This window comes from Hallella faecis, from assembly GCF_018789675.1.
Classification (GTDB): Bacteria; Bacteroidota; Bacteroidia; order Bacteroidales; family Bacteroidaceae; genus Prevotella; species Prevotella faecis.
The window spans coordinates 1-57,671 of the sequence record NZ_JAHKBE010000005.1 but is presented as its reverse complement, the minus strand read 5'-3'; the positions used below and the strand labels follow the sequence as shown (position 1 = coordinate 57,671).

43 protein-coding genes and 1 pseudogene (1 of these 44 running past the window's edge) are annotated in these 57,671 nt (G+C 55.8%); 24 read left to right on the top strand and 20 right to left on the bottom strand.

The window, feature by feature from the left end:
- The 4 genes and pseudogenes from KM934_RS02375 to KM934_RS02360 all read right to left on the bottom strand — a co-directional run.
- Positions 1 to 660, bottom strand: the 5' portion of a protein-coding gene (locus KM934_RS02375; RefSeq protein ID WP_215759016.1) for a hypothetical protein. Its footprint begins 72 nt before the window's first position; 660 of the gene's 732 nt are visible here — the first part of the coding sequence; it begins with the start codon at positions 658 to 660; the stop codon falls past the left edge of the window.
- On the bottom strand, positions 657 to 1,151 hold the full coding sequence (locus KM934_RS02370) for an RNA polymerase sigma factor (RefSeq protein WP_215759015.1): 495 nt from the start codon (positions 1,149 to 1,151) through the stop codon (positions 657 to 659). The genes KM934_RS02375 and KM934_RS02370 overlap by 4 nt, the downstream gene beginning before the upstream one ends.
- Positions 1,152 to 2,095: 944 nt before the next feature.
- Positions 2,096 to 3,037, bottom strand: coding sequence for a cysteine synthase A (gene cysK, locus KM934_RS02365; protein ID WP_215759014.1), 942 nt, complete (start codon positions 3,035 to 3,037; stop codon positions 2,096 to 2,098).
- 104 nt (positions 3,038 to 3,141) lie between these two features.
- Positions 3,142 to 3,417 (bottom strand): annotated as a pseudogene (locus KM934_RS02360) (PLP-dependent transferase); the annotation flags it as partial.
- Between the two features lie 535 nt (positions 3,418 to 3,952).
- On the opposite strand from KM934_RS02360, the gene KM934_RS02355 reads away from it, so the two are divergent.
- The 11 genes from KM934_RS02355 (at position 3,953) to KM934_RS02305 (ending at position 13,845) form a co-directional block, all read left to right on the top strand.
- The gene (locus KM934_RS02355; protein ID WP_215759013.1) at positions 3,953 to 4,756 is read left to right on the top strand and encodes an N-acetylmuramidase domain-containing protein; all 804 of its coding nucleotides are present in this window, start codon (positions 3,953 to 3,955) and stop codon (positions 4,754 to 4,756) included.
- Positions 4,757 to 4,898: 142 nt separating this feature from the next.
- Complete coding sequence (locus KM934_RS02350; RefSeq protein ID WP_215759012.1) at positions 4,899 to 5,756, top strand: DUF2589 domain-containing protein; 858 nt, start codon at positions 4,899 to 4,901, stop codon at positions 5,754 to 5,756.
- A 50-nt stretch (positions 5,757 to 5,806) separates the two neighbouring features.
- Positions 5,807 to 6,661 (top strand): DUF2589 domain-containing protein, encoded by an 855-nt coding sequence (locus KM934_RS02345; RefSeq protein ID WP_215759011.1) that lies wholly within the window; start codon positions 5,807 to 5,809, stop codon positions 6,659 to 6,661.
- A 9-nt stretch (positions 6,662 to 6,670) separates the two neighbouring features.
- A complete protein-coding gene (locus KM934_RS02340) occupies positions 6,671 to 8,098 on the top strand; it encodes a DUF2589 domain-containing protein (RefSeq protein ID WP_215759010.1) in 1,428 nt (475 codons plus the stop codon).
- Between the two features lie 13 nt (positions 8,099 to 8,111).
- A complete protein-coding gene (locus tag KM934_RS02335; protein ID WP_215759009.1) occupies positions 8,112 to 8,543 on the top strand; it encodes a hypothetical protein in 432 nt (143 codons plus the stop codon).
- Between the two features lie 17 nt (positions 8,544 to 8,560).
- On the top strand, positions 8,561 to 9,217 hold the full coding sequence (locus KM934_RS02330; RefSeq protein WP_215759008.1) for a DUF2589 domain-containing protein: 657 nt from the start codon (positions 8,561 to 8,563) through the stop codon (positions 9,215 to 9,217).
- Positions 9,218 to 9,235: 18 nt separating this feature from the next.
- Positions 9,236 to 9,460 (top strand): hypothetical protein, encoded by a 225-nt coding sequence (locus tag KM934_RS02325; protein WP_215759007.1) that lies wholly within the window; start codon positions 9,236 to 9,238, stop codon positions 9,458 to 9,460.
- 12 nt (positions 9,461 to 9,472) lie between these two features.
- On the top strand, positions 9,473 to 10,921 hold the full coding sequence (locus KM934_RS02320; RefSeq protein WP_215759006.1) for a DUF2589 domain-containing protein: 1,449 nt from the start codon (positions 9,473 to 9,475) through the stop codon (positions 10,919 to 10,921).
- The gene (locus KM934_RS02315) at positions 10,918 to 11,478 is read left to right on the top strand and encodes a DUF2589 domain-containing protein (RefSeq protein WP_215759005.1); all 561 of its coding nucleotides are present in this window, start codon (positions 10,918 to 10,920) and stop codon (positions 11,476 to 11,478) included. Before KM934_RS02320 ends, KM934_RS02315 begins: the two co-directional genes overlap by 4 nt.
- A 49-nt stretch (positions 11,479 to 11,527) precedes the next feature.
- On the top strand, positions 11,528 to 12,403 hold the full coding sequence (locus KM934_RS02310) for a DUF2589 domain-containing protein (protein ID WP_215759004.1): 876 nt from the start codon (positions 11,528 to 11,530) through the stop codon (positions 12,401 to 12,403).
- A 566-nt stretch (positions 12,404 to 12,969) separates the two neighbouring features.
- Positions 12,970 to 13,845, top strand: a complete 876-nt coding sequence (locus KM934_RS02305; protein ID WP_215759003.1) for an AraC family transcriptional regulator — start codon at positions 12,970 to 12,972, stop codon at positions 13,843 to 13,845.
- Positions 13,846 to 13,865: 20 nt separating this feature from the next.
- Here KM934_RS02305 and KM934_RS02300 read toward each other — a convergent pair whose 3' ends face one another.
- Entirely contained in the window at positions 13,866 to 14,516 is a 651-nt protein-coding gene (locus tag KM934_RS02300; RefSeq protein ID WP_215759002.1) for a SprT-like domain-containing protein, read from the bottom strand.
- A 204-nt stretch (positions 14,517 to 14,720) separates the two neighbouring features.
- Between KM934_RS02300 and xpt the strand changes: the two genes are divergently transcribed.
- From xpt to KM934_RS02275, 5 genes are all read left to right on the top strand, one after another.
- Positions 14,721 to 15,293 carry a xanthine phosphoribosyltransferase gene (gene xpt / locus KM934_RS02295; protein ID WP_215759001.1) on the top strand — a complete coding sequence of 191 codons (573 nt, stop codon included), beginning with the start codon at positions 14,721 to 14,723 and terminating at the stop codon, positions 15,291 to 15,293.
- Between the two features lie 68 nt (positions 15,294 to 15,361).
- Positions 15,362 to 16,648 carry an L-cysteine desulfidase family protein gene (locus tag KM934_RS02290; RefSeq protein WP_215759000.1) on the top strand — a complete coding sequence of 429 codons (1,287 nt, stop codon included), beginning with the start codon at positions 15,362 to 15,364 and terminating at the stop codon, positions 16,646 to 16,648.
- A 176-nt stretch (positions 16,649 to 16,824) separates the two neighbouring features.
- Positions 16,825 to 18,030 carry an efflux RND transporter periplasmic adaptor subunit gene (locus KM934_RS02285; protein WP_252344853.1) on the top strand — a complete coding sequence of 402 codons (1,206 nt, stop codon included), beginning with the start codon at positions 16,825 to 16,827 and terminating at the stop codon, positions 18,028 to 18,030.
- Positions 18,031 to 18,042: 12 nt separating this feature from the next.
- Entirely contained in the window at positions 18,043 to 21,129 is a 3,087-nt protein-coding gene (locus KM934_RS02280) for an efflux RND transporter permease subunit (RefSeq protein ID WP_215758999.1), read from the top strand.
- Positions 21,083 to 22,276 carry a TolC family protein gene (locus tag KM934_RS02275; protein WP_215758998.1) on the top strand — a complete coding sequence of 398 codons (1,194 nt, stop codon included), beginning with the start codon at positions 21,083 to 21,085 and terminating at the stop codon, positions 22,274 to 22,276. Before KM934_RS02280 ends, KM934_RS02275 begins: the two co-directional genes overlap by 47 nt.
- A 534-nt stretch (positions 22,277 to 22,810) precedes the next feature.
- Here the strand turns inward: KM934_RS02275 and sov are convergent.
- Positions 22,811 to 30,496, bottom strand: a complete 7,686-nt coding sequence (gene sov, locus KM934_RS02270) for a T9SS outer membrane translocon Sov/SprA (RefSeq protein ID WP_215758997.1) — start codon at positions 30,494 to 30,496, stop codon at positions 22,811 to 22,813.
- A 9-nt stretch (positions 30,497 to 30,505) separates the two neighbouring features.
- Positions 30,506 to 31,126 carry a Holliday junction branch migration protein RuvA gene (gene ruvA / locus KM934_RS02265; RefSeq protein WP_215758996.1) on the bottom strand — a complete coding sequence of 207 codons (621 nt, stop codon included), beginning with the start codon at positions 31,124 to 31,126 and terminating at the stop codon, positions 30,506 to 30,508.
- A gap of 747 nt (positions 31,127 to 31,873) precedes the next feature.
- Between ruvA and KM934_RS02260 the strand changes: the two genes are divergently transcribed.
- Positions 31,874 to 32,773: a diaminopimelate dehydrogenase gene (locus KM934_RS02260; protein WP_215758995.1), complete on the top strand. Its 900-nt coding sequence runs from the start codon at positions 31,874 to 31,876 to the stop codon at positions 32,771 to 32,773.
- A 321-nt stretch (positions 32,774 to 33,094) separates the two neighbouring features.
- Here KM934_RS02260 and KM934_RS02255 read toward each other — a convergent pair whose 3' ends face one another.
- Positions 33,095 to 34,012 (bottom strand): DMT family transporter, encoded by a 918-nt coding sequence (locus tag KM934_RS02255; RefSeq protein WP_215758994.1) that lies wholly within the window; start codon positions 34,010 to 34,012, stop codon positions 33,095 to 33,097.
- Positions 34,013 to 34,283: 271 nt separating this feature from the next.
- On the opposite strand from KM934_RS02255, the gene KM934_RS02250 reads away from it, so the two are divergent.
- The 3 genes from KM934_RS02250 to KM934_RS02240 are packed head-to-tail and all read left to right on the top strand — an operon-like array spanning position 34,284 to position 37,051.
- Positions 34,284 to 35,099 carry an AAA family ATPase gene (locus KM934_RS02250; RefSeq protein WP_215758993.1) on the top strand — a complete coding sequence of 272 codons (816 nt, stop codon included), beginning with the start codon at positions 34,284 to 34,286 and terminating at the stop codon, positions 35,097 to 35,099.
- A gap of 28 nt (positions 35,100 to 35,127) precedes the next feature.
- Entirely contained in the window at positions 35,128 to 36,141 is a 1,014-nt protein-coding gene (locus KM934_RS02245; protein ID WP_215758992.1) for a DUF4435 domain-containing protein, read from the top strand.
- A gap of 46 nt (positions 36,142 to 36,187) precedes the next feature.
- Positions 36,188 to 37,051, top strand: coding sequence for a TraB/GumN family protein (locus tag KM934_RS02240; protein ID WP_215758991.1), 864 nt, complete (start codon positions 36,188 to 36,190; stop codon positions 37,049 to 37,051).
- 84 nt (positions 37,052 to 37,135) lie between these two features.
- Here the strand turns inward: KM934_RS02240 and KM934_RS02235 are convergent, their stop codons facing one another.
- Complete coding sequence (locus KM934_RS02235; protein ID WP_215758990.1) at positions 37,136 to 38,635, bottom strand: ATP-dependent DNA helicase; 1,500 nt, start codon at positions 38,633 to 38,635, stop codon at positions 37,136 to 37,138.
- A 284-nt stretch (positions 38,636 to 38,919) separates the two neighbouring features.
- On the opposite strand from KM934_RS02235, the gene KM934_RS02230 reads away from it, so the two are divergent.
- The 3 genes from KM934_RS02230 to rsmD are packed head-to-tail and all read left to right on the top strand — an operon-like array spanning position 38,920 to position 40,773.
- Complete coding sequence (locus tag KM934_RS02230; RefSeq protein ID WP_215758989.1) at positions 38,920 to 39,402, top strand: hypothetical protein; 483 nt, start codon at positions 38,920 to 38,922, stop codon at positions 39,400 to 39,402.
- Positions 39,403 to 39,429: 27 nt separating this feature from the next.
- Entirely contained in the window at positions 39,430 to 40,218 is a 789-nt protein-coding gene (locus KM934_RS02225; RefSeq protein ID WP_215758988.1) for a DUF3822 family protein, read from the top strand.
- A gap of 21 nt (positions 40,219 to 40,239) precedes the next feature.
- Positions 40,240 to 40,773, top strand: coding sequence for a 16S rRNA (guanine(966)-N(2))-methyltransferase RsmD (rsmD, locus tag KM934_RS02220; protein ID WP_215758987.1), 534 nt, complete (start codon positions 40,240 to 40,242; stop codon positions 40,771 to 40,773).
- 138 nt (positions 40,774 to 40,911) lie between these two features.
- Here rsmD and KM934_RS02215 read toward each other — a convergent pair whose 3' ends face one another.
- The 3 genes from KM934_RS02215 to KM934_RS02205 are packed head-to-tail and all read right to left on the bottom strand — an operon-like array spanning position 40,912 to position 44,722.
- Positions 40,912 to 41,949 (bottom strand): L-rhamnose/proton symporter RhaT, encoded by a 1,038-nt coding sequence (locus KM934_RS02215; protein ID WP_215758986.1) that lies wholly within the window; start codon positions 41,947 to 41,949, stop codon positions 40,912 to 40,914.
- Between the two features lie 5 nt (positions 41,950 to 41,954).
- Entirely contained in the window at positions 41,955 to 43,208 is a 1,254-nt protein-coding gene (locus KM934_RS02210; protein WP_215758985.1) for an L-rhamnose isomerase, read from the bottom strand.
- 23 nt (positions 43,209 to 43,231) lie between these two features.
- Complete coding sequence (locus tag KM934_RS02205) at positions 43,232 to 44,722, bottom strand: rhamnulokinase (RefSeq protein WP_215758984.1); 1,491 nt, start codon at positions 44,720 to 44,722, stop codon at positions 43,232 to 43,234.
- A gap of 172 nt (positions 44,723 to 44,894) precedes the next feature.
- Between KM934_RS02205 and nhaD the strand changes: the two genes are divergently transcribed.
- Positions 44,895 to 46,256, top strand: a complete 1,362-nt coding sequence (gene nhaD, locus KM934_RS02200; RefSeq protein ID WP_215758983.1) for a sodium:proton antiporter NhaD — start codon at positions 44,895 to 44,897, stop codon at positions 46,254 to 46,256.
- A gap of 230 nt (positions 46,257 to 46,486) precedes the next feature.
- Here nhaD and rhaD read toward each other — a convergent pair whose 3' ends face one another.
- The 8 genes from rhaD to KM934_RS02160 form a co-directional block, all read right to left on the bottom strand.
- Entirely contained in the window at positions 46,487 to 47,299 is an 813-nt protein-coding gene (gene rhaD / locus KM934_RS02195) for a rhamnulose-1-phosphate aldolase (RefSeq protein ID WP_215758982.1), read from the bottom strand.
- Positions 47,300 to 47,861: 562 nt separating this feature from the next.
- Positions 47,862 to 49,178: a phosphopyruvate hydratase gene (gene eno / locus KM934_RS02190; RefSeq protein ID WP_215758981.1), complete on the bottom strand. Its 1,317-nt coding sequence runs from the start codon at positions 49,176 to 49,178 to the stop codon at positions 47,862 to 47,864.
- A 372-nt stretch (positions 49,179 to 49,550) separates the two neighbouring features.
- Positions 49,551 to 50,975, bottom strand: a complete 1,425-nt coding sequence (gene cls, locus KM934_RS02185) for a cardiolipin synthase (RefSeq protein WP_309438498.1) — start codon at positions 50,973 to 50,975, stop codon at positions 49,551 to 49,553.
- Between the two features lie 32 nt (positions 50,976 to 51,007).
- The gene (locus KM934_RS02180) at positions 51,008 to 51,574 is read right to left on the bottom strand and encodes a 7-carboxy-7-deazaguanine synthase QueE (protein ID WP_215758979.1); all 567 of its coding nucleotides are present in this window, start codon (positions 51,572 to 51,574) and stop codon (positions 51,008 to 51,010) included.
- 8 nt (positions 51,575 to 51,582) lie between these two features.
- Positions 51,583 to 51,918: a 6-carboxytetrahydropterin synthase gene (locus KM934_RS02175; protein ID WP_215758978.1), complete on the bottom strand. Its 336-nt coding sequence runs from the start codon at positions 51,916 to 51,918 to the stop codon at positions 51,583 to 51,585.
- Between the two features lie 112 nt (positions 51,919 to 52,030).
- Entirely contained in the window at positions 52,031 to 53,725 is a 1,695-nt protein-coding gene (locus tag KM934_RS02170; RefSeq protein WP_252344852.1) for a tetratricopeptide repeat protein, read from the bottom strand.
- Between the two features lie 116 nt (positions 53,726 to 53,841).
- Entirely contained in the window at positions 53,842 to 55,824 is a 1,983-nt protein-coding gene (gene dnaG, locus KM934_RS02165; protein ID WP_215758977.1) for a DNA primase, read from the bottom strand.
- An 11-nt stretch (positions 55,825 to 55,835) separates the two neighbouring features.
- On the bottom strand, positions 55,836 to 57,470 hold the full coding sequence (locus tag KM934_RS02160) for a GDSL-type esterase/lipase family protein (RefSeq protein WP_215758976.1): 1,635 nt from the start codon (positions 57,468 to 57,470) through the stop codon (positions 55,836 to 55,838).
- Positions 57,471 to 57,671 lie beyond the last annotated feature (201 nt).

Here is a 57,671-nt window from a genome sequence, read left to right as displayed (position 1 = left end):
GAGAGCCTCTTCGAAGAGCTCCTCTTGCGAGCGCTTCAACTGTTTCAGCGCTTCTGCCACCAGGTGGTCGTCGATGTCGCTCAGCGACTCAAGGCCGATGTCGACCGTCGTTGGTGTTTCTTTGGCTATGTGCACCTGCGCCGGTTGCACCTTTGGCCAGCTGATGGGCGACGCCAGATCGCTTGGCTTGGCCTCGGCCAGCAGCACCTTGGGGGGTGCGGGCGAGAAGTAATGGCGGTGATAACGCTTCACGTTCTTCTCCGTTTCCTCCTTGATACGCAGCGTGTCGGCCTTCTTGCGCTTGGCCGTGGGCTTTGCCTTGGTGTTGGCGGGCATGGCCAGGGTGTCGACGATGGTGGGTTGCTGGTTGTCGGCCAACCACGGGTTGCCTGGTTCGGCGCTGGGCCACACCATGCCTATGATGAGCGCCAGCGAGGCGGCGGCCGCCAGGGCCACGTACCACTTGGCATGGCGGTTCTTGTTAGCCGTCTTTCGTGGCATGCCCTCGTCGAAATAGGCGAACATCAGACGGTAGTTCTCCAAGTCGGCGTCCACCTGCGGATGGTCGTTAAACCATCTTGCGATGCGCTGTTCCTCCTCAAGCGAGGTCTCGCCCTCCATGAAGCGTTCGAGCAGATTCCTGATATTGTCGTTTGTCATAAGCACTTGCCTTTTTTTATTTGTTCCAACAGTCGTTTTCTTGCCCTTGAGAGTAGCGTTCCCACTGATCGTGGCGAGATGCCCACGATGGCGGCAATCTCTTCGGCGCTAAGTTTCTCCACCTGCCTGAGGTGTAGCACCTGGTATTCGGTGGGCGGCAGTTTTTTGAGAGCCTTGTCGAGCCATTTGCCGTAGCTCTCTTCTTCCATCCGTTCCGAGGCCCGCTCGGTGGCGGCGATGTTTCGCGCCTGTTCGAGCCCTACGGTGTGCTCCTTTCTGAGTCGGTCGATGGTAAGGTGCCGCGCCATGGTGGCCACCAGCCCTAAGGCGTGTTGCCGCGAACTGACGCTTTCCCTGAGGGCCCACATCTTGATGAGCGAGTCTTGCGCCACATCGTCTGCCCAATCGGATGCCGATGGGTAGCTAAGGGCTTTCTGCAAGGCCAGCGCTCTCAGTTGTGGCACTATGTCGACAAACTCTTGTTCAGTCATTGTTTTCTTTGGTTCCTATTCTATAAACGCAAACATGTGGCCTTTATCAACGACGTTAACGTTTTTTAAGTATTAAGCCCAAATCGGTCGTTAGACCGAAATAGGTGAGTTATTATGATTTTATGGCTTCTTTCCAACTCTTGTCAGCGTTTCTTTCGGCATCTTGCTTCCATTCGCGTTTTGCCATAGCCCGCTATGGCTTCAACGAGAATGTCGCAACCTGCTCGAAACAAACACTAACAAGAATTGAAATCTAACGACCAATTTGGGTTAAACGTAGGTATGCCTAAGTTTGTAGGCATAGTAGGGCGAGGGTGAAGTTCTGTTCGATATTTTGGTGTAAAAGTTGTGTAGCGTTTTGGGTTGAACCAGCCAGCGAAATCGTCGTTTTTCCGCGCTCACCGTCCCCATTTTGCGTTGCGCGCCCACCGTTAGGCATCTTTCGTTTTGCGATACCTACCTAACCGCACCTCGAAAGGCCATGTTTCGAGCCACGAAAGGCCATCTATCGTCTCTCGGTTAGGCATGTTTCGCAGCGCAAAATGTTAATTGTGGAAGGTGAAAATCTTTGTTCTTTATATAACGCTTTGGTTATCAGCAGGTTGTGTAATAGTGCTGAGAATCGCGTATTTCAGCCAAATCCTTCCGTCGTCGTTGCCAGCTATGTAGATTTCAGTATAGTTTGTTGCCATAATTCGCATTCCCATTATCAGGCATGGGCGCTGAACGGTCCATCAGCAACGCTCCCTCCCTTACGGAGGAAAGACGCCAAAATAACAATTCGCAAACGCCTTATTTTACACATTTTGGCTCGTCCCAACGCTTATTTTACATGGTTTGCCCCAACAAATAAGCGAGAACTGCCTCATGAAGGCAATCCTCGCTTATCCAAAACAATAGTGATATGGCTATGAAGTTAGCTTGCGATCGTGCGCCCTGCGCCATTATAACGGATACTCGTCGAAGGCGTAGAGCACGGTCGAGAGGTAGCGCTCTCCGGTGTCGGGCAGCAGGGCCACGATGGTCTTGCCCTTGTTTTCGGGGCGCTTGGCCAACTGGGCTGCGGCGAAGGCGGCTGCACCCGATGAGATGCCCACCAACATCCCATCGTTCTGGGCCAACTGGCGACCGGCGCGGATGGCGTCGTCGCCCGCGATGTCGAGCACCTCGTCGACCACGCTGGCGTCGTAGGTCTTGGGCACAAAGCCGGCGCCAATGCCCTGGATCTTATGTGCGCCCGATGGGCCGCCATTGAGCACGGGCGATGAGGCGGGCTCCACGGCCACTACCTTCACGTTGGGGTTTTGCTCCTTCAGGTACTTGCCGATACCCGAGATGGTGCCGCCGGTTCCCACGCCCGCCACGAAGATGTCGATCTTGCCGTCGGTGTCGTTCCATATCTCCACACCCGTGGTCTCGTAATGCTTGCGTGGGTTGGCCGGGTTCTCAAACTGTTCGAGGATCACCGCCCCGGGAATGCTTTGGCGCAACGCCTCGGCGGCCTTGATGGCTCCGGGCATGCCGTCCTTTCCAGGTGTCAGTTTCACATGCGCCCCATAAGCTTTCACAAGGTTGCGACGTTCCACGCTCATCGTCTCGGGCATGGTGAGGATGAGCTTGTAGCCCTTCACGGCGGAGGCCAACGCCAGGCCCACGCCCGTGTTGCCGCTGGTGGGCTCGATGATGGTGGCGCCCGGCTTGAGGGTTCCCTTCCGCTCGGCATCTTCTATCATGGCCAGGCCCACGCGGTCTTTCACGCTGCCGCCAGGGTTAAAAAACTCCACCTTCGCTATGATGGGCGTGTCGAGGCCCTGAAGAGCGGAAAACTTGCTGAGTTCGACCAGTGGCGTGTGGCCAATGAGGTCGGTGATGTTCTTGTGTATCATAATCGTAAACTTGGGGTTGTTCGTTTTGTCTTGGCATGTTGCGCTATGGCTCACGCCCCTGCCAATGGAGGCGCGGTTGGTGGGGTAAGGCCTCGCCGGCGAGGTTACTTCACGGCCTCAAACGCCTGGTCGAGGTCGTCGATGAGGTCTTGGTAATGCTCCGTTCCGATGCTCAGGCGGATGGTTCCGTCGTAGATGCCCTGCTGCGTGGCCTCCTCCTCAGAGAGTTCCGAGTGGGTGGTGCTCTTCGGATGCACCACCAGCGACTTCACATCGGCCACGTTAGCCAGGTTGGAGAAGATTTGCAGGTGGTCGATGAAGTCCCACGCCTTCTGTTGGTCGCCATCGATCTCAAAGGTGAAGATGGATCCGGCGCCGTTTAACCGCCGTGGGCCTTAATGGGAGGTCGGCGGTGGGTTCGACTAATACATTTATTGATATTAACTGTTCACGGTTGCAAAGGTACAACCATCCGCCATTTCCTGAAATAGCTAACATGTGGCATTTGGCATACCACGATTGTGGTATTTGGCACATTTCGGCTCTTCAGGGTGACGCTCCACCTTATTTATATATACAAGTACCAATGTCGGATGCGCGTTTTGAGGATGTTTTTTCTTGTCATGTTGCATCATAATTCGTTACACCATGAAATCCGCTGGAACAAGTAAGGCGGATGCCATTCGTGGTTTCCGTCATTTCCACTTCTCAGCCTCGATAGGTGGACAAGCATACTGTCATTTGTCGAAAAATAAGGAATGAAACTGAAAAATGTAAGAAATTGGCCATTCTTTGTAAGAAATATCCTACTCGGTTGACGATTTTTCCCATTACTTTGCAACCGAGGAGCGACATGCTGCCATCGGTTGTCGAACTCCCTCATACTTCAATCCACCATAAACCAAGTAAACGAACATGAAATTACTGAAACAAGGAATGTGCGGCGAAGATGTAAAATTCTTACAGTCGGAGCTCGCTCGCGTAGGACATAACATCAAGGCCGACGGCGACTTCGGCCCAGGCACGCTCAATGCCGTGAAGGCCTTCCAGAAGAAACACAACCTGGGAGCCGACGGCGTTGTGGGCAACGGCACATGGGAGGTGTTGCTCTTCGACGGGCGGCCCGCCCACGAGCACCTCACCGACGAGGATTTCTGCCTCGCCGCAAAGCTCATCGAGTGTGAGCCGGCTGCGCTCAAGGCGGTGCAGAAAGTGGAGACGGGCGGCCGAGGAGGATTCTTCGCGCCAAGCAAGCCCGCCATCCTCTTCGAGGGCCATGTGTTCTGGAGCCAACTCAAGCAGCGCCGCATCAACCCCGAGAGGTTCGCAGCCGCCAACCCGGGCATACTCTATCCCAGGTGGAGCAAGGCACACTACAAGGGCGGATTGGACGAATATGCGCGCCTGGAGCAAGCCCGCAAGATCAACGTCGACGCCGCCAACGCATCGGCAAGCTGGGGCATGTTCCAAATCATGGGCTTCCACTACGCGCTCTGTGGATACAAGAGCGTGTCGCAGTTTGTGGCGTTCATGAGCCAGAGCGAGCGCAACCAGCTCATCGTGTTCTGCCGCTTCATACGCAAGTCGGCAGGCATGCTTCCCGCATTGCAGGCGAAAAACTGGGCTTCCTTCGCCCGTCTCTACAATGGTAGCGGCTACGCCGAAAACCAGTATGACAAGAAGTTGCTCAACGCCTACCGAACCTTTGCCGCAAAATAAGGCAACTCTCGAACATCCTTCCCGCTCCAACGATCCACATAAGAAACCAGCTTATTCATCCAAAGGACATGGCAAGATTTCAGAAGGTTCTATCTTGTCAAACCGTCCAGGCTAAGAACCTACGCATTAAAAACCTACAATTATGGATTTATCAAAGAAAACCACAAGCACGTTGGAAAGCCTTCCCTTTTACAATCTGATAGGCGGCCCGCTCAACGCCTGCATCAGGGCACAGGCCGAAGCAGCGCAGACCACGGTGAATTTCATCAAGGAAGTGGGTCTGGAGGAGGAGAAGGATGGCGTTACCGAAGCCATCTATGTGCATTTCACCTTTGTGCAGAACGGACGCAAGGTAACCATAAGCGTACCGCTGCTCACCATCGTGCCCATTCCCTACATTGCCATCAACTCCATCGACATCAAGTTCAAGGCTACCGTGAGTGGTGTGGAGACCGACTCGTTCAGTTCTAACTACTCGAGCGAGTACAACGAGAACTACTCGAGAAACTACAAGAGCTGGAACAAGAGAAAGACCACCAGCCTCCAAACGTCCTTCTCGAGCAAGCACGACTCTAAGTGTACGCAAGACTCTTCGTTCAGCGTTGAGTCGACCATCGACGTGGAGGTGCATGCCGGACAAGAGTCGATGCCGGCCGGTATGGCCAAGGTGCTCGAAATGTTGGGAGCCGCCATGGACCTCGTATCGCCCGACGGAGAGCTCTCGGTCAACGACACCACGTTCTATGTGGAGTCGGGCAAGAAGGCAAGAGTCATCGCACAGTACAAGACACCCAAGGGGCTTTACGACTCTCAAGGCATCAAGTGTAAGGGCGCAACAGGCAAGCCTAACGCCATGGACAAGACGATGGAGTTTGAATTGGAGGCAAAAAGCGAGCCCTACGAGATCTCGTGCGGCGACGTGCAGAAGGTGCTGGTGAAGGTTACCGAAGTGGCCGTTCCGACGGCAAAGGCCACATCATCATCCGCAACAACCGCCTAACGCGCCCTCTGGGCCGTATTCCAGTTATTAACTCTTAATCTTACAAGGTTATGGCAACCATTGACACGACTCCTTCCACCATCGCTACCAATGCCTTGCAATCGTTGCCGTTTGGAACACTCATTGGCGGACCGTTGGCGGCCTGTGTCGAAGCGCAGGCCAAGGCGGCAAAAAGCTCATGGGAGTTTATACGCGACGTGGGACTCACCGATAACGGAGACGGCGGGCACAAAGCCGTTTACGTGAACTTTGAGTACCGCAAGGACGGGCGATCGGTGATGCTCAGCCTGCCATTGCTGACCATTGTGCCCATTCCTTATCTGGCCATCCGAGAGATCGAGATCGCCTTCAAGGCGCGTATCTCGGCGGCAGCGTCCACCTCAAAGACCAACCACAAGTCGCTCGCCGTTGAGGCTGGAATGAAATCGAAGGTGGGATTCAATGCGCTTGTGGCCAGCGGCAGCGTGGAAATGAGCACCAGCATATCGAGCAAGAAAGACTCTACCGCCACACGCGACTCCAAGTACAGCGTGGAATACACGATGGACGTGAACGTCAAGGCGGGACAAGACGACATGCCGGCCGGTATGGCCAAGGTGCTGGAAATGCTCAACAGCTCTATCGACTCTATTGACACCAAGGGTGAACTGCACGTCTCCGATCAGGTGGTAAGCTTGGCGGGCGGAGGAAGCACCTACATTTCGTACAAGAACAATGAGGGCTATTATGCGCCCAACGACATCAAACTGTACGAATACAAGGACAATCACGCTGGCACTATCGTCAGTAACGATGACTGCCAGAAGGCCTCCGACGACTCCGGTGTGCTCTGTGTGTTTAAGAAAGAGGGATTCTATTGTGTAAAGGCCGGTGAGAAAATGCTGGTCATCAACGTAACCAAATAGCAACCGACTATGCCAGACGACAAGAACAAAGGCACGGGGACAACTCCTGCCAGCAACACACAGCCCACGGGACAGACGCCCGCAGCGGGTGGTGAAGGTGCCCAAGGCCAGTCTGGAACGGGCGGCGGCAATCTCTTGGGAACCGCCATGGGCGTGCTCAGGGATCTCGTTTCACCAGGCGGCGGAGGCGAGGACGGCAACGCCAGTAGCGTTCAAGGCGACGCCAAGGGTGGCGAAAGCGGTGCAACCGCCAGCCAGGGAACCGCTTCCAACGGTGCAAACCCGAATGGGGGCGACTTGAAACAGCAGCTGGAAAATATGCTCGGCGTAAATCAGGACGGCACCTCCAGCGGCGCCAACGGCTTGCAATCGACCTTGGGAAACAGTGAGGCGAGCCAACCTTCGATGGCTGACCAAATCAAGGAACTCAACGAGGTGCAGGTCGACAAGGCATTTGTCGCCGACTCCTTGAACCTGCTTGGAACGCTGTCGTTCGACAAGATCATTGGCAACCCGTTAAGAGCGGCCATCAAGGCACAGCGCGACCTGGCCAAGGAAACGCTTAGTTACATACGCGAAGAGGGCCTGAATGTGGACGAAAAGGGACAAGGACAAATCGTCTACGTCACCATGAGTTTTCTCCGCGACGGCAAACAGGTGAAGATGCGGGTGCCCCTGCTCACCTTGATGCCCGTGCCCAGGCTCTCCATCACAAACATGACTTATACGTTCAAGGCCAAGGTTGATGCGCTGTCGGCGGTGGTGGCGTCGGTGGGAAGCGGTGGAACGCCCATTCTCAACACGACGTCGGGTGGTGGGAGCAAACCCTCCTCATCACCCCAGACGGCCCCAGCGGGTGGCGCTTCAGCCAAGCCCGCCCCTGGCGCAGAGGGCGGAAAAGCCAAGGGCGGCACGTCGACCCAGGCGGCTGCGGCCAAGTCCGACAACGCCTCAGGGGGGATGACGCCGATCGCGGCCTCAGCCATGCCCATTGCAACGGCCACGAAAGCCTCGGCGGCACCGGCCATAGCGGCCAGCTATTCGTCGAAGAAGGACTCGGGTGCCACCCGCGACTCGCGCTACAGCGTGGAGACAACGATGGACATCACCATCACGGCCAGCGAGGGAGAGATGCCACGTGGCATCGACCGATTGCTGGGAGTGCTCGACGATTCGACCGAGGTCATCGACCCCAACGGCACGTTGCAGGTGTCGGCCGATCAGACATCGTTGGTCAATGGCTATGCCGCCATCTCCGTATCGTACCGCAACGGGCGGGGCGCTTACCAGCCCAAGACCGTGAAATGCATACCACTCAGCGGCAAAAAGGCTCCAAGCCTATTGGAGAATGGCGACGAAATGTTGCTCGTCTTCAATGAGAAGGGCGCCTACAAGGTATCGGCCGACAAGCTGCAACGCATCGTATTCGTATCCTAAAAACCATTTCACTATGGCAAATCTGCAAGTTGTGATAGCCTCGGTGCTGCGCGACGTACTGTTAGCGCAGCACGAGGCTAACCTCCTCACCGAAGCGCTCGCCAAGCAATATCGCGAGGCGGGAGTGCTGAGCCAGTTGAACCTGCCCGCCGTAACCATTGGCGACATGGAACTCTCGTTCCGGTTCGCCATTGCCAACAGCGGCGAGGCGCACGGTGCCACGCCTCACAAGCCAGTTGGCGAGCCGCAGCAACAGTGTGGCGAGGCTGCCGCAAGCGACACCCCGTCGACGCTCGAAAGCATTGCGTCGATGCTGCCCAGCAGCGTCGCGTCGATGGAGGTCATTGTCGATGCCGAACAACTGGCGGCCCTGCCCGAAAGCGTCATTCAAAGCGTTACGCTCAAAGTGTCGACCCAGGGCGGCGTAAAGATCATCGATTCATAAACCTCTGACCATGCACTATGACTGAAGGCAAACCAAAGAAAGTCAACGAGAGCACTTACTCGATGGATATGAGCCTGGCCGAGATGCTCACCGCCATGATCGAATCGACTATTGCGGCCGACCAGAAAGCGGCCGAGGACTACCTGAGGGTGTTGCGCACCTATGCGCTGGAGCCCGCCGCCGGCCCCGATGGCCACGAGAAACTCAAGATGGTGGACTTCGAGATGACCGACGCCGACGGCCAACGGCAGATCGTGTCGATCCCCAAGCTGTCGCTGCTTCCATTGCCTGTGCTACGTGTTGCCGAGGCCACATTCGACATGGAAGCGCAGATAGAGATCAACACTTCTGTCAGCGAGAAGGAACAAAAGGACTTCCGAAAGCGTTTTCCGCTGCTCAAGCAGCAACTGCAAACGAAGATCCAGTCGACGCAAGAGGGTGTGGAAACCGACGACGCAGAGATCGAGCAGACCATTGCAGCCGCCGGAGTCCGCGTGCGAATGCTGAGGCCAGGCGTAACGCCCAGTGAGACGCAGAAGGATGTGCAGAAGATGACCAACGTGAAGGTACACATCAAACTGGAGCCCGTGCTGCTGCCCGACGGCATGCGCGGACTGCTGCAAGCCACCGAGAACAACATCCAGGTGTTGAACAAGGACCCATTTAATCATTAACCATTCATCCCATTAGCTATGAACAGCAACCAACAAAAGACACCCGGACTGAACTGTCCGAAGTGCGGGGCTTTCATCCCCACCAGCATCAGCGAACTGTTATCAGCCAGCGGACTGCGCTGCCCGCAGTGCCATCTCGTACTCACCATCAATCGCCACGAGTCGAAGCGCGCGATGGAGATACTGAAGAATGTTGATGAGGCACAACAAAACCTCAAGAAGGCTACATCATTCCAACGATAACCCCACCCTGTTATGCCAGATGGAACCAACACTAACGCCAGTCGGCAGGTCGTGAGCGCCCTCAATTCCATCCCCTTCGGAAACATCATCGGCGGACCGCTGGCTGCTTGCGTGCAAGCGCAGGCCGAGGCTGCGCAGACCACCTTAAACTACATCCGCGGCTTCACCATGACCGAATCGCATCTCGACGTTGAGGGCGCCGAGCCCATCACCGTGAGCTTTTCGTTTATCATGGAAGGCGTGCCGACACGCATGACGGTGCCGCTCATGACCATCGTGCCCATTCCCTACATGCGCATTGAGCATGTAGACCTGTCGTTCACGGCCGACATCACGGCGTGCGACAACGAGAAGATGGAGGCGAAGTTTGCCTCGGAGGGATACCAGGGCGTCGAGGAGGACGAGAAGTCGGTATCAATGCAAAGCAAGATGGGGGTACACGTCAGGGCCTCGACGGGCGACATACCATCGGGCATGGCGAAGATGCTCGACTTCTTTGCCAACAACCTCGTCGTGCAGGAGACGCTCACCACCAAGGAAGTGGAGGATATGAAGCTTGAGGCCGCGCGCCAACGGGCCATCCGCAAGAACGACATGGTGGAGAAGGATCGCATCGAAGCACAGCAAGCGCTTGAACGACAGAAGCAAAAGGAGGAAGAACGGAAGAAGAAAGAGGCGGAGGACAAGTACCGCTACGGCCTGATTGTCGGCCTTGTGCAAGGTGTGAAAAAGCGCAAACTGCGCCTTGCCGAGGAAGAACTGAAACGAATACTTCGCGTTATAGAGGAAGAGGAGGCGCGTTGCAACAAGATAGCCGCCCTTGTGGAGGCTGTGAAAAAGCGGCGGGAACGCTTAGACGAAGAGGAGCAGAAACGCAAGGAAGCGGAAAGACAACGCAAAGAAAAAGAAGAGCAAGACAAGGTCTCGTCGTCCACTACCGGCCCTTACATCAGGCCTTCCACAGGCTCGTCGTCGAGTTCCAGCGGTACCTACGTCAGACCTTCCACGAGCGGATCTTCGAGCTCCAGCGGTTCAACGTCAGGTTCCGGCAGTTCGTCTTCGAGTTCCAGCGGTACCTATGTCAGACCTTCCACAGGCTCGTCGTCGAGTTCCAGCGGTACCTATGTCAGGCCTTCCACAGGCTCGTCGTCGACTACCGGACAATACGTTAGGCCTTCCACCGGCTCATCTTCGAGTTCCAGCGGTACCTATGTTAGGCCTTCCACAGGCTCGTCGTCGGGTTCCAGCGGGTCATCGTCAGCCTCTGGCGGGGCTTCATCAAGCTCGTCCTCAAGCCGTAGGCTTATGCCCAACATGTCCAAAAGAGTAGTGGCACCATCAAGCTCAAGCGGATCTGCCAGCGAGAAATCGGACGACCCAGAGTCGCTTTCGAAGGCCATCGATAGTATCAAAGGGAGAAGATTTAGCAATTTAATCCGTAATATCAAACGCAAGAAATGATCCACGACGCAACGACAAGCGGTGAGTTGCTGCGCAACGACAAGGCCAACGCTCACAAGCAGACCTCGATATTGAAGAGCACAGGCGAGGCTTTGTGGCTCCACGACGTGATGTGCCAAACGCTAACCGACTGCGTTGAGGCGCAACGACAAGCCACCGAGCGATCGCTTGAGCTCATTGAGCGCACGGCGTTCCACGCCACCGGCGACCGCTCTGAGCCCATCATGGTGAGCTTCTCGCTCCAGATGGACGGCGAGCCTTACACCCTCCGCGTGCCGTTGCTGATGTTGGTGCCGTTGCCTTTCTTGCAAATCAGCCAGGCCGACCTCACCTTTTACGTAAACGTCATGTCGGACAAGTGTTATCCTCAACAAAAAATAAAGGTGCGCCTGTCGCCTTCCAATGAGGATTTGGAGGAGTTGCAACGAAGCGAATACGTGCGCAACAACATACGCGTAAACATCAAGGCCTACGCCGATGTGCCCACTGGGGGCATGGCGCGCCTGTTACAATTGGCGGGAACCCGCTGCCTACGCATCCGAAAGGTCGACGAGTAGGCAGGCTTGCCGCAAACCACCATTCACGAACGATTAATCCCCAACGAATATGCCTCAATCCCGTGTCACCGACCCAAAAGAGCTGCAGAAGTCCCCACTGGGCGAGCTCGACTTTAACCGCATCATCGGCGGGCCTCTCTCAGCCTGTGTCAATGCGCAGGAAGAGGCGGCGCAAGCCACGCTCGATTATCTCAACGGGGTGGTGTTTAGGAAGAAAGACGATGATGAGAGTTGCCTTGAGCCTGTCACCATGACGTTCTATTTTGAGAGTGGTGGTGTGGTCAACCGACTCACTATGCCGTTGCTCTGCATTGTCCCTGTGCCCTATCTGCGAATCGACCAGGTGAACCTGAGGTTCCAAGCCACCGTTACGGAGAGCAGCATGAAGGAGGAAAAGCTTGAGCTCAAGGCCAAATACTCCGCACCGGGCGACTCAGCCGAGATAACCGACGTCGCTCAGGAGAAATTCCTAAGCAAGCGATGCATCGACGTGGACCTCAATGTAACCACGGCCGACATGCCGATGGGCATCTCGAAACTCATCGAGATATTCAACAACCAATTGGTGGAGATCAAGCAATACGAGCCCACCGATCCAGCACTCCCCACCGCACCGACTGAACCTATAGCGCCCGCTGAGCCCGAGAAACCCATTGAGCCTGCCGAACCCATCGAACCCGAGAAGCCCGAACCCAACTACAACATACAGTTGCTCACCAAGGTCAGCAAGTCGCAAAAGGCCGACATCATCAACGCCATCAACTCGACGAACCGTACGGGCAAACCGATCACGGCGGCGGCCCTCAACAACATCTTGAAGTCGGAAAAGAAAACCATTCCCATCGAAACAACCCAGGCTACGGCAAAGGCCATCGTGCAAACGTTGAAGAGGAAGAACATCGCCGCCATCATGGTGGAGGTGTAGCCGGCGGAGGCTGCCGAAAAAGGACTACAAGCATCCCCCGTTTTTAACATTTATTCGTCGGCAAGCGAGTGGCTGGCCGCAAATACGCGATTCTCGCTAAATTTTGTAAATATCTAATATTCAGGCGGTTACAATCAGAGAGACTCGTTTGCCGCTCCCCATCGCCTTTTCCCCACTGCGAAAGGCCATCTTTCGCAATGCGATAGATGCCAAACCGAGGCACGATACCTTCCTAACCGCAATGCGAAACATGCCTAACCGAGATGCGGTTGGGCATGTTTCGCAAGTTGGTGGCTCATTTTTTTAGATTTCCCATGCGTGCAACGGCGATTACATTCGCTATTTCAGTCGAAATCGCAACACAACTTTTTCACCAAAAATCCCAACATCCCATGTCGGGAGTTCACCCAATAGTGCTGCGCGTACCACCGCGGTTCCGACGAGGAGGCCTCCCTGCCCTTGCAAAATCCGAAAAAATGGCGCATAGGCTTTGCCGTTTGTCGATTCTTTGTTATTTTTGCAATACGATATAGCGCAACCACATTTCTACCTAAAGCCCATTTATCATGCAGACCAGCAAATACCTGATAGCCAATGAGCGCGATGCCGAGTGGGGCCTCACGGTGAGCACCGTGGGCTACGAGGAGATAGCGCCCGGCGACGATTATCCCACCCATGGCCATGCCGACGGCTACTACTTCGCCGTGGAGAAAGGGCGCGTGCTCAGCGAGTATCAGTTGCTCTACCAGTCGGAGGGCGAGGGCGTGTTCCGCTCGGCGCAGGGTGGCGAGCACAGCCTCAAGGCGGGCGATATGTTCCTGCTCTTCCCTGGCGAGTGGCACAGCTACCATCCCGTCAGCGAGGTGGGGTGGAAGAGCCATTGGATTGGGTTCAGGGGAATCAACATGGACCATCGGGTGAAGGCCGGATTTCTCTCGCCCACCCATCCCGTTTACCACGTGGGCTACTCCGACGAGCTGCTGCACCTTTACGAGGAAGCCATGCGCGTGGCGCAGGTGGAGGCGCCCTACGTGCAGCAAACGCTGGCTGGCGTGGTGAACCACCTCGTGGGCCTGATGTACTCGTTGGAGCGAACCAAGCGGTTGAGCCGCAACCATGGGCATGTGGACCTGGTGAACCAAGCCCGATTGCTTATCCGCAATGGGCTGGAGGCCGACGTCACCATTCAGGACATAGCCAGTGATATGGGCGTGAGCTATAGCAATTTTCGTAAGTTGTTCAAGGAGTTTGCGGGCGTGTCGCCAGCCCTTTACCAGCAGGAGCTGCGCATTCAGCGAGCCAAGGAGTTGCTTGCCACCACCGACATGAGCGTTAAGCAGATAGCCTATCGCCTCAGGTTCGATTCGCCCGACTATTTCTCCTCCAAGTTTAAGACCAAGACCGGCCTCAAGCCCAGCGACTTTCGTGCGCAAGCCCGCTGATGAGGCGCTGCCGCGAGGGGTTAGAACGCGATGGGCTTCATGCGCGCCGTCTTGTTGGCAAACACCTCGGCGCTGACACGGCGCCCCCTCAGCGAGCGCACCTTCGGCATGTCGGCAAACCACGGGTCCGACGTGGTGTACCATGCGGCCTGCCGCACCTCGCCCGCCTGCTGCACCCTCTCGTTCAGCGCTCGCGCATGGCGCGGGCTCACCGACGAGAGGAAATGGCGACCGTCGGCAAGCTCGATGGCGAGCACCAGATATTGGCCGATAACGCGCTCCGACCCCGTGTAAGCTTTCTGCATGCCCCGTGTCGACGTGGTGACATGGATGTGCCACCCCTCGCGGTTGAGCCGGCTCATCATGCCCCGGAACACCACGCCGTGGGGAGCGGTGTCGGTGAGGCCTGAGGCGGCAATGCTCAGGTGGATCATCTCGTGGAGAAGCACGCTCTGAAACTGGTGCTCCGATTGGTCGTAATAGTTGCTCATGCCCAAGGCAAAGTCGTAGAGGCTCGTGCGCATGAGGCCCCGCTTGCGCTTGTACGACAAGGTGCCCAGCTGCGTGCGCGAGTGGCCAATGTGGAAGCGGGGCGTGGGCAGCCCGCCGTCGAAATACTGCTGGTTGAACGTGTCGAACCATTTGCGAAGCCAAAGAATGTCGATCTGCATACTGAGGAGGATGGGTGAGGGGGCGAAGGCCCCTATGGAATTGTTTCGGAATGCAAAGGTAAGCATAAAAGACCATACCCGAAGGGGGCCATTGGCAGAATTTTTGGGGTCCAACCCCATATTATTAAAGGCAAGCGTTCGGCTATTCATATTTTTTATGTAAGTTTGCACCCATTATAAAAAACGAATAATAAAAAGCCAATCATGAAACTACTGAAAGATCGCATTCTGAAGGACGGCAAGTGTTTCCCCGGTGGAATACTGAAAGTAGACAAGTTTATCAACCACCAGCTCGACCCGAACCTCATGAAGCAGATAGCCGTGGAGCTTATCAGGCGTTATGCTTCGTCGGACATCAACAAGATTCTGACCGTTGAGGCCAGCGGCATTGCGCCGGCCATCATGATGGGCTTCCTGCTCGACCTGCCAGTGGTGTTTGCCAAGAAGAAAAAGCCGTCGACCATGGGCGACATGCTCTCGACCACTGTCTTCTCGTTCACCAAGCAGCGCGAGTATCACATGGTCATCTCCAAGGAGTATCTCCAGCCCACCGACAAGGTGCTCTTCATCGACGACTTCTTGGCCTATGGCAATGCGGCGAAGGGCATCATCGACCTCTGCAAGCAGAGTGGCGCCGAGCTCGTGGGCATGGGCTTCATCATCGAGAAAGCCTTCCAGAAAGGCAGGGAGGTCATTGAGAAGGAGGGCATACGCTGCGAGAGCCTCGCCATCATCGACTCGCTCGACAACTGCGAGATAAAGCTCCGCGAGGAGTAGGGCCGAAGCGCGCCCGGCGTTGCCATGGCGTGAGAACCCCAAAAGGACGAATCCTTAAATTTAACTATATGCTTGACAAGGAGATAAGAGAACAGATCGTGGCGCTCATCCACCAAGAGGTGGTGCCTGCCGTGGGTTGTACGGAACCGATGGCCGTGGCGCTCTGTGTGGCCCGAGCCACTGAGGACCTGGGGTGCAGACCCGAGAAGATACGCGTGTGGCTCTCGGCCAACATGCTGAAAAACGCCATGGGCGTGGGCATTCCCGGCACAGGCATGATCGGCCTGCCCATCGCGGTGGCCATGGGAGCCATCGTTGGAAAGTCGGAATATCAGTTGGAGGTCATCAAGGACCTCACGCCCGAGACCCTCGAGGAGGGCAAGCGCTATATCGGCGAGGACCACATCGACATCAAGTTGAAGCACGACATCACGGAGAAACTTTATATAGAGGTGGTGTGTGAGCGTGGCGACGACACGGCAACAGCCATCATCGCCGGTGGCCACACCAACTTCGTTTACGAGGAACGCAACGGGCAGGTGCTGCTCGACAAGCGTATGTGTGTGGGCGAGGAGGGCGAGACGCATGGCGTGGCGCTCAACCTGAAGACCGTGTGGGATTTTGCCACCACGTCGCCCGTCGATGAGATAGCGTTTATCCTCGAGTCGAAACGCTATAACATGGGTGCCGCCCAGGCGTCGCTCAAGGGCAACTACGGCCATTGCCTCGGCAAGACCATGGACCGTCCGTTGAGCAAGGGCATCTTCGGCGACAGCATCTTCTCGCACATCATATCGAAAACGGCATCGGCCTGCGACGCTCGCATGGGTGGAGCCATGATTCCCGTGATGAGCAATAGTGGGTCGGGCAACCAAGGCATCTGCGCCACCAACCCCGTGGTGGTGTATGCCGAGGAGAACGAGAACACTGAGGAGGAGCTGGTGCGCGCCCTCATGCTGAGCCACCTGACGGCCATCTACATCAAGCAGAGCCTCGGCAAGCTCTCGGCGTTGTGTGGATGTGTGGTGGCGAGCATCGGGTCGAGCTGCGGCATCACCTACCTCATGGGAGGCGAGTATAACGACATCTGCTTTGCCGTGAGAAACATGATTGCCAACCTCACGGGCATGATTTGCGACGGAGCCAAGCCCAGTTGTGCCCTGAAAATCAGTTCGGGCGTGTCGACAGCCTTGCTCTCAGCCGTGCTGGCGCGCGAGGGAAAGCATGTGACCGAGGCGGAGGGCATCATCGACAAGGATGTGGACCGAAGCATTCACAACCTTACGAGCATCGGCAAGGAGGCCATGTGCGCCACCGACGACATGGTGCTCAACATCATGACGCATAAGAGCTAACCCACAGGAGGGTAAGACAATAAGCATCGAAAACTATTGTAGCGGAGGTCGTTGGCCTCCGCTTTTTTGTTGGCAATAGGGATGGTGAGACGGCATGTTTGCAACAAGGTTGCACGACTTTTGCTTTATCTTTGCAGCCAATTCGGTTTTAACTACGTAATCAACACCAATGAAATATGCTTAGAAGAATCACTTATTACCTATTGTCAGCCGTCTTCGTGGCTGGCATGACCGCTTGCGGAGCCCATTCGCACGACCATCTCGACCACGATCACGACCATGACCACGCTGAGGAAACCGAGCAACACGACCACGAGGCCGAGGAGAAAGGCCACGAGGCCAAGGGTGCCCATAACGACGAGATTATCCTCTCGCCCGAGAAGGCGCGTGCCGCTGGCGTCCAGGTGGAGGTGGTGAAGCCTGGCGTGTTCCATGGCGTTATCCACACCAGTGGAAAAGTGATGTCGGCCTCGTGCGACGAAACCACCGTGGTGGCCACCATCAGCGGACGGGTGCAGTATAAGAACCACGTCAGCGAGGGACTGAAGGTGAGTGCGGGCGCAACGCTCTTCTCCATCACGTCGGGCGGTATGCAGACGGCCGATGGCGACCCCGTGCAGCGCGCACGCATCGATTATGAGCGCGCTGAGCGCGACTACACCCGCGCGAAGATACTCATCAAGGACAAGATTATTAGCGAGAAAGACCTCGCTGTGGCCAAGGCCGAGTATGAGGCGGCCAAGCTCACCTACACCAGCGTGCAGCGCACACGCAGCGCGGGTGGAGTGGTGGTGACCGCTCCGCGTGGTGGCTACCTGAAGCAGTGCCTCGTCAATGGGGGCGACTATGTGGAGGCCGGACAGCCCCTCGCCATCATCACGCAGAACAAGCACCTCTATCTGCGCGCCGAGATTCCCGAGCGCCACTTCAATGAGCTCAATAAGATACGCGGCGCTAAGTTTAGCACGAGCTACAGCGATCGTCTCTACGACATCACCGACATGGGTGGGCACATACAGTCGTATGGTCGTTCGGCCGAGGTCAACAACTCATACATCCCCGTCATCTTCGAGTTCAACAACACGGGCGACGTGGTGCAGGGCTCCTATGCGGAGATTTACCTCATCACGCAGAACCGTCCCAACGTCATAACCCTGCCCATGGGCGCCCTCACCGAGGAGCAAGGCGTCCATTTCGTGTACATCCAGGTGGACGAGGAGGGCTATCGCAAGCAGGAGGTGACGCTCGGTGAGAGCGACGGCGAGCGTGTGGAGATTCTCGCCGGAGTGAAGAAAGGCGACCGCGTGGTGACCAAGGGCGCTGTGCAGGTGCGATTGGCATCGGCCTCCAACGCCATCCCGGCGCATAACCATAACCATTGATTGTAGGAGGATATGCTAAACAAGATCATACGATTCTCGCTTGAGAACAGAATATTGGTGTTGGTGGCGTCGGTGCTGCTCGTCATTGGCGGCTTGTATTCTACCAGCAAGACCGATGTCGATGTGTTCCCAGACCTCAACGCCCCCACCGTGGTCATCATGACCGAAGCCGGGGGCATGGCGACCGAAGAGGTGGAGCAACTCGTAACCTTCCCCATTGAGACCGCCGTGAATGGTAGCACCGGTGTGCGCCGGGTGAGGTCGCAGTCGACCAATGGCTTCTCTGTGGTGTGGGTGGAATTCGATTGGGGCACCGATATCTATCTGGCCCGGCAGATCGTGAGCGAGAAGCTCGCCTCTGTGGGTGAGCAGATGCCGGCGGGCGTTAGCGCTCCCGTGCTTGGGCCGCAGTCGTCGATCCTCGGCGAGGTGTTCATAGTGAGTCTCACCAGCGACCACACCTCGCAGCAGGACCTGCGCACCTACGCCGATTGGGTGATACGTCCGCGGCTCCTCTCCACGGGCGGTGTGGCTCAGGTGAGCGTGCATGGTGGCGACATCAAGGAGTACCAGATACTCATCAGCCCGGGCAGGATGAAGCATTTCGGGGTGACGCTCGCCGACATCATGGCCAGCACACGTGGCATGAACACCAACACCAACGGTGGCGTGCGCTACAAGTATGGCAACGAGTACATCATTCGTGGCATCACCTCAACCAACGATGTGGAGAAGTTGGGCACATGTATCGTGAAGAAAAACGGCGAGAGCGTCATCACATTGGCCGATGTGGCCGACATCAAGGTGGGCAACCAGTCGCCCAAGCTCGGCGTGGCCAGTGAGCGCGCGCATCCCGCTGTGCTCCTCACAGTTACCAAACAGCCCAACACCAGCACCATCGACCTTACGCAACACATCGACAGCGCGCTCGCCGACTTGCAGAAAAGCCTGCCCGCCGATGTGCATGTGTCTACCGATATCTTCCGTCAGGCCGACTTCATCGAGAGTAGCATCGACAACGTGAAGAAGTCGCTCGTAGAGGGCGCCATCTTTGTTGTCATCATCCTGATGCTCTTTCTCGCCAACGTGCGCACCACGGTCATCTCGCTTGTCACCATTCCCTTGTCGTTCCTGGTGGCCATGATTGTGCTCAACGCCCTTGGCATCAGCATCAACACCATGACCTTGGGCGGATTGGCCATTGCCATTGGATCGCTGGTCGACGACGCCATCGTTGATGTGGAGAACGTGTATAAGCACATCAGGCAGCGCCGTGCCTTGCCCGAGGAGGAGCGTATGCCTATCATCGAACTGGTGTATAACGCCTCGCGTGAGGTGCGTATGCCTATCCTCAACTCCACGCTTATCATCGTGGTGAGCTTCGCACCGCTGTTCTTCCTCAGTGGTATGGAGGGTCGCATGCTGATTCCCCTTGGCATAGCCTTTGTTACTGCGCTCTTCGCATCGACGCTTGTCGCCCTCACGCTGACGCCTGTGCTCTGTAGCTATCTGCTCAACAAGAGCAAGGGCGAGATGCCTAAGGAGGCCTTTGTGGCCGTGTGGCTGAAGCAGTATTATGAGCATGCGTTGCTCTGGGTGTTGGGTAACACACGCAAGGTAATCGTGGCCACCGCAGCGTTGTTTGTGGTGGCGGTGGGCGTGTTCTTCTGTTTGGGAAGCAGTTTCTTGCCTAAGTTCAATGAGGGATCGTTCACCATCAACATCTCTTCGCTCCCCGGCATATCACTTGAGGAGAGCGATTCCATTGGCGCACGTGCCGAACGCGTGTTGCTGCAAGTGCCCGAGATTAAGACCGTGGCCCGAAAGACGGGACGTGCGGAGCTCGATGAGCATGCGCTCGGCGTCAACGTGAGCGAGATAGAGGCTCCTTTCGAGCTGCGCGACCGCAGTCATGAGGAGGTGCTCAACGATGTGAGAAAGCGCCTGTCGGTGCTCGCCGGCGCCAATATCGAGATTGGACAGCCCATCTCGCACCGCATTGACGCCATGCTTTCGGGAACGCAGGCAAGCATTGCCATCAAGCTCTTTGGCACCGATCTGAACCGCATGTTCACCATTGGCAACCAAATCAAGGAGGCGTGCAAGGACGTAAAGGGCATCGCCGACCTCAATGTGGAGCAGCAGATCGAACGACCGGAACTGAAAATCATACCGCGGCGCGAGTTGTTGGTGCGCAACGGCATCACCCTGCCTGAGTTCAACGAGTTCCTGGCGGTAAACCTCGCGGGCGAAACGGTGTCGCAAGTTTATGAGGCGGGGCGCGCGTTCAACCTCGTGGTGAAAGCGGCCAACTACGATGACGTGAGCAATCTCATCATCGATACGCAAGATGGGCGCAAGGTGCCCTTAAGCGACGTGGCCGATGTCGTCTCGAGCGCTGGCCCCAACACCATCAACCGCGAGAACGTGCAGCGCAAGATCGTTATCTCGGCCAACACCAGTGGCAGGGCGTTGAGCGATGTTGTGGCCGACATCAAGCAGGTTGTGGCCGACGAAGTGCAGTTGCCGGAAGGCTACCACGTGGAGTATGGCGGCCAGTTTGAGAGCCAAGAGAGCGCCAGCAGGGTGCTTTACCTCACGTGTGTCTTGGCCATCGTGGTCATCTTCTGCCTCCTTTTCATGCAGTTCCGCAATGCGATGGAAGCCGGAGTGATCCTGCTCAACCTGCCCCTGGCTCTCATAGGCGGCATCTTTGCCATTGTGCTCACCACTGGCGAGGTGAGCATCCCGGCTGTCATAGGCTTCATATCGCTCTTTGGTATCGCCACGCGCAACGGTATGTTGCTCATCACCGAGTACAAGCGCTTGCGCCAAGAGGAGGGCAAGACCGTGCGTGAGGCCATCATTGAAGGCTCTCTCTCGCGCCTGAACCCTATCCTCATGACGGCCCTCACCTCAGCTCTCGCGCTCGTTCCGTTGGCTCTCGGCGGCGACTTGCCGGGCAACGAGATACAGTCGCCCATGGCAAAGGTGATACTTGGCGGCCTCATCAGTTCCATATTACTCAACGCATTCATTGTTCCTATCATTTATGAGAAGATATCTAATCGCCACAATCGTGGCACTCAGCGTGTGTAACGCGGCTTTCGCAGCCGACATTCTTGGCGACGTGCTCAAGCAGATCGCAGCCAATAACCTCACCCTGCAATCGATCGCACACGACAATCGGGCCGACGTGCTCGACCTTAAGGCGGCGAATACGCTCGCTGGCCCATCGGTGGAGTATAGCCCGTTCTTTGGCAATGGCTACTCAGGCGTTGCCGAAAGCGAACTTGTGGTTAGTCAGGAGATGGAGTTTCCCACGAAATATGCTGCCCGCAACAAGCAGGCGCAGATGCAACAGACGGTGGGAGAGCAGCTCTTGGCCAAGCAGCGTCGCGACATCTTGCTTCAGGCGCAGTTGCTCTGCATCGATATCATCCGCCTCAATCAGACGCTCGCCATGCTGAAGGAGCGTTTGGCCAATAGCGAGAAACTGCTGCAGATGTATGAGAAACGCATGGAGGCTGGCGACGCCAACGCCCTTGAACTCAATAAGGTGAAGCTCGATTGTATGGAGGTTCGCACTCTTGTCAATGAGTCGCAAGGGGAGCGAACGGCCCTTGTTCAACAGCTTCAGCAGCTCAATGGTGGAAAGCCCATTGATGTGACGACTACCGAACTGCCCGACTTCCCAAAGATACCCGACTTTGAATCGTATCGCACTCTGACCCTTGCCACCGATGCCGACGTAGCGGTGGCGAAGACTGCGCTTCGTGCCGCCGATATGAACCTTAAGGTTCAGAAGAACGAGTGGTTGCCCAACATCTCATTGGGCTACCGTCGAAACACCGAGCAAGGGGAGGCCATCAATGGCGTTCTCGTTGGTGTTAGCTTTCCATTGTATAGCAATAGCCGCCAGATGAAGGCAGCACGCGAGCGCAAGGAGAGCGCCGAATTGCAAGTGGCGCAAGCCAAGCATGAGGCCGTGGCTACGTTGCGCACCAGCTATGAGCAGTTGCAGGGATTGCAACAGGTCATCGACCATAGCGACGTAAAACTGTTGCAGGAGTCGCTTACGCTCTTTGCCAAGGCTCTGCAACAGGGCGAGATAACTGCCCTCGCTTACTACGTGGAGATCAATAGCATTTACGAGAAGCTGCAACGCCATATCGATTTGCATTGCCAAAGTGTGAAACTGTTGGCCGAACTGCACAAGAACGATCTTCTTCAAATAGGGAGTTGAAGCATGTCAGACTCCAGATCAACAATAGGTTTAACTCTAAGCATATCAAGAACTCTGCCTGCCGGCAACAGGATAACGATCCATCCGATGGCGGATCGCTAACCCAATGATTAGGTGTTTCTGTCTGATTGTCGATGGTTTTCTGTCTGATTGTCGATGGTTTTCTGCCTGATTGTCGATGGTTTTCTGTCTGATTGTCGATGGTTTTCTGCCTAACGGTTGATGAGTTGCTATCCATAGGACTCGTGAGGGGGTAGACAATGAAAAATCGGTGGGGCACTTGAAATGTTTCCTTCTTCATGCAAGGGGGGCTGCGACAACATCGCAGCCCCCCTTTGAGGTTCGTATCCAATTGTTATTGGGTCACGTTTCCCATGTCCATACTCAAGAGTTCCATTCGTCTTGCTTGAAGTGTCCCATATCAAAACTCAAGAAATCCAATTGTCATGTTTGATGCTTCCCATGTTCTTTCTTGGGCTACTCCATGGTTTCCACTTCATTCTCCCGATGGCATTGGGCCGTTATGCTTGGTGGTTATCGGGTGAGGCTGAACTTGAGACTTAGGCCGAAGTCCTGCGTTGTCGTTGGATAACTGCTGCTGCTCAGGAGTGGCGTGTTGGTCTGACGGTCGAGATAGAAACTCATGGTCATCAGTTTCGACAAGGTATAGTCGGCCACAAACGACAGTTTGAAGGCTGTGTTGCCACTGCTGGCAGCAGAGGTCATGGCGGCAATATCGCGTGTAATGGCTGCCTGTTTGCGGAACGAGAGGTCGAGTCGCAGGTTCATGCTGTGGTTCACACTGCCTCGGCTGGTTTGCGTACGGCTGTTGCTCTTGGGGCTTCGGTTGTTGGTGCGGTTGCCTGAGCCCTTCACCTGGCGGTGGTTACGTGAGCCAAACAGTTTGAAATCGTTGATCTTGTAACCCATTCCCAGCACCCAATCCTTGCTGATAGCTTCGTTGATTTGCACGCTTGTCATCGACAAGGAGAGCACACGCGTCTGTCGATACTCGAGCTTAGCGGTGAGATTGTTCTGCAAGGTAACATCGATGCCGAGCAGAGGCGAGAACGCTTCGTTGATGCTCACGGTGGATACGTTGTACATGGAGTTAGGTATGGGATTGCCCGACGTGGCGTCGGTGATGAATCCCAGACCCGATCCCATCAGCTCCATGAACGTGCTGTAGCTTTGGTAGCTTCCCACGGCATAGATGCTCTTGTAGCTATGGTTGAGGTTGACGCTCTTGAAGACGTCGCGGAACCATGGCAACTTGCCCAATCCGCTGTAGCGAACGGTCCAGTTGGGCAATAGCTTGGTGAGCGATGGGAAGATGCTCAGACCCTTGCCCCCCATGCTGGTGTAACTGGCCAGGAAAGCCGGCACCATGACATCGGCGCTATAGAGATTGACGCCACCATTGGCGGGGTCGAACTTCTTGCCAGCCAAGGCGCTTCCTGCGGGGTAGACGGCACCAGCGTATTGTGCCTCCACGCGTTGGCGGAAGCCTTCGAGCGAGTTGCAGAACTTCTTGAATGTGGCGCTATGGAACCCGTTGTTGGCGTTGCCCATGCCTTCGAAGGCCGTTCCCAGCGAGATGGTTGTCATGGTGAACGTACCCGTCTGGGTGGTGGGATTGCCCTGGTACATGTATTGGATGCTCTTGGCCGTGGTTTGTGAACGTGTGGCGGTGAGGTCGATCTTGAGGTTCTTCACCGGTTCGAGCGTCATGCGCAGTTGCAGGTCCTCGGTCTTGTTGGTGGTGGCGGGCGTCGCCACGCTATCGCTCATGAGCAGCCATCCGTTGTCGCGCGCTTTCGTAATGTAGCTGTCGCCCACCAGTCCGAAGGCAAAGTCGAGACCTGGCGACAACGCGTTGGCGCTGGTGTTGCGCGTCTGTCCGAATGCGTCGCCCACATTAGGCATGAAGCCCGGCAGGGCGATGGAGTACTGGTTGCGGTAAGTGAGACTGGCGTTGCGCACCATCATGGCCACGCGAGCCACCGACTGGGCTAAGCGATACCACTTCAGTTCGTCCAGAGGCTGCTTCTTGCTGACGGCAATCTTCAGTTTCATGGCCGAGTCGACCTTGTTTGTGATGCGTATCTTGTTGTCGTCGAGCTTCTTGAACTTCAACTTGTAACGGTGTCCGTCCAAGGTCTTTGCCGTAACGATGAGGCGTTTCGACTTCTTGCCATGACTCACCTCGAGCGTGGTGTCGGGCAACAGTTGAATTTCCTTCTCGAAGGTGTTCTTGTTCTTCGGCAGTTGGGCTTTCTTCTGTTGCTCCTCCTTTCGCTTCTGTTGCAGTTGTTTCACCGCCTCCTCTGGGTCTTTTCCATCGGCCACGGCCTGCTTTCTCACCTGGCCTTCCTCATCCTTGAGCTTCTTCTTCTCGGCTTTCTCCTTGGCCTTGTCCTGCTTTTTCTTGTTAGCTTCCGAGCGACTGGGCTCCTTGTCGAAACGGTCGTTGGCGGCCTTGAGGAACGGCACGTGGTTATAGAGCTTGGTGAGGTTGAACGTACCATTGATGTTCAACTGTCGGTTGTTCTGTATGGTGTTTCCCAGGTTGGTTCCGTCCTCGAGCTCCGATCCGCGCACCCAGTGGTAGGTGGCGTTGTAGGTGGCGTCGGCGTTGGCCCAATCGAAGATGGGCAACAGGTTGAGCGGCAACTGGTACGACATGGTGAAGGTCTGCTGATAGTCGAGCGGTGTACCCCAGTGTTTGATGGAGGTCCAAATAGAATCCTTCCAAGCCTCGTAACGGTTGGGATAGAGATCCTTGTTGACCGGTGTGTAAGGTTCCTCGATTTCGGCGTGTGTGGCACTCTGGAAGTTCATGTGCAAGTTCTTCGTCAGGTCCCACCTCAGTTGGAAGTCGCGGTTCCAAAGGAACTGCTCAGAGAAGGTCAACGGCAGTTGCGATCCCTCCAACGACTCCATGTCGCGCTCTTGCAACTCATAATAGTTGCGCGTCATCTCGGTGTTGAACGCCACGTTCTGCGGCAACCAGTTGATGCCGAAGCGTTTCAGGATCTCAAGCCATTTGCTCTTGTTCTTGATCTTTTTGAAGGGCTCCCACGCCTTGTAGATAGGCGACCAGTTGTAGTTGAGTCCACCCCGCCAGTTGTCCTCGTTCTCGTAGACCGTTGTCTCACCCTGCGAGTGGGAGTGAGAGTGGCTGTATGAGAATGAGAAGTTGGCCGGATCGTAAGGCATGGGGTGCCGCTTGGTCTGTATTCCCACGCGCACATTCGACAGCGAGAAGTTGCGGTTGAGCGTCTTTGTCACGGCAATGTTCTCCACAGAGTCGCGCTCGCGCTTGTTCATGCTCTCCAAGGCGTCGTCGAGTTCCATATCCGTGTCGAGCGGATTATACTTCGGCTTCGTCACCTCCTTGGTGACACTATAATAAAGCGGAGCCGACACCTTGGCCTTGTCGGGGAAGAATTTTCCGAGCTCAAGGCTTGTTGTGAACGACACGTTGCTCTGATCGTCCTGTGAGCGTTGGCTCACCCCCTGCTCCAGTCCGCCGAATCCTTGCGACACATAGCGTCCTTGCAGGTTGACGGTACCCATGTCGGAGAGTTGCACATTGAGGTTTCCGTTGGCAGCCCAACCTCCCGAGTTGTTGTATTCCTTGAGTCGCAACTCGTTGATCCACACCTCACCGCTCTTTTGCTCACTGGCCAGGTTGCGCACACCGATGATGAGCGTCTTCACCTCACCGAGTGTGGGGTTACCCATCACGGTAATCTTGTTTTGTGGATGGTTCTCGTCGTAAGCCTCGAAGGCTCGGTTGAAGGACGCCAACCCGTTCGCCTTGGCGGCGTTGCGCGCCTTCTTGACGGACGTGAAAACCGACAGGGGCACGTCGAGCATGTTGTCCTCGGGCCACACCTGCTGCACCTGCGCGAGGGTGTAACGGTCGTAATGGCCAGCGGGAGTGAGCTTCAACGGTATTTGGTATTCATAATAATTGCTCTTGTAATCGGAGCCCAATCGTATGAACACAGCTAACTGGTCGTCTTGCAATCCGCTGACATTCTGCTCGTTGGCGTTGGCGTGTACAAACATCTGAAGGCGCTTGTACTGGCGCAGGTCGAGCGTGGAATTCTTGTAGACACACTTCGACTCGCCCGACGAGAGGTTGTTGACGTTGATTTGCAAGGCCGCCTCGTTCGACTCCACCAATTGCGGCTGTGTGGGGTCTTGGCCACGCTTGATGCCCGGAGGCAACACGTAGTTGACCGGCGACTTGTCGCTGTTTTCCTCGATATCGACCGACGCGGTGGTCATGGTACCCGTCTGCGTGGTGTTGTCGAGGTTCTGCTCATACACACGCCATGTGCCGCGCACGAGGTCGAAGGTTCCGAAACGGAGCACGATGGGCTGTTTGAAGCCTGTGAGGAAGGCGCGCATGAAGCGGATGGATGAGAAGTCGGTGATGTTTCCCACGCGCTTCTCAAATTCCTCCAACGGTATGCGGAACTCGTACCACGTCCAGTGGCCGGTCTGTCCGTTGCGCAGCTTGGGCGCCACCTCACGCTTGTCGACGATGAAGTTGCGTCCCACCTCCATGTCCTCGGGTCTCAGCGACACGCGGTACTGGTAGTATTTCTCGTATTCGTTGAGCGTATAGTCTTGGTTGATATCCTCCACATCGGGCGTGCTCTTGTACGAGGTGTCGAATCTTCCCGAGTTGCCCTCCGAGTCGGGCGAGTTGCCCTGCGGGTTGTTGATGTATTTGTAGCGCCTGAGGATGTCGGCCTCCATGCGGTCGAGGTCGTCGCCACGGAAGTAGTGGTAGTTGTCGTTGGCGGGGTCGGCCCATATCGAATCCCACACGGCGGGGTTCACCTTGCCCTGAATTTGGGTAAGGAAGTCCTGGTAGCTTTGGAACTGTTGCTCCTCCTCATCGTTGAGTCCGTTAAGTCCCACGTCTTGCAATTTTCTTGATCCCTTGCTTGTTGCGAAGGCGTAAGTTACGGTCGACTGCGTGGGAATCTTACCCCACTGGGTGAAGGTGAAGCTCTGCGATCCATCCACCGGCATGCCGCTCTCGTAGAATTTCTTTCCGTCGCGCAGCACGTCCTCCGACACCTCGCCGAGGTTGAAATAGAGGTCGCCTCCATAGTCGGAAGCGTTGGCCTTGTCACGACTGTGTATGAATGGGTCGAGCATCCAGAACTCCACATACTCGATGTTGGCGTTCTCGAAGTCGGTGGTTTCCAGTTTGCGCATCATGCCGCCCCAATGCTGCTCCGGATGGTTGAGCGTTCCGTCGGCGTTGAGGTCGGGGTTGAAGTTGTAGGGGCCACGCTCGTTGGGGTAGTAGGCCATGTTGAGCACGGGCAATGTGGCCGTGGCGCCGCTATACGAGTTGACATCGCGGTTGGGGAACAGCTCGTTGACGTACCACTCGCGAATGTAGGGGTTGCTCAGCTGGTCGAGGTCGCTCTTGATGTGCGACGGTGTGAGACTGCTGCTGCGTCGGGTGAAGAGCGGGTCGATGGAATACCACGCCATCTGCGCACGGTTGAAGCCGCTTCGCAAGGTGGTCTTGTCGTCGTGGTTGGGAAACATCGACGGCACGCTCGACAGCACCCAGTTGTACGGGTCGAGCACGCTGATCTTATCGGTGGTGTTCTCAAAATCGTCGATATACGAGGCGTTGTCCTGCACACCACGCGCCTTTCCGGCGATGAGCTGTGCAAACTCGCCCGTGAACGATATCTGCGAGGGTTGCGTCAGGTGCAGGAAGGGCAGCTTGTCGAGCATGTTGGTAAGCCACTGCGACTCGTGTTTCCAGTTGAGGTTGAGGCCCCAGATGGTGTTGTTGAGCGGTTCCGAACCCATCGACACCTTGGTGGTGAGTGCCTGTTCCGACAGATGCTGCAAGGTTCCCGACATCTGGAAATTCTTCGAGAAGTCGTATTCCCAGTTTACGCCGAACATGGTTTTTCGCTCTTGCGAGTAGTCGCTTTGGCTTTCGAGCGACACGTTGACGGCTGTTCCGGCGTCGATGATGCTCTGGTTGAGGATGGTAACCTCGCCCGCGCTGTAGTCGACGGTATAGTCGGATCCCTCGGTGAGCCTCACGCCACCGGCCGTTACCACCACCGATCCCTGCGGCACGTTGTAGGCGCCAAGAGAGATGACGTTGGCCGATGTGCCCTTGTATTGTCCTTGCAAGAGGAACTTGTCTTTCTCGGCAATCTGCTTGGCGATGGTCTTGGTAGAGTCGTAGAGTTCGGTGAAGGCGTATGAGGCAGCCTTGTCGGCCGACACGCCCGCGCTGACGAGGCGGTCGTAGAGGTAGCTGCCAAACGGTTCGGCCTCTGGGAAGAACACACGGCCGTTGCTCACGGTGTAGCCCTCCACGAAGTCGAAGTAGCCGTTGGGGTGCGCCTTGTTGTTGTTGTCGAGGCGGTCGGCCCCCAGGAGCTTGATGAGCGTTTGGTCCTTCACCTGCTGTTCGGGTATATAAGAAAGGTACACACCCGTGGTGTCGCTTTGATACTTGACGTCGAGGCGGAACTTCTCGCGCTCCACCGACGAGGCCAGGTAGTACACGTTCTTCATCATCAGCTTCCAGTTGCCCTGTTGTGGGTTGTTGCTGGTGTTCTTGAGCGCTTTCACGAAGAGCGCCTTGTTCACGTCGGTGACGTCGCTGGCAAACTCACCCACTTGGTAGGTTTGTCCGCCGTAGGTGTATTCGTAGGCAATGGCCAGCACCTGGTCGGTCTGCAGCGATGTGCGCAGCGATACGTAGCCCAGCGCCGTGTTGACGCTGTACTCCGACGAGTTGAGCAGGCGTGCGCTCTGCAACTTCTCATAGTCGGACCCGCCCACAAGGCCCGCGCCATCGAGCACGGTCGATGTCTGGTCGATGTTGCGGGCGTCGGCCAGTTGTCCCACGACGGTGGCATACTCGGTGTTGGCACCGTTGGCCGGCACGGGCGATCCTCCTGCGCTCCACATGGGGTTGCTTACCGAGGTGTTCTCGCCCAAGTCGGTGAGAGCCACGATGTTACGTGTGTTGGTGGTTGTTCCCGTCTTGTTGGTCACCCATATCTCCACGCGGTTGATGGTGACACCCGTTGTGAGGTTGGGCAAGGTTTTCATGGCCGCGTCGTAGTGGTTGCGGAAATATTGTGAGAGGAAGAAGTGGCGGTTCTCCTCGTAGTTGGCCGCGTCTATTTCGAATGGTGTGAGCTGTGTGCCACCTTTCGACGACACACTCTTCGACGAGCTCTTTTTCTGCGAGGCCACCAGTTGCAGCTTGAGTTTGCCAAACTGCAGGTCGGTGCGCAGGCCGAAGAGCGAGCTGGCGCCCTGCACGAGCGACGAGTTGCTGGGGAACGATATGTTACCGCCTTCCACGAGCTTTACGATCTCATCCTCCTTGCCGTCGTACTTCAGCTTCATGTTTTGCGAGTCGAAGTCGAAGGTGGCGTCGGTGTTGTAGTTTAGGTTCATGTTCACCTTGTCGCCCACCTTACCGTTGACGTTGAGGTTAATCTTCTCGTCGAAGTCCATCGTTGTCTTGTTGCGGTTGCGCACAGGCAGCGAGGGGTTGTCTATCTTCTTGTTGGTGGCGCCAAACTTCAGCTCGGCCGTACCTTGCGTTCGTATGCGCACACCGCCCGGACCGAATATTTTCTCGGCCGGTCCGAGGTCGAAGTGCATGTCGGCAAAGTCGAATTTCTCCTTTCCCTTGGCCTCGTAGATCTCGTCGTTCTTCGAACGGAAATAGGCGTCGCGCGCATGCTTCTCGCTCCACTTGAGATATTCGTCGGTGGTCATCATGAAAGGCGTGGAGAGATACGATCCCCCAAACTTGGCTCCAATGATGTAGCGGTCGAGCGAGTCGTTGTAGACCACCTCATAGCGCAGCCCCTCAGGGCGTTGCAGGTCGAGCACGCCTTGGTCGAGGTCGCCATAGGTGATGGGTGTGGTGCGTTGTATCTTCCATCTGGGGTTGAGCAGCGAGTCGGGTATCGAGTCGTCGTCGATGATGAGGTCGTTGAGGTTGGCGCCATTGGTCTTGGCGTTCTTTTTGTTATCCTGCCTGCCTGCTTTCTTGCCTTTGTCCTGTTGTGCGCGCCTTGCCTGCCGACGCGGGTCAACCTGCTGGCGAGGGTACACGACGGCATAGGCCGCCATGGCGATGGCCAGCCAGATGAGGAATGATATGCCGTGTTTCCTGATGTTCATTCTTGCTGATTACTTGATGCGCTTGAGGGCTTCCTTGATGACCAGCTCCACAGCCATGTCGGGCTGTTCGGTGAGGATGGCCGTCACCACCTTGGCGGCGGGCGCTGGTGAGAATCCGAGCATGGTCATGGCCGACACCGCCTCGTCCTTGACGGCGTTGTTGATGGCTGGCGACTCCTCGCGCCCGGTCGATACGTGCAGTTCGCTGGCGATGCCCGACGACACAATCTTGTCCTTCAGGTCGACGATGACGCGCTGGGCGGTCTTCAGTCCGATGCCCTTCACGCTCTTGATGAGTTTCTCGTTACCATTGGCGATGGCGTCGCACAGTTCGGCGGGCGACATCGACGAGAGCATCATGCGGGCTGTGTTGGCTCCTACGCCCGACACGGAGATGAGCATGCAGTAGAGCTCGCGCTCCTGTCGTGTGGCAAAGCCGTAGAGGGTGAACGAGTCGTCGCGCCCGCCGGCTATGAGCACCTCGTGCACATAGAGCTTCGCTTCCTTCTTGCCTTGGATGCCTGTGTAGGTGTTGAGCGATATGTTGAGCGCATATCCCACCCCGGCAGCCTCAACGACGGCCAGCGTGGGGGTGAGCTCTGTGAGCTCGCCTTTTATGTATTCGATCATAAAAAAACTTTCTTTGTATATACACCTTAATAACGTACGCAGGCGCGCGATTATTGTTTTGCGCCCCCTATTTATTATTATCTCGCATAGGCCATGTGTCCGAAAGGGACCGATGAGAGGTGTGTGATGGGCTGTTTTCTTGAAATGGGCCAGGCCATTTGGGAATTACTGGAGGGCGATGTGGAGGCGATGCGCGTGTCGATGCGGAAAGGAAAGGGGATGAATTGTCGCATCATTTGGTCAAAAAGTTTGTCTGTGATTCTGGGTGAAATAGAGAACGAAAAGACCGTTTTTACGCCTTTGCGTCTCCTCCTCTTTGACGAGCCGTTGCGGAAGATGCCCAATCGCGTTGCCGTTAGGCATCTTTCGTGCCTCGTAAAGCCATGTATCGTCATGCCGTTAGGCATGTTTTGCACCACGAAACATGCCTAACGGCATGCCTATTGGCTGATTTTTTGAGGTTGGATGTGGGGTGAAATTTGTAACACGCTGAATGTTAGGTGTTTATATGAATGCGCTGAGAATCGCGTATTTGGGCCAAATATTTTTGTGGTGGCAAACAAACGTGTAGTTTTCGCTATAGATTGTTGGCTAATTTCGCTATGCGTTGGCGCAAGAGAAGGGTAGGGCGAAAATGCGGTAAAAGTAAAAATGTGTCAAAAAACGAGTGTGATATACCACGATTTTCATAGGAATGATGTACTTTTGCATTCAAAAAGAAAGCAAAACGTATTAAACATCACAAATATGAAAAAGATTAGAGCCGCTATCGTTGGATACGGAAACATTGGACATTACAGCGTGCAAGCCTTGGAGGCAGCACCCGATTTCGAAATTGTAGGCGTCGTGCGCCGTCAGGGAAGCGAAAACAAGCCCTTGGAACTGACACCTTATGAGGTGGTGGACGACATCACCAAACTGAAGGATGTCGACGTGGCCATTCTCGCCACCCCCACACGCCTCTGCCCCGAATATGCTGAGAAAATCACAGCCCTGGGCATCAACACGGTCGATAGCTTCGACATACACACTTCCATCCTGAGCTACCGCAACAGTCAGATGAAGAACAACCTGAAGACCAACACCGTGTCGGTCATCTCTGCAGGATGGGATCCGGGATCCGACTCGGTGGTGCGTGTGCTGATGCAGGCCCTCGCCCCCAAAGGTCTGAGCTACACCAACTTCGGTCCGGGCATGTCGATGGGACATAGCGTGGTGGCTCGTTCGAAGAAGGGTGTGAAGAATGCGCTGAGCATGACCATCCCCCTCGGTGAGGGCATCCACCGTCGCATGGTTTACGTGGAGCTCGAAGAGGGCGCCACACTCGATGAGGTGGAGAAGGAACTGAAGGCCGACGACTATTTCGCACACGATGAGCTCCACGTGTTTGCCGTGAAGAGCGTCGACGAAGTGCGCGATATGGGTCACGGCGTACACATGACCCGCAAGGGCGTGAGTGGCGCCACCCCCAACCAGCGCATCTCCTTCGACATGAGCATCAACAACCCCGCCCTCACCGCTCAGGTGTTGGTGGATGTGGCCCGCGCCACCCAGCGCCTCCAGCCCGGTTGCTACACCATGCCCGAGATTCCCGTTATCGACTTGCTGCCTGAGAGCCGCGAGGAGATCATCGGTTCGTTGGTGTAAGACCCTCGGTAGCCCATAAGAAAAGGCACAGTTGTCAGACTCCCGACAACTGTGCCTTTTTCCTTGCCCATGAGCAAGATTATCCTAACTGTTTTCCAGTTTCGCCCTAATGATTGATTGGGGTTAATCCCCAATCGGTCATTAGATTTCAATTCTTGTTAGTGTTTGTTTCGAGCAGGTTGCAACGGGTGCGTTGAAGCCATAGCGGGCTATGGCGAAACGCAACCGGAAGCAAGATGCCGAAAGAAACGCTGACAAGAGTTGGAAAGAATCCATAACATCCTACGATTTCTCCTATTTCGGTCTAATGATCGATTGGGGTTAATGGGTTTCGGCCGCTTGCTCGTCGCGTTTCGACTTGCTTTTCACAACGAGCCAAACGCCAGAGAACACCAGAATGACGGCTATGGCCTGTTGCCATGTGAAGACCCCCAGGCCGGTGAGGACGCTCACGGTTACCGACACGATGGGCTGCACATAGTTGTAAACGCTCACCACGGTGGGGCGCAACACACGCTGGCTCACGATGGAGAGCAGGTAGCTGACGAAGGTGCCGAAAAACACCACGAAGCCCACCTCCATCCAGGTGGTTGAGCTGAGCGAGGCCCATGGCAACTCCACCAGATGGCCCGACGACACGGGCAGCACCAGCAGCGTGGCCCAGGTAAACATCCATTTGTTGACCGTGAAGGGATTGTATTTGCGTATCAATTTATTAAACAATGATAGATATAGGGCGAACGACAGTTGGGCGCCAATGCACATCAGGTCGCCACGTATGTCGCCCACCTTGGCGTTGCCGGCCGTCATGCTCGTCAGGATGAGGATGATGGCACCTGTGCAACCAATGGCCACACCGCTCGTCTTCTTCCATGTGATGGGTTCGCCGAGGATGAGAAACGAGAGCACCATGGCAAAGATGGGCATCGAGGTGGTGACGATGCTGGCGTTGATGGGCGAGGTGATGCTCAGGCCGATGGTGAACAGACACTGGTTGAAGACCACTCCCAGCAGGGCCGCGCCACCAAACAGCAGCACGTCGCGCATGGGAACATGCTCGCGTTTGGCAAATTGCGAAGCCACCCAGAACAGCAGGGCGGCACCCATCATGCGAAAGCTCACCATCGACAGGCCGTCGATGCCGTGGTTCATGGCGTCTTTGCCCACTGGCGACATCAGTCCCCACATGGCCTCAGCGGCAAACATGCTGAGGTGGGCTTGTAAAGGTTTGTTGTTCATTGCTTGTTGATTGTTATCCTTTGAAGAATCTTTTATAGCGTAAAAATTACGACAAACAGAATCGCGCGCGGTCCTTTTGTCGGTGCAAAGGTAGCCAAAAACTGCAAGGTCCACAAGAATAGGCTCCACAAAGTGGACCGATGGAACCGTTTTGTTCGTGGCCGATGTGAGATGAATGCGTACAAAAAATGTGAAAAACCATGGATTTCAGAATTGTTTTTGTATATTTGCAAAAGGAAGCATCAACGCTCGCCGTCTAACTTGTGTACCTATGCAGAAATACGCTGACTATATCGAGCAGATCGAAATCGAGTCGCTTTGGAGCGGCAAGAAACACGTCATTTGGGACCTCGACCGCAAGGTCAACATCCTGAGCGGCGTCAATGGCGTTGGCAAGTCTACCATCTTAAACAAGGTGGTGAAAGGCTTGTCGGCAAATGGTGAGTTTCCCAGCCACATGATCAAGGGCGTGCGCCTCAAGGTGAGCCCCGAGGACGCCAAGTGGATACGCTTCGATATCATCCGTAGTTTCGACCGACCGCTCATCAATGCCGAAACGGTGTCGAAGATAGACATATCGCTTGCCACCGAGCTCGACTGGCAACTGTTCAACCTGCAGCGCAAATACCTCGACTATCAGGTAAACGTGGGCAACCGCATCATCGCCGTCTTGCAGAGCGGGCAGCCCAACGCGGCCCAGCAGGCGCAGCGCATATCGGAGCCGAAACGTAAGTTCCAAGACATCATCGACCGCCTTTTCGCCGACACGGGAAAGACCATCGTGCGCACCGAAAACGAGATACGGTTCAACCAGATAGGAGAGACGCTGGTGCCCTACCAGCTCTCGAGCGGCGAGAAACAGATGTTGGCCATCCTCCTCACCGTGCTCGTGGAGGACAATCTGCCCTACATTCTCTTCATGGATGAGCCCGAGGTGAGCCTGCATGTGGAATGGCAGAAGCAGCTCATCGACCTCATACTCGACCTCAACCCCAACGTGCAGATCATCCTCACCACCCATTCGCCCGCCGTTATCATGAACGGATGGATGGACAAGGTGACTGAGGTGAGCGACATCACCGTCTGAACGTCTTGGCAAGAAAGGAGCGACGCTTATGACACACCGCCTGAAAGACAACCTGACATCATCGTATGTGGAGGCCGCCAACCGCCTCAACTCCAAGCGGGCACGCCGAAAGGTGGTGGCCTACGTGGAGAGCTACGACGACGTGTTCTTCTGGAGGCAGATCCTCTCACAGGTTGAGACCGACAAGGTTACCTTCGAAGTGATGCTGCCTACCAGGGAGCGCAAGCTCGAGAGGGGCAAGAAGGCCGCCCTGATGAGCTTGCTCGAGGGTAAGGTGGGGCAAGACATGGTGGCTTGTGTCGACGCCGATTACGATTACCTCATACAGGGAGCGTCGGAAACATCCCGGCGAATCCTGCGCAGTCCCTACGTGTTCCACACCTACGCCTATGCCATAGAGAACCTGCAATGCTACGCGCCATCGCTACACGACGTGTCGGTTGCCGTGTCGCTCAACGACCAGGAGGTGTTTGACATGGAGCAATACCTACGCGACTTCTCGCAGGCCATCTATCCACTTTTCGTGTGGAACATCTGGTATTACCGCACGAGCCATTACTCGCAGTTTACCATGACCGACTTCCTTCACGTCGTGGAGATAGGCAAGTTTGGCTTTGCCCAGGCCGACAGTCTGATCCGAAGCCTGCGCCACAAGGTGGGCAAGAAGACCGAACAGTTGCGACGCCTCCATCCCGACGCCAAGGAGAGTTGGCAACGGGTCAAGGACGACCTGAGAACGCTGGGCGTCAACCCCGACAACACATACCTTTACATACAAGGCCATCACCTCTGCGACAAGGTGGTGTCGCCCATGTTGCGCAAGGTGTGCGACAAGTTGGTGCGCATGCGCGAGAACGAAATAACCCAACAAAGCGTGCATGGCGTGCAGCGGCGCAACGAGCTGTCGTGCTATTCCAACAGCGTCGACGACATCACGTCGGTGCTGAAACGCAATGCGGGCTTCATGCGGTCGCCCGAGTTTGCGAGGATCAAGGCCGACCTGCAACGGTTTGTAGACGGGCTCGACCAGCCTCAGACGTAACATCACATCACACATAATCAATTACTATCTCAAAGCATTCATCAAGATGAAAAAACTGATTCTCACCACCTTGGCAGCGTTCTGCCTCACCGTGAGCGCATCAGCGCAACTGCTCTACAAGGTCACGGCCGACAGCGTGGCGAAGCCTTCCTACATCGTGGCCACCCACGACCTGCTCAACCCCATGGGATATGTGGGCGCCATCAACGGACTGACCGACGCCATGACCAATACCGAACAGGTGTTTTTCGACGTAGACCGTACGGCCATCGACGCAGCCCTGAAGGAGGCTCAGCAACTTCCCGCCGGCAAGACGCTGGCTTCGCTGCTCAACGACAAGCAGATACAACTGCTCGACGCCTTCCTCAAGAAGCACACGGAGGTGAGCTGGAAGAGTCCGTACAACCAGAAACGCTACAATGGGCGCACACCCATCGCCGTGATGAAGGACTTCATCCAGTTGCTCTTTGTGTCGAGTCACATGGGCGAATACGACCCCACTCACACCTTCGCCGAGTATTTTGAGGCGCAAGCCAAGAAGAACGGCGAACCCGTAGGTGGCATTATCCCCGCCGACCAGTACCTGTTGCTCGTCAAGAGTCTGCCCGTTGAGATGCAGGCCAAGGGCTTGGTGAAGTTCCTGGAGCATCAGGACGAGGCCCTCGCCGTCATCGACAAGAGTGTTGAGGCTTACAAAGCCAAGGACATGGACGCTGCCTCGGCGGTGCTCAACAGCGTGTTGGGACAGATGGGCGCAGGCAGCCTGTTGGTAGAACCCGTAAAGACCATGGAGAAAACACTTCGCGACAAGCCCACCCTTTTCGCCCTTCCCTGCTACTTGTTGGGAGGTGAGCAAGGCATCATCAGCCAGCTCAAGGCCGACGGTTACCAAGTGGAGGCCGTAGATTAAGCCCCACTCGGTCGTTAGCATTCATAGCAAACGCCCCATCCTGTGGTTCTTAGGGCCGCAGGGTGGGGCGTTGGGCGTAGGGGGTTATTCGTCCTGGCACTGGTTCTTGGGCCAGTTCACGAGGAACAGTTTGTCGGTGGCGCGCGTGAAAGCGGTGTAGAGCCAGTGGATGTACGAGGGCGTGAGCATGTCGTCGGTCATATATCCCTGGTCCACATACACATGGCTCCATTGGCCGCCCTGCGCCTTATGGCAGGTCACGGCATAGGCAAACTTCACCTGGAGGGCGTTGAAAAACGGGTCGGCTCGCAAGGATTTCATCCGCTCCACCTTCGTGGGGATGTCGGCATAGTCCTCCATCACTGAGGCGAAGAGGCGCTCGTGCTGCTCACGGGTCAGCGCCGGCGCATCGGTGGTGAGCGAGTCGAGCACCGCCGTTAGTTGTAGCTCGGTGTCGTCGTAGTCGGGAAACGACAGCCACACGTCGGCAAACCGGAAGCCGTAGAGCTCCCTGATGTTGCGCACCCGCTGCACCACCGCACGGTCGCCGTTGGCCAGAAAGGCCATGCCAGTTGGCGTGTCGCCCTGTGTGGGGGATGGAGACTGGTTGGCTTGCGCCGCCCGTTCGCGCTCCGTCCAGTAGTAATTGTTGCGCACCACCATCAGCATGTCGCCGTGGCAGAGCGTCTCCTCGCGGTCGAGCACCGTGTTGCGGATGCCCAGATTGTAAACCGTGGCCCGCTTGTTCGACCGTGTCACCACGATGGTGTCGTCTATGCCCACTTGGCTATAGCTCGTCGCCAGACTCTCGATGAGTTCGTCGCCGGGCACCTGAACGATGTCGGCGAAGCGCTTGAAGGTGATGCGCGGCAGTTGGGTCACCTCGTCGTGGGTGATCATCTGCCTGATGACGGTGGCGTTGTAGAGCACACCCGAGTCCTGGCTCTGTCGCAACACCTCGTTGAGGTCGCACTGGTAAACATGCAATCCGTATTCTTGCAGCGTGTCGGCGCTCAGGGCAGGAGCCTCTTCCTCGCCCACGGGGGGCAACTGGGCCTTGTCGCCGATGAGTAGCAAGCGGCAGTTGTCGCCAGCGTAAACATATTTCACGAGGTCGTCGAGCAGACTGCCCGAGCCGAAGGTGGTGGCCGACGACGATGCGTCGCCCAGCATGTCGCCCAGGCCACGGCTGATCATCGAGGCCTCGTCGACCACGAAGAGCGTGTTGCGATAGCGGTTGTCGTTCAGGTTAAACTGCCCGTCGAGACCCTGGTAGGCCTTCTCCCGATAAATCTTTCGGTGGATGGTGAAGGCGGGAAAGCCGCTGCTTTGCGAGAGAACCTTGGCGGCACGACCCGTGGGCGCCAAGAGCTGGAGCTTCTGCCCCAGTCGGCTCATGGTGCGCATCATGGCGCCAGCCAGCGAGGTCTTACCCGTTCCGGCCGATCCGCGAAGCACCATCACGCAGTTGTCGCGGCGGTCGGCGAGGAAACTGCCAAACACCTGAAGGGCCGACGCCTGGTCGGCCGTGGGCTCAAAGCCAAACTCGGCGACGATGCGCCCTGTGAACTCTTGAATGGTCAATTACGCTAAAAGTTAAAGATGAAAAGTTAAAAAGAAGGGCGGAGATAAGTCGTTTGTAGCTCGTTTTTAGTATCTTTGCATAAGATAGGCTGCACTCGGCCATTAGAGAACAAGTTCTCATGGCGCTCGATTTGCACTATCTTTGCATAAGATAGGCTGCACTCGGCCATTAGAGAACAAGTTCTCATGGCGCTCGTTGGCACTATCTTTGCATAAGATAGGCTGCCACAAGCCTTACCGCTCGTCCGTTCACAAGGACAAAGATAAGAATATAATAGCGAAAAATGAAGGTCAACCTCAAAAATAATTATCTTCTCGCCGCATGTGTCGTGGTGCTCATCGTGGCGTGTTGGTTGAGCGTGAACGCGCCCATACGGTTCGAAAAGGAGCAGGTGAGGCGCGAAACGGCCGTCAAGGAACGCTTGGCCACCATTCGCAAGGCGGAGGAACGTTACCGACTGCGCTATGGTGCCTACACGGGCGACTTCGCCACGCTTGTTGGCAGTGGTTTTCTTGCCGACTCGCTGCAATATGTTCCTTACACCGACAAGCAACGGTTCAGCCTCGCTGCCACCACCATTATCGGAAAAAGCGGACAGCAAATACCCCTGATGGAGTGTGGCGCCACATACGATGTGTTCCTTCAAGGGCTCGACAAGCATGCCGTGGCATCGCTCATGGAGGAAGCCAACGCTGCTGGGCGATACCCCGGACTGAAGATTGGCGACATCAGTGAGCCCAACGGAAACCACGGCAACTGGGAATGAACCTCCAACAATGATTCAAACTAAGACATGAACATCCAACCGAGAATAACCATCCGCGTGAGCAAAGGGTCGCTGGCCTTTGCCATGGCCGATAGCAGGACGGAGGCGAAGGTGGCCTTTGAGCCTTACACGGCTAAGAGTGGGGTGTCGATGGCGGCCAACCTGCGCGACGCCTTCAAGACGGCCAACCTCCTGCAAGTGCCCACACATAGGGCCTTGGTGCTCATCGACGCGCCTACGCTGCTCATACCTATCGAGGAGTTTCAGGAGGCCAACGCCGAGACGCTCTACACACACTGCTATCCTAACACCGAGGGGGCGGTCATTATGAGCAATGTGTTGCCCGAAATGAACGCTGTGGCGCTCTTTGCCGTAAACAAAGACCTGAAGATGGTGGTGGAGGACCATTACCAAGAGGCTAAGTTCTCTGCGCTCATGCGCCCAGTGTGGAGCTATCTGCACCACCGCCACTTCATTGGCAACCGCAGGAAGCTATTCGCGCATTTCCATGATGGGCGAATGGAGGTGTTTAGCTTTGAGCGCAACCGCTTTATCTTCGCCAACAGCTTCGACGCCAAGCATACCACGGATGTTGTTTACTTCATACTTTTCGTGTGGAAGCAACTGGCGCTCGACCAACAGAAAGACGAGCTATACCTATCGGGATCGCTCGGATCGCAGGATGAGCTGCTCAATGCCCTGCGCCTCTACGTGGAGAAGGTGACGGTGGTCAATCCGTCGGCCGACTTCAATCGTGCGCCGCTCACTCAGGTGCGTGGCATCACGTTCGACTTGCTTACGCTTTATTTATCGTAAAACATCGCTCAAACCCATTATATGAGAATTATCACAGGATTATACAAGGGACGCCATTTTGAAATACCGCGTTCGTTCAAGGCCCGTCCCACAACCGACTTTGCCAAGGAGAACATCTTCAATGTTATCAATGGATATGTGGATCTTGAAGGGATGACGGCGCTCGACCTCTTTTCGGGCACAGGTAGCATCTCGCTCGAACTGCTCTCAAGAGGATGCAGCAGTGTGGTGAGCGTGGAGGCCGACCGCGACCATGCGCGTTTCATCAGTCAGTGTATGAAGAAACTGGGCACCGACGCTAACATCCTCATCCGTGGCGATGTGTTCCGATTTCTCAAGTCGTGCCATCAGCAGTTCGATTTTATCTTCGCCGACCCACCTTACGCCTTGGAGCAACTGCCCACCATACCTGGCCTGATCTTCGAGTACAACTTGCTGAAGGACGATGGCCTGTTGGTGTTTGAGCACGGCAAGCAATACGATTTCTCAGACAACCCGCATTTCTGCGACCACCGCAGCTACGGCAGTGTGAACTTTAGCTTGTTCAGACCCTGACCGTTCGCGGAGGCGGAAGTGCGTTCTAATGGCTAAAAGCGGCAACACCCAGGGTTGGGAGGTTGCCGCTTTTGCGATTCTTATATGCTTGCTTATACCATTGGCCTTGTGGCGTTTTGGGGACCGGAAGGCATTGGGTTAGCCGATAAACTGTGGAACGAACGACGACACGACCAGCACCACGATGCCCACGAGGAGCACCACGATGGTGTTGCGCGAACAGCCGCGCCACTCATGCAGTAGGATGCCCCACACGTTGGAGAACACCACATTGAGTGCCATGAGAATGCAGAACGATAGGGTGAGCAGGGTGGGCGATGAGCCGAGGAAGCCTTTGCCCAGGCTCAAGCCAAAGAACTGGGAGTACCACAGGGCGCCGGCCAGCAGGCAGAACACGAGGTTGTTGGCCCATACCTGCCGTTTGCCATAGTCGGTCCATGTGTGGTTCTTCTGGTTTTGATAGAAACAGTAGGCCAGGTTGGTGACGAAACCACCCACCGTGACGAGCAGTGTAGCCGGCAGTGTGCGGAACATCGGGTCGGTGAGGTCGCCGAAGTTGATGTCCTTGCCAAACTCCAAGCCTACGTTGAAGCATCCGCTCATGAATCCCGAGAGCAAGGCGATGGCAATGCCCATTGGGAAATTGAAGTCCTTCACGGCTGCCTTCTTCTCTTCGTCGGTCAACGCCTTGGCTTTCATGCCTCCCGCCACGCCAATGATGGCTATGCCTACCAGGGTGATGGCGACGCCTGCAATGACGGCGGTGGTCAGTGAGCCCAGGGCGTTGAGCTCGGGGAAGAACGCGTTGAGCAGCACAGGGCCCATGATGGTGCCCAAGGCTGCGCAGGTGCCCAAGGCCAACGACTGACCTAAGGCCACACCCAGATAGCGCATGGAGAGGCCAAACGTCAGTCCGCCCACGCCCCAGAGGCAACCGAAGAGCAGCGTCATCCACAGGTTGAACGACGGTGCCTGGGCAAAGAGCCCCCACAGGCTCTCGCCCGACGGAACGGCCAGCAGGGCGCCGAGAAACGGCAGCAATAGCCAAGCGAACACGCCCTGGACGAGCCAATAGCTCTCCCAGCTCCATTGCTTCACCTTGTTGATGGGCACGTAGCAACTGCTTTGGCAGAACGCTCCGATGGCGATGATGATGAGTCCGATGATGATGTTCATGCTCGTTAGGCGCGTTTGAAGGTCACCTCTTGCTCGTAACGCTCAATCTCTGGAATGTAATCCTGGCCCACGGGCACATTGTTCTTGTAGTTGAAATAGTCGTAAACGGCGCCAAACGGCAACGTTTTCGCCTCCTCCAACAGGGCCAGGCGCTCAAAGTGCTTGCCTTCGTCCTCATACTGACGCAACAGGTCAAGGGGCTCGAGGAATGCGGAAAGCAGGCTCTTCTGCGTGGCGCGGGTGCCGATAATGTAGGCGCCGAGGCGGTCGATGCTCGCATCGAAATAGTCGAGACCGATGTGGGCGCGGTGGAGCTGGCCCGCACGCACCAATTCGGAGAACAGGTTGCGGGTGTTGTCGTCGAAGCAGGTCACGTGGTCGGAGTCCCAATGCATGGGGCGCGACACATGCAGCATCAGCTCGGGGACGAAGAGCAGCAGGGCCGACACGGCGTCCGACACGTTCTCCGTGGGCTCGTAGTGGCCTGTGTCGAGCGTGTAAATCATCTTGTTTTGGGCGCAGTAGCCTGCCACAAAGTCGTGAGAGCCTACGGTGTAAGCCTCCAGGCCGATGCCGAAGAGCTTGGCTTCAAGGCACGTCTTCATGTTGGGAAGGTCCTCTTTCATGATCTCGTCGAGGCTCTCCTTGAATATTTGGCGATAACGGTACTTCTCTACGGTGTAGTCCTTCGAGCCATCGTGCACCCAGATGTTCATGATGCAAGGGTCGCCCTGGTAGGCTCCCATGGCGTCGGCTATGCGACGGCAGCGTTTGGTGTGCTCAATCCAAAAGTCGCGCACGGCCTTGTCGGGGTTGGATAGCGACAGCGTTCCGCTATTGGGATGCGAGAACGAGGTGGAATTGAAGTCGAGTTTCATGCCGCGCTCCTTGGCCCATTCCATCCAACTCTGGAAATGCTCGGGGCCACACTGGTCGCGATCCACAAACGCTCCGCCGAAGTCTCCGTAGGTCTCATGCAGGTTGAGGCGCATGGGACCGGCCAGCAGCGACGTGGCCTTGTCGATATCTTGGCGCAGCTCGTCGATGTTGCGGGCGCGTCCGGGGAAATTGCCGGTGGTCATGATGCCGCCCGATGCCGCTACGTTGCGCTCGAAGCCCACAACGTCGTCGGCCTGCCAGCAATGGAGCGAGATGGGAGTTTTCTCAAGGGTTTCGATGGCCTTGTCGGTATTTACGCCCAAGGCGGCGTAGCGCTCCTTGGCAAGCGCATAGGCTTTTTCAATGTTTTCAGATTTCATATTGTTTGTTTTTTTATTGATGATCAATGAGTCATTGGGGTGTTGGTGATGCGCAGGTAGCGCTCGTAAGCGGCATCCCACGCCTCCCGGTCGTGTGGGTCGAAGCGTTTCAGTTCGATGGATTGTGCGATGATTCGGCGCATCTCCCACACGTCGGCCACATCGCCAGAGGATTTGGCCTGTAGCATCACGTTGCCGATGGCGGTGCCTTCCTGCGGTCCGGCGAGTACCGTCACACCGCATGAGTTGGCCGTAAACTGGTCGAGATATTCGTTCTTGGAGCCACCACCGATGATGTGGAGCACGTCGATATCGAAGTTTGCAAATTCCTTTAGCCACGTGAACACCTGCCGGTAGCGCAAGGCCAATGAGTCAAAGATGCAACGACAGTAGGCGGCGTGGCCCTCGGGCACTGGCTGATGGGTGCGTAGGCAATAGGTGCGGATGGCGTCGACCATGCTCGTGGGATTGGCGAAGAGCGCGTCGTCTGGGTTGATGAGACTGCGGAACGCCTCTTGCTGCATGGCCTCGCATTGCAGTTCGCTGTGGCTCAAGCCTTGCACTTCGGGCCATTCCTTGCGGCATCGCTCGTAGATCCACATGCCGCAGATGTTCTTCAGGAAGCGAGTGGTGCCCTCTATACCGCCCTCATTGGTGAAGTTTTTGGCGAAACTGTTGGCGTTGATGATGGCGTTGGGCGTCTCAATGCCCATGAGACTCCAGGTGCCCGAGCTGAGATAGGCAAACCGGTGGTCCTTGGCCGGCACGGCTGCCACGGCCGAAGCTGTGTCGTGACCTGCCACGGCGATGACCGGAACAGGCCCAAGGCCAGTTAGTTTCTGCACGTCGGGTGTCAGTTCACCGATGCGTGTGGCGGGCGATGTCATGGGTCCAAACTGGTCGCGGCGCAGTCCAACGCTCGCCAGCAGGTCGGTGTCGAGGTCCTTACTGGTGGGGTTGAGCAGTTGGGAGGTGGAAGCCACGGTGTACTCGCAGACAGCTTTGCCGGTAAGCAGATAGCTCAGGGCGTCGGGAATAAACAGCACCTTGTTGGCGCCTTGCAGCGCCAAGTTGCCATCGCAGCGCATTTGGTAGAGCTGGAATAGCGAGTTGAAGTTCATGAATTGGATGCCCGTCTTGTCGTAAACCACCTGCTTCGGTAACACCTTATTATAATAGGTATCCATCGTGCCCATAGTGTGCGGGTCGCGATAGGCCATGGGATTGCCCAGGATTTGTCCGTCGGGGGTCACGAAGACGAAGTCGCAGCCCCACGTGTCGATGCCGATGCTCTGTATGGGAAGGTGTCGGGCGTGAGCCAAACGAAGGCCTTTCACCACCTCCCAATACAGGGCGAGGATGTCCCAATAGTAGTGGCCGTTGGCTTCGATGAGCTGATTGTCGAAGCGAGTGAGCTCTTCCAACACCAGTTTTCCTTGGCTGAGAGAGCCTATGATGGTGCGTCCGCTCGTGGCTCCGAGGTCCACCGCGAAGAAGTATTTGCTTGTTCCCATAGACAAAGGTTGATAGTTGTTTGTTTCGAATGTTGCAAAGTTAACTCATTTTGCTACCTGGGGACATTATAATTTGATTTTTAAGCCTATTATTTTGAGAATTCTTCCTATCTTTGCAAACACTGACGAAACCTCTTCTTGGAATAAAAATCTAATATTAAATTTATAAAACATGTCATCTTTAACTATTGCAATTGTAGTTGCATTCTGCATTGGCTATTTCTTCATAGCCGTTGAAAGCGTGACGAAAGTGAACAAGGCCGCAGTTGCCTTGCTGATGTTTGTGGTATGCTGGACGATCTTCATGGTTGATCCGGGAAGTTATCTCACAGCCATATCGGGCCAAGACCTACCTAATGTGGTGAGTGGTGTCATTGAGCATCACCTGGGAAGCACGTCGACAACGCTCTTCTTCCTCATGGGAGCCATGACGATCGTGGAGATTGTAGACCAGAATGGCGGCTTCAACTGGGTGCGCACGGTCATGAAGACCAAGAGCAAGCGAGCCCTTTTGTGGCGCATCGCCTTCCTCACTTTTATCCTTTCGGCCATTCTCGACAACCTTACCACGAGTATTGTGATGATCATGATTCTTCGCAAACTGGTGCGTGAGCATAAGGACCGCATCATCTACGCGTCGCTGGTCATCATCGCTGCCAACTCGGGTGGTGCCTTCTCGCCCATTGGCGACGTTACCACCATCATGCTGTGGAACAAGGGTGTGATTACGGCTGCAGGCGTTATCTCGGAGATTATTGTGCCATCGTTGGTGTCGATGATTATCCCTGCCTTTATCATGCAGTACATGCTCAAGGGCAATCTGGCCGATGTTCCGGCAGCGGCAACGAAAGATGAGAGCGCGGCATTCGACTTCAGCGACTTCCAGCGTAAGGTGGTGTTTGTCGTTGGTGTGGGTGGCTTGATCTTCGTGCCTATATTTAAGGCCATCACCCATCTGCCTCCTTTTGTGGGAATCTTGCTTGTGCTGGGTGTGCTGTGGACCGTTACGGAGGCTTTCTACCGCCATCTGCCTCATGGAACCGACCGTGAGGGTACGCAGAAGCGTGTGACAAACCTCTTGCATAACATCGATATGTCAACCATCCTCTTCTTCCTCGGTATCCTGATGGCTGTGGCCTGCCTTGAGGAGGTGGGTGTGCTGACAGCGCTTGGCGAGGGCCTGAACGTGGTGTTCTCAGGCAACCACTACATGGTGACGGGTATTATCGGTGTGCTCTCGAGCATCGTCGACAATGTGCCGTTGGTGGCCGGTTGCATGGGTATGTACCCTGTCGCTCCTACAGGCGACATGGCTGTCGATGGCGTTTTCTGGCAGTTGTTGGCCTATTGTGCCGGTGTGGGAGGCTCAATGCTCATCATCGGCTCTGCCGCTGGTGTGGTGGTCATGGGTCTGGAGAAGATTACCTTCGGTTGGTACATGAAGCATATCACTTGGATTGCTTTCGTAGGCTACCTGGCTGGTATCGTGAGCTACTGGTGCATCAGAACGTTTATCTTCACCACTCCGCTGTAATCGCTTTATCAATACGTTGCTAAATGCCTGCGGTTCTGCCGTGAACCCTATGTGGTTCTTCTGTGAGCTGATTGCGATTCCGCAGTAAATATCAGATTGGCAGATACCTAACGGAAATTCATGTAACAAGAAAAGGCCCCGTGCGAAAAGGCATTGGCTGACCCGAAGGTTAGCAATGAAGCCTTTCACACGGGGCTTTCATAATGTGTTTGGATGCCTATCGTAGTGGGTTATCGGGGCAGATTGAAGGCGCGCGACATCTCGGCCATCTGCTCATCGCTCATGCCAGTGGGCTCGTAGCCCATGGCCTTGCAGTCGAGATAGATCTTGGCGCTCTTCGACAATACGTCGATCTGATCGAAAGCGTCCATTACGTCTGTGCCCTTGGCAAACACACCGTGCTTCTCCCACAGCACTACGTCGTAGTCTTCGAGTTCGGAAAGGGTGTCGTGGGCCAGTTTCACGCTGCCCGGCAACTGGTAAGGAACCACACCGAGGCCCAGCGGACAGAACGCCTTGGTTTCGGGAATCATGCTCCAAAGAATCTTGGTGAGCACGTCCTTACCTAAGAAATGGTTGTTGTGGCTCATGGCCACGAGCTCGATGGGGTGGGTGTGGACAGTTGCCTTGTAGCCCGAACCGAGTTCTATCTGTCGATCGTGCACGGCAAGATGCGATGGCAATTCAGAGGTGGGTTGTACGGCGTGGTCGGCAATGATGACGTAGCTGGCGCAATCGTCGAGGATGCGAATCACGCTGCCATTGTCCATAGGCCAACGTGCCAGGTCACGCATACGCTTTCCTGTTCCCTTGCAGAAGAAGTATTGTCCTTGCAGATGAGGCAATGTCTCGCCAATAGGTTTCACCTCGGAGATGGCTGGCAGCGCCTTGATGGCATCGTCCACAAACTCGGTGATGTTGACCGTGATGTTACCTCCGTTGCGCTCTGCCCATCCGTTCTGCCACAGATAACCTGCCACTTCGGCTATCTTGTCGATCTCTTTTCTCAGGGCTTGCCGCCCGTCAAGAATGCTTTTTCCCATGGTTTTGAATTTGTTTTTAGTTGATTTTGCCACAAAATTACAAAATCTTAGCATTCATACGCAAGAAGAATTGATATTTCTGCTACGACTTTTGACCTTCTCCCATCCGTTGCGTCACGCCCATTCTCTGCGCCTTTCCATGTTCTTCATTTCCCCATTCTTGTCATTTTTCTCCGTCTTTGGCCATCTTTTATCCTCAATCGATCATTAGACCGAAATAGGAGAAATCGTAGGATGTTATGGTTTCTTTCCAACTCTTGTCAGCGTTTCTTTCGGCATCTTGCTTCCATTCGCGTTTCGCCATAGCCCGCTATGCCTTCAGCGCGGAAGTCGCAACCTGTTTGAGACAAACACGAACAAGAATTGAAATCTAATGACCGGTTGGGTTTTATTTCTCTCCTTCTATTATACCTGTTTTCTTATGCATGTCTGTCCCAACTCGATATGCGTCCTTTCGTTCTTCAGTTTGTTCTTTCTTGTTATGTGTAAGGACAACAAAAAAAGCCCGCGCAGGCAAGAATGTCTGCGCGGGCATGATATGTTGGGATCTAAAGAATCTCGATTAGAGAGAACGATCCAGGCGGTTGAAGCCGTAAACAGCCTCAGAGCCGAGCTCCTCCTCGATACGGATGAGCTGGTTGTACTTGGCCATACGGTCTGTGCGGCTCATAGAACCAGTCTTGATCTGACCGCTGTTTGTAGCAACTGCGATGTCAGCAATAGTGGTGTCCTCAGTCTCGCCTGAACGGTGAGAAGTAACTGAGTTGTAGCCGTGACGGTGAGCCATCTCGATAGCCTCGAGAGTCTCGGTCAGAGAACCGATCTGGTTAACCTTGATGAGGATAGCGTTAGCAACGTGCATCTTGATACCCTTCTCCAAGAACTTGGTGTTGGTAACGAAGAGGTCGTCGCCTACGAGCTGAACGCGGTCGCCGATCTTGGCTGTAAGCTTCTGCCAGCCCTCCCAGTCGTTCTCATCGAGACCGTCCTCGATAGAAGCGATAGGATACTTGTTGCAGAGCTCCTCGAGGTAAGCGATCTGGCCCTCGTCGTCGTACTCAACGCCGTTAGGATCCTTAGGCATACCGTTATTCAGCTCCTTGTAATTGTAGTAGTACTTGCCGTCCTTCAGAGTAGCGAACTCAGAAGCAGCGCAGTCCATAGCGATGGTAACGTCCTTACCCGGCTCGTAACCAGCGTCCTTGATAGCCTGGCAGATGCTGTCGAGAGCATCGTCGATGCCGTTGAGCTCAGGAGCGTAGCCACCCTCGTCGCCCACAGCTGTAGACAAGCCGCGCTTCTTCAGAAGCTTACCCAGAGCGTGGAAGACCTCAGCGCCGCAGCGGATAGCCTCCTTCTCGCTCTTTGCAGAACGAGGCTGGATCATGAACTCCTGGAAAGCGATAGGAGCAGAAGAGTGAGCACCACCGTTGATGATGTTCATCATAGGAACGGGAAGGGTGTAGCTGTTTGCGCCACCGATGTAGCGATAGAGAGGCATGTTCAGTGCAGCAGCAGCTGTGTGAGCAGCAGCCAGAGAAACACCGAGGATGGCGTTGGCACCGAGCTTGCTCTTGGTGGGTGTGCCGTCGAGCTCCAGCATCTTATAGTCGAGGCCGCGCTGATCAAACACGTTCCAGCCCTTCAAGGCGGGAGCAATGATGTCGTTGACGTTGGCCACAGCCTTCAAAACGCCCTTGCCGAGGAAACGACCCTTGTCGCCGTCGCGAAGCTCGAGGGCCTCGTTCTCACCGGTAGAAGCGCCTGAGGGTACGCTGGCGCGGCCCATGACACCATTTTCCAATGTTACTTCCACTTCCACTGTCGGGTTGCCACGAGAGTCGAGGATCTCGCGAGCATGAATCTTTTCAATTTTCATCTTTTAATCCTTTTAAATGGTTCAAGATTTATCTTCTGCAAAGGTAGGAAAAAATCTGTAATAAGCACAATGATAGACGATTAAATTTGTGAAAAATATGAAAAGCGCAACAACTATGGTGTTGTGGTTGGGTTTTCTAATGGCCGATTGGGGTTTGTCGTGGAATGTGGGTGCTGTGTTTAGGGGTGGGGAATTGGGAATGGCGGAGGATGTCAGGCGTGGCGTCTGAGGGTTGGGTGGGGTGCAAACGATGGCTCCATGTGTTTTCCACGTTTCCATCGTTGGGAATGTTGCAGAATGGGGCCCCATTCCGATGGTGTGATGTTTTGTTCGGAATGAAGTAACGGGTTGTGCCAGAGCGACATGCGGGCCCTATAAAAGTGGGCTGAGGAGGCGTAGTAGGCTTTCGCCCAACCGTTTGGAGAATGGGCGGTTTTTCACGCGTTTCATCTCTTCGATGGGTCTGCTTTGTGCGAGGTCTTCCATGAAAATGTTTTTCAATCGGAGCGCCATGCCCTCGTCGTAGAAGAAGATGTTTGACTCGAAATTGTGCTCAAAGCTACGGAAATCGACGTTGGTGCTGCCCACGGTCGACACGCTGTCGTCGCAGACGAGCAACTTGGAATGGTTGAATCCGGCTTGGTAGAGGTACACTTTCACGCCGGCTTGCAGCGTCTCCATGACGTAGGAGAGGGTCGACCAGTCGAGTACCTTCGAATCGCTTTTCCTTGGAATCAATAGCCGCACGTCCACTCCGGCGAGCGCCGCCGTGCGCATGGCGAAGAGGATGGGCTCTGTAGGCAGGAAATAAGGGCTCTCCATGTAGACGTACCGCTTGGCTTCGAGCAGAATGCGCACGTATCCCTGCATGATGTCGGGCCATGGCGTGACGGGACTGCTCGTAACCAACTGGGCCAAACAGTTGTTGTTGATGGCCGGGTTCAGTGGGGGATAATACTTGCGGTCGGTGATTAGCGTGCGGTCGGTGAAGTACCAATCCACCAAGAACGCTCTCTGAATGCCATAGACCGCGCCCCCTTCCACCTTCAGATGTGTGTCGCGCCATGCCATGCCTTTTGTTCCCTTGACGTACCGCAGGGCAATGTTCATGCCACCCACGAATCCCACCCGTCCATCCACCACACACAGTTTGCGGTGGTTTCGGTAGTTCATCTTCGATGTGAAGGCTGGGAATTTCACGGGCATAAAGGCGTGCACCTCAATGCCTTCGTTGCGCATCCGCTCGTAAAAGTCGTTGCTCACCTGCCAGCAGGCCACATCATCGTAGATGACGCGCACCTCCACGCCTTGCCGAGCCTTGTCGATGAGCGCGTCGGCGACGAGTCGTCCCAATGGGTCGTCGCAGAACAGGTAGAAATCGAGGTGTATGTGGTTGGTGGCTTGGCCGATGGCTTGCAGCAAGGCAGGAAAGAACTCGTAGCCGTTGGTGTAAATTTCCACGGCGTTATCCTTGAATGGCAACGCCATGCTTTGGTTCTTGAAGAGCTGCATCAGGGGCCGGTGCGACTCGGGCAGCCGGAGGTCTTTTTGCTCGGCAAACTCGAGCATGGAGCGCTTTGTCAGTTGGTCGAGCGATCGCTGGCTGACGAGTCGTTCCTTGCGTGTGTCCTGTCCGAAGAAGAAGTAAAGGATGATGCCCAGCAGGGGAAGGAACCACAGCACGAGCACCCACGCCATCGTCTTCGACGGTTCGCGGTTGTCCATGATGATGCGCACCATCACACCTATGACGATGACAGCATAAATGACAAACCATATTTCGCGTAGGTACTCCACTGTTTCCTCCTTGTGATGTTGCGTTTGGTTGGCTATTTGAACCCAATCAGCTTGTGTGTTTGCAGCGACAGGCGCCATTGCGGATGCCGCTGGATGTATTCCACACAGCGACGGGTGATGCTTGCGTTGCGATTGGCGTCGCCCACATCGCACGGTTGCAGGTAATAGTAGTCGGCCTGAATGCCATAATCGTTGGGCGTCTCGGCCTCGTCGAACAGCACCTTCAGTTCGTTGCATCTTTGCACCCTGGGCTTCGTCTTGGGCGACACGGTCAGCCAGTCGAGGTTGCTGGGTGGCGGTAAGGTGCCGTTGCTTTCCATGGCCACCTCGAACCCCGCCTCATGCAACGCGTCGATGAGTTGCTCGTCGACCTGCAAGGTGGGCTCGCCACCTGTGAGCACCACCAAACGCGCCTCGTGATGGCGAATGCGCTCCACGATGTCGTGCCCGGTCAACGGTTCGAACGAAGCGAAGTCGGTGTCGCAGAACGCGCATTTCAGGTTGCAGCCACTGAACCTCACAAACACCGCGGCTCGCCCCGTGTTGTGGCCTTCGCCCTGCAGGCTGTAGAAGATGTCGTTTACCCTATATGTCTTCATGGCGCAGCTCATTCGTCGATCTCGTAGATGGCAATGTTGTTGTCGCTCTCCTGCACCTTGGCCTTGTAGCATGTGGGCAGTTGGTCGACGATCCATCGCGCAATGTTCTCGGCCGTTGGGTTGAACGGCAGCTGACTGTTGAGGTCGGTGTGGTCGAGCTTTCCATGGATGAGTTGCTTGATGTGTGCGAAGTCTTCCACCATGCCGTCTTGGTTGAGCTCGCGCGCTTTGCAGTAGACGGTTACGTGCCAGTTGTGTCCATGCACCTGCGAACACTTGCTCTCGTATGAGAGTGTGAGGTGGTGACTGGCGGAAATCTCAAAATGTTTCTCTAAATAATACATGGTATGTATGGTTTTCCTGATAATCGTAGTGGTGTTGGGGTGAAGGGGTGGGGCTTGTGGGCCTAATGGGCTTTGTGGGCATTATAGGTCCGATGAGCGTCTTTGGCTATGTTCATTTGCCCTTGTTCTTCTGTATGTAGGCCAGTTCCTTGAGGGCGAAGTCGCTGTTTTGCGGGTTGTCGAGCATCTGTTTGAGCAGGCGCTCGGCCTCGTCGTAGCGTTGCATGGCCACCAACATATATGCCTTGCGGCGTAAGAGGAAGTTGGAAATATGGTCCAGTTGGTCGTCGGCAAGGTTGGTCTTGGTTTTCTCCTCGTCGTTCTCGTCCGTGGCGTTGTTGCTTATCTCGCGCAGGAAACGCAGCAGCATGTCGATGGTGGCCAACGCGCGGTGGTCCTTTTGGTTCACCAAGCTGTTGACGTACGCCTCCGTGACCAGCGGGATCTCGAACGGATCGGCCTGTTGCAGGTAGTAGATCGACTTCTCATACTGTCCGATGGCGCCATAGCTGACCCCCAGGAAGAAGTAGAGCTCACGGCATTTGTCGCGCCCCAGGCGCTCGGTCGCCTCTTCGATGGAGGCAAACTGGGCATACAACGCCTCCAGCAGGCTGATGGCCTCGTAGTAGCGCTTTTGGTCGAACAACGCCTTTCCGTTGAGGGCCAGCCATCCCATGTTGGGGTTTTGCATATCGCACAGCAGTTGCTCCTCCTTGTTCAGTTGCTCGCCCCGACCGTTGGCTTTTGCCATGGCCTCCTTCCATAGGTAACGGAACTTCGTCATGCGCTCCTCCTTGGGTGTGAGATCGTAGCCCAGCAGCACGCTGACCTGCCGTTTGGGCGATGTCCTCGACGCTACCTCCACGCCGTTGGCGGGCGATACGGGAGCCAACGACAGCGTGATGCGATAGTAGAGCGTGTCGGTTGTGGCGCCCTCTTGCTCAAAGTCGAGCGTCAGGTGGCGCATCTTCACAGGGTCTCTTGGGTCGTAGTAGTCGAGTCGCGCCATGGCCGATAAGCGCCCGAAGGCCCCGTCGGCTATGATCGGTTGGGTGATGTCGAAGTTGAGTATGGCGTCGGTGTCGTCGATGCTTGTCGAGCTGTTGTCGGCGTAGAGGGCGAAGTGGGCCGGCACAATGTCCTTCAGTCCCATCGTCGTGGCAAGCAGACGCCCCAGTTGGGCGTTCTCGCCTTGGCCCAGATGCCAATCGGGGCCAGCCTCTTGGTGAATCATCTCTTGTTCGCGCAAGAGGAACAGTTCGCGCTCGAGCGTGGCCTGTGCCTTCTCCAAATCGCGGTTGGGCACCTTGTCGTTGGCGCTTTTCATCTCATTGAATCGCCTCACAAAGACGTTTTGCCACTTGAAGGTGTTGGCCATGGCGCGTTCGAGCACCTCGGTGACGGTGCTGTCGGTAATCATCAATGAGCACACGATGTGCACATCGACCATCCCCGAATCGTTGTTGAGCGTGTAGACTATGCGGCACGTCTCCGTGTTCAGGTTGCACTGGTTGCACACGTTGCGCACCAGTTCCAGGTCGTGAGACCCAGCCTCAAAGAAATAGAAATAGGACAATCGGACGTAAGGCGAATCCTTTTCCAGTCGGATGTTGAAGTGTCCGCCTTGGTAGGTGTAGCGTGCTACGAGGTCTTCGTGGTCGTCGGTCCATTTCACCTTACAGTTCATGACCTTCAAGGCATAGTTGACGCTGAGCTTGTTGTCGTCTTGCGACCGCGCATAGAGCCCTTTTCCCGCATCGTGTCGTTTGCGCCACGCAGGCAGGAACACAAAGGCTATGATCAGCATGATAGCCCAAATTGCAACGATGATCGCAAGGTGTGTCATATCACCTACAAATATAAACAATTTCCGCGAGAATACGGACTAATTTAACGTTCTTTTAGCAATGTGGGTGTCATAGGTTAAACCACGATGTTGCTTCCCAACTGTCGGGCCAGCTGGTTGCGTAGCATCTGCATGTCGCGAAACTGCTCCATGAGCGCCTTGAGCTGCTCCATGTCGTTGGCCACCGTGCGCATCTTATCTTGAATCTCTTTGAGTTGCGCCTCCACATAGTCCATGCGGAAGTCGAGCAACAGGTGGATGGTTTGGTTGCGCAGGCTCTCCGTTTGGTTGCGTTCGGCTTGCAGTTGCGCCTCCTCGTTGTTGGGGCCGTCGGCCTTGCGCTGCGAGAGGTGGTAGCGGTCCATGCTCATGTCCGTGGCCAACTTGCTCATGTTGATGTCCTCGTGGTTGATGAAGTAGGGCTCCGCCTTGAACCCGGGCTCGGTGCTGTGCTCGCACGCCTCGTGCAAGATCTTGTTAAACAGGTCGTTGTGTAGCGACAGGTTGTCGGCCGCGAGGTTATAATAGATGTATTGCGCCACGGTCAGGCTGTAGTGGTTGCCCTCCTCGTCCTCCACATCGTTCATGATTACCCGCTCGCCATGGCGTATGACGAGTTGCGCAAGCATCATCTCCACCTTCGAGGCTTGCTGCATGGGTGTGGTAGAATCCATGGCCGTTGGTGCGGCGGCAGGTTGCGGTTGCGGTCCCACGGGCACCCCGTCTTGTTGCGGCGCCGTCGATCCCGTCTTTCGGCCACGTATGAAGTTGTTCATCTGGTTGATGAGCGTGCTCTCGTTGAGGCCGATGCGCTGGGCGCAGTCGTGTATGTAGGTGTCTCTTAGAATCTGATTGGGCACCACCGATATCGACTGTACGATGGAGTTGATGGCCTCGGCCCGTTTCTTCGGGTCGCGTTCGTTCTTGAGCATCAGGTTGGTCTTAAACTGGATGAAGTCGACCTGGTGCTCGTCGATATACTGACGGAAGTCGGCCGCCGTGTGCGACCGTGCAAACTCGTCGGGGTCCTGGCCCCCTGGCAGCAGCAACACGTTGAGGTTCATGCCCTCGGAGAGCAGCATGTCGGTGCCTCGCAGGGCCGCGTGTATGCCCGCCGCGTCGCCATCGTAGATGAGCGTGATGTTTGAGGAGAAGCGGTGGAGCATGTGTATCTGGTGCAGGCTGAGCGCCGTTCCCGAGTTGGCCACCACATTCTCGATGCCACACTGGTGCAAGGCGATGACGTCGGCCTGTCCCTCCACCATATACACGCGGTCTTCGCGCGCTATGGCCTTCTTGGCCTGATAGATGCCGTAGAGCTCGTGGTCCTTGTGGAAGAGGTCGCTGTCGGGCGAGTTGACGTATTTCTGGTTGACACCCTTCGTGCGCGAGTCGAGCACACGCGCCGTGAAGCCCACCACCTTTCCATTGACACCGATCCAAGGGAAGGTGACGCGCCCGGCGTAGCGGTCGATGAGCTCGCCGTGCTCGTTCTTGTAGCAGATGCCCGTCTTTACCAGGAACTCCTCCTTGTAGCCCTTCTGCAGGGCCGTTGGAGCGAGCACGAGGCGGTTGGGCAGGTCGTAGCCCAATCGGAACTTCAGGATGATGTCGTCGCGGAAGCCACGGCTTCGGAAATACTGCATGCCGATGTCGTTGCCGTCGGCCGGATGGTGGAGAAGGTCCTCAAAGTAGCTTGCCGCCCACTCGTTGACGATGAACATCGACTCCCTTTGGCTCTGCTCCTCGCGCTCCTGATTGGTCAGTTCGCGCTCATGGATCTCTATGTGGTACTTGTTGGCCAGCCACCTGAGCGCCTCGGGGTAGGTCATCTGCTCATGTTCCATGATGAACGTGATGGGGCTTCCTCCCTTGCCACAGCCAAAGCAATGGCAGGTGCCGCGTGCAGGCGACACGTAGAACGATGGCGTCTTCTCGTTGTGGAATGGGCACAAGCCCTTGTAGTTGGCCCCCGACTTTCTGAGGGTCACAAATTCCGACACCACATCCACGATGTTGGCGGCTTCCTTGATTCTTTCTACTGTAGCGCGATCAATCATAAATATATGCGTTATTTGAGGTATGCGGCCAATGGGCTCTTCGCCAGCCTGATGCCCTTGGCAATCATCTTGGCGTTGTTTTTGGCACCCATGTACGACGTGTGGGTGTGGTCGTGGTTGAAATATTTGGCGGCACTTTCCTTGCTCTTATAGTGCTTGTCGAGGTAATCGGCAATGAGGTTGTGGGCGTCTACAAACTCGCAGCCGGTGTCGGCCACCACCTCCCGGTACCACTTGCCGTACGAATCGTTGCGGCGCTCCACGTGGCCGCCGGGCCACTCGTTGCGTGTGGTGAGCGACACGAGGATGGGCGTGGCGCCCTTCTCGCGTGCGTCGTCGATCATCTTCTTCAGATACCAGCCGAAGCTATACACCAGTTCGAAGCGGCCACCGTCCTCCAGGTGGTACACATGGCAGGTGTCGCCCGTGCCGGGAATGACGCCGCGCGCCTTCTTGTCGGCGATGGGGCAGATGTCGTTGTGGCCAAACTGTATGAGCACGAAGTCGCCGGGCTGCAAGGCGTTGTACACCTTCTCCCATCGTCCCTCGCGAATGTAGGAACGGGTGGAGCGACCCGCCATGGCGGCGTTGTAGGGGGTGCACTTCGTGGTGTCGAACACCGTGGCGGCCAGGGCGCCCCATCCCCACATGCCGTCCTTCTCGCTGTCCTTGTTTTTCACCGTCGAGTCGCCCGTGATCCATACCACCGGCTTGCCTTTCTTGCGCTCCACGGGCCATACGGGCAGTTCCACGCCCGTCATCATGGCCTTGAGCGGCTCAAGGTCGGGGTTGCGACTGGCCATGAGTCCCTCGGCCGCCGACCGCGCGTTCATCTGCGCACCCCAGTAGCTGGTGTGGATATGGTCGCCGTAGAAGTGGTATTTCTCCTTCCAGTGGCTATACGAGTCGAGCTTTCGCCCGCTAATCTCGTTGAGGTCGACGAAGGGCACGCCCTCCTCGGCGGCCACCACAGCCGCCCAACCCGTTTGCGGCTTGCGCACGATCTTGCCCGTCGTGGCGTCGTAGTCGTCGCGCGGGGTGAGGCTCATCAGGATGGGGTGCGCTCCCGCTTGGCGACACTCGGCGATGTAACGGCGCAGGTATCCGCCGTAGGAGTAGACCACCTCGTGCTCACCGGTCTCCTTGATGGTCACCGCAAGCGAGTCGTCGGATGTTCCCGGTATCACGGCACGTGCGCGTCCCGAGTCGAAGGGGCCGTTGTCGTTGTGGCCGATGGAGATGATGACCCAGTCGCCGGGTCGCAGCGCCTTGCGCACATCGGGCCACAGCTTGCGGTAGAACGTGCGGGTCGACATGCCGCCGAGCGCTTGGTTCTCCACCGTTATCTTGTTTCCGTTGAAATACTGGCTGGCGTAGTAGCCCCAACCCCACTGTCCGTTGGATCCGTCGCCCTTGGTGCCGTTGCGCATGGTGGAGTTGCCCACGAGGAAGAGCACGGGGTTGGCGCCCTTGCGTGTGGAGCCTGGTGCGGGGCGCGACATGAGCGCCTTGGCTATCGAGTCGGGGGTGTTGTCAACCACCTTGTTCACATCCTCGATGGGGTTGGGCAGGTTGTCGAACGCTTGAGCCAGGGCCATGGTTGTGGTCAGGGCCAGCATTGTCATTGTTGTCAGTAATCGTCTCATTTTCGTTTTCCTTTCGTTTGTTTTATGCAAAGATAGTGCCAATGAGCGCCATGAGAACTTGTTCTCAGATGGCCGAGTGCAGCCTATCTTATGCAAAGATAGTGCCAATGAGCGCCATGAGAACTTGTTCTCAGATGGCCGAGTGTAGCCTATCTTATGCAAAGATAGTGCCAATGAGCGCCATGAGAACTTGTTCTCAGA

Coding starts and splice junctions, on each gene's coding strand:
- KM934_RS02370 (WP_215759015.1), bottom strand. CDS start 1,151: ATGACTGAACAAGAGTTTGTCGACATAGTGCCACAACTGAGAGCGCTG.
- cysK (WP_215759014.1), bottom strand. CDS start 3,037: ATGATACACAAGAACATCACCGACCTCATTGGCCACACGCCACTGGTC.
- KM934_RS02355 (WP_215759013.1), top strand. CDS start 3,953: ATGAAATTACTGAAACAAGGAATGTGCGGCGAAGATGTAAAATTCTTA.
- KM934_RS02350 (WP_215759012.1), top strand. CDS start 4,899: ATGGATTTATCAAAGAAAACCACAAGCACGTTGGAAAGCCTTCCCTTT.
- KM934_RS02345 (WP_215759011.1), top strand. CDS start 5,807: ATGGCAACCATTGACACGACTCCTTCCACCATCGCTACCAATGCCTTG.
- KM934_RS02340 (WP_215759010.1), top strand. CDS start 6,671: ATGCCAGACGACAAGAACAAAGGCACGGGGACAACTCCTGCCAGCAAC.
- KM934_RS02335 (WP_215759009.1), top strand. CDS start 8,112: ATGGCAAATCTGCAAGTTGTGATAGCCTCGGTGCTGCGCGACGTACTG.
- KM934_RS02330 (WP_215759008.1), top strand. CDS start 8,561: ATGACTGAAGGCAAACCAAAGAAAGTCAACGAGAGCACTTACTCGATG.
- KM934_RS02325 (WP_215759007.1), top strand. CDS start 9,236: ATGAACAGCAACCAACAAAAGACACCCGGACTGAACTGTCCGAAGTGC.
- KM934_RS02320 (WP_215759006.1), top strand. CDS start 9,473: ATGCCAGATGGAACCAACACTAACGCCAGTCGGCAGGTCGTGAGCGCC.
- KM934_RS02315 (WP_215759005.1), top strand. CDS start 10,918: ATGATCCACGACGCAACGACAAGCGGTGAGTTGCTGCGCAACGACAAG.
- KM934_RS02310 (WP_215759004.1), top strand. CDS start 11,528: ATGCCTCAATCCCGTGTCACCGACCCAAAAGAGCTGCAGAAGTCCCCA.
- KM934_RS02305 (WP_215759003.1), top strand. CDS start 12,970: ATGCAGACCAGCAAATACCTGATAGCCAATGAGCGCGATGCCGAGTGG.
- KM934_RS02300 (WP_215759002.1), bottom strand. CDS start 14,516: ATGCAGATCGACATTCTTTGGCTTCGCAAATGGTTCGACACGTTCAAC.
- xpt (WP_215759001.1), top strand. CDS start 14,721: ATGAAACTACTGAAAGATCGCATTCTGAAGGACGGCAAGTGTTTCCCC.
- KM934_RS02290 (WP_215759000.1), top strand. CDS start 15,362: ATGCTTGACAAGGAGATAAGAGAACAGATCGTGGCGCTCATCCACCAA.
- KM934_RS02285 (WP_252344853.1), top strand. CDS start 16,825: ATGCTTAGAAGAATCACTTATTACCTATTGTCAGCCGTCTTCGTGGCT.
- KM934_RS02280 (WP_215758999.1), top strand. CDS start 18,043: ATGCTAAACAAGATCATACGATTCTCGCTTGAGAACAGAATATTGGTG.
- KM934_RS02275 (WP_215758998.1), top strand. CDS start 21,083: ATGAGAAGATATCTAATCGCCACAATCGTGGCACTCAGCGTGTGTAAC.
- sov (WP_215758997.1), bottom strand. CDS start 30,496: ATGAACATCAGGAAACACGGCATATCATTCCTCATCTGGCTGGCCATC.
- ruvA (WP_215758996.1), bottom strand. CDS start 31,126: ATGATCGAATACATAAAAGGCGAGCTCACAGAGCTCACCCCCACGCTG.
- KM934_RS02260 (WP_215758995.1), top strand. CDS start 31,874: ATGAAAAAGATTAGAGCCGCTATCGTTGGATACGGAAACATTGGACAT.
- KM934_RS02255 (WP_215758994.1), bottom strand. CDS start 34,012: ATGAACAACAAACCTTTACAAGCCCACCTCAGCATGTTTGCCGCTGAG.
- KM934_RS02250 (WP_215758993.1), top strand. CDS start 34,284: ATGCAGAAATACGCTGACTATATCGAGCAGATCGAAATCGAGTCGCTT.
- KM934_RS02245 (WP_215758992.1), top strand. CDS start 35,128: ATGACACACCGCCTGAAAGACAACCTGACATCATCGTATGTGGAGGCC.
- KM934_RS02240 (WP_215758991.1), top strand. CDS start 36,188: ATGAAAAAACTGATTCTCACCACCTTGGCAGCGTTCTGCCTCACCGTG.
- KM934_RS02230 (WP_215758989.1), top strand. CDS start 38,920: ATGAAGGTCAACCTCAAAAATAATTATCTTCTCGCCGCATGTGTCGTG.
- KM934_RS02225 (WP_215758988.1), top strand. CDS start 39,430: ATGAACATCCAACCGAGAATAACCATCCGCGTGAGCAAAGGGTCGCTG.
- rsmD (WP_215758987.1), top strand. CDS start 40,240: ATGAGAATTATCACAGGATTATACAAGGGACGCCATTTTGAAATACCG.
- KM934_RS02215 (WP_215758986.1), bottom strand. CDS start 41,949: ATGAACATCATCATCGGACTCATCATCATCGCCATCGGAGCGTTCTGC.
- KM934_RS02210 (WP_215758985.1), bottom strand. CDS start 43,208: ATGAAATCTGAAAACATTGAAAAAGCCTATGCGCTTGCCAAGGAGCGC.
- KM934_RS02205 (WP_215758984.1), bottom strand. CDS start 44,722: ATGGGAACAAGCAAATACTTCTTCGCGGTGGACCTCGGAGCCACGAGC.
- nhaD (WP_215758983.1), top strand. CDS start 44,895: ATGTCATCTTTAACTATTGCAATTGTAGTTGCATTCTGCATTGGCTAT.
- rhaD (WP_215758982.1), bottom strand. CDS start 47,299: ATGGGAAAAAGCATTCTTGACGGGCGGCAAGCCCTGAGAAAAGAGATC.
- eno (WP_215758981.1), bottom strand. CDS start 49,178: ATGAAAATTGAAAAGATTCATGCTCGCGAGATCCTCGACTCTCGTGGC.
- KM934_RS02180 (WP_215758979.1), bottom strand. CDS start 51,574: ATGAAGACATATAGGGTAAACGACATCTTCTACAGCCTGCAGGGCGAA.
- KM934_RS02175 (WP_215758978.1), bottom strand. CDS start 51,918: ATGTATTATTTAGAGAAACATTTTGAGATTTCCGCCAGTCACCACCTC.
- KM934_RS02170 (WP_252344852.1), bottom strand. CDS start 53,725: ATGCTGATCATAGCCTTTGTGTTCCTGCCTGCGTGGCGCAAACGACAC.
- dnaG (WP_215758977.1), bottom strand. CDS start 55,824: ATGATTGATCGCGCTACAGTAGAAAGAATCAAGGAAGCCGCCAACATC.
- KM934_RS02160 (WP_215758976.1), bottom strand. CDS start 57,470: ATGAGACGATTACTGACAACAATGACAATGCTGGCCCTGACCACAACC.